Source organism: Nocardia citri (genome assembly GCF_054065835.1).
Map to the genome: position 1 here is coordinate 1 of NZ_JBSUQM010000022.1, position 57,444 is coordinate 57,444.

Here is a 57,444-nt window from a genome sequence, read left to right on the forward strand (position 1 = left end):
CCCCGGTCGAGGCGCTGATTCTGCCGGTCGGCGACGTGTTTGGTGGCGCGAACTGGGCACTGGCCGACACCGGCTGGACGGTCGTGTCGCTGATGGTCCGTGCTCGCCCCTCCGTGACCTATGGTGCACTGGGCCTGTCCTGGCTTGTCTCGGCGGCCACGCTGCTGCTACACAGCTCCACGAGCGAAAACCTGATCAGGCTCGCCTATCTCCTGGCGAGCATTGCGGTGATGCAAACATTGGCGATCACGTTCCTCACCTCGATCCGACGGGCGACAACGACCGCCGAGGCCCTCGCGGAAGAACACGCCGAACTCGCACGCCGACGAGCCGTTCACTTGGCATTGACACGTCGATTTCAGCGTCGAAACGAACAGATCATGGCGCGCGTAACGCCGCTCCTGCAGGCCTTCGCCGCCCGGAGAGTTTCACCGAAAGACCCTGCAGTGCAAGCTACTTGCCTTACGGAAGCATCGCGGCTGCGTCGGCTATTCGTCCTGGCCGATGTCCTTGACCATCCCGTCCTGCGCCAACTTCATCCCGATATCGAATCCGCAGAGCACCGGGGCGTCGCCGTCGATATCGACGTCGCGCCCGAACTCCCCGACGTCGCCGACCCGCACCATCTGGTGGTCGGGCCCCGAATCGTCTTGTCCACCAGCACGTCCAATGCCCGGCTGGTGGTATCGGCGAACGAATCCGATGTCACAGTCAGCATCGTCGGCGACGAACCCACCCGGGCACGCCAGCAGCTGGACCGTCTCGACGAGATCAGCCACCTCACGGTGCTCGACACCGACGACCAGATCTGGGTTCAGGTCCGCGCGCCACGACTGTGAGCTGCTGATCACAGTGCAGTGGTGTCGAACAGAGGATGTCGGGTCAACACCCGACAGACATTTCCGCCGAGTGGGGCGACCATAAGCGCATGTGCACAATCGAGGCGGCTGAATCCTTCGCCCTGTTCCAAGGCCCTGCGATACGGTGCCGGGAAACGATATGACCAGCAAATCCAAGCGGGAAGCAGAAAAGGAACTCACCCAGGCCGTCCGGCAATTTCTCGTTGAGGAACGAGCCGGATCGCTCTTCGACGACGAGGTACGGGCGAGCGTGCTTCAACACTTCGCCGGTGCGGTCATCGCGACAGGAGGAGACCCGATCGATATTATTCACCGCTGTCGGCGAATCGCTCGCAATCTATTCGTCGAGGATAGTATCGGTCAAATTATCACGATTGTGGCACTGGAATATCCGGATGTTCACAACGATCATATCGCGGCGACTGCGAAGCGCGGCCGCACATCGATCGGTGCGACTTTGCGGGACTCGATAAATCTCATCACGCGAGGATGGTGAATGATGCTTACCGTATTTTTCTGCGCGGTCATATATCTTCTGATAGGGACCTTCGTAGCCAATAACAACTACCAGAAACGACACGGCCTTCGGGTTCGCATGTTCATAAATGCGAATCCTTTTAATATCGCCATGTCGATCATGCCTCGTGCGTTCATTTGGCCACTGCTGCTGACGGTGCCTGGAATGGCGAACCCAGAGCCGTGCACTCATCAAAGGCACATAGAGGCCCGGCGTCAAGGAGTGCGTTTCATCGAAGACATATGAGGTATCGATTGGAAATGCTGCTCATTGCTCGACACTACCGTACGCGCACGCCTCGACCGACGCATAGAAACGCGTCGGAATTGGACACAAAAGGAGAGAATTAAATGGCCCAGTCCGAGCAGGATGTCCGTAACGCAATCGCTCGTGTCAAAAACTCACCGGCGAATGCGAGCAAGGAAGACTGGAAGGTGGTAAACGATTTTGCGTGCATAGCTGGCACGCTCGGAAATCTCGCACGTGAGGCAATCAAAGGTCGCTGAGTCCGCAGGGCTCCGGCAAAGTCGTGATGTGAGGGTTCGACCTGCGGGTTCGATCGTTGTCGTGGGCGGGCTCGGCAACGTCGTAGATGATCTTGGTTCCTACACCGGATCATCTGATGGCGTCGACGCTGCGACGGCTGAAGAATGAGGGGATGCCTTCGCACCGCCGGCCAAGAAAGTTCAGAATATCTGAGTTGATCTGATATTCTGAAATCATGAACCTTGTGTCCGCGTCGGAAGCTTCCCGTAACTTCGCCGACCTCCTCAGTCGTGCCGAGCGAGGCGAAACTGTGGTGATTACTCGGGGTGGCCGACGACTGGCGGTAATAGGCCCGGCGCCGGTGGCGAACGGGGCGCAGATCCATGAGGCGCTGAGCGGCTGGCGTGAGCGGTACCCGGACGATGATGCCTCGTTCGAGACCGATGTTTTGGGTGTCCGTGATCTGCTGCGGGCGGACGATCCGTGGCACGAGTAATTCTCGACACCTGCCTCTTGATCGCGGTCGAACGTGGGCAAGCCGCGCTCGACGAGCTGATCCGGCCCGATGACGACGCGGTGATCGCGGCAGTCACCGCGGCTGAGTTGTTGACCGGGGTCGAGCGGGCCGGCACCGAGCCGATACGACAGCGCCGGCAGGACTTCGTCGACGCGATACTCGCGACCGTCCCGGTCGAGGATTACACGCTGGAGGCGGCTAGAGCGCATGCGCGCCTGCTGGCCTACGTCCAGCGTGAGGGTAGGCCACGGGGCGCGCACGATCTACTCATAGCGGCCACCTCGGTGGTCACGGCGCGCATGCTCCGATCCACCGACGGAAAGGCCAAGTTCGGCGATCTCCCCGGCGTCCACGTCGCATAGGTTCCAGTGTCGACATCGAAGGCAGGCGGGTGAGGTGTCGAGGGCCCGCGCGCACAGTATTTCGACCGGCAGAGCGGGCTGCGGCCCGGCGCAGCCTGGTTGCCTCGAAGCGTTCGGCCGCCCCCCGGACACGTCGAACTCGACTATGTCGGCTCGCTGGAGAACGCCGCCAAAGTCATTGCGACACTGCATCGTGGCGAGAAGCGCCTGGTGTTCTGTGCCTCACGCCGACAGGTCGAGGAGCTGGGTGCGGCCCTTCGAACACGACAGGCCAGGGTCCTCCTCTCCCACGCGTCACTGTCGATCGACGAACGGACAAGAGCCGAACTCGAACCGAGAAGGCAGCCTGTGCGAACAATTGCATCGACTCCACAACCGAGCGAAACCTCGCCGAAACCGGCTCCAGCACCGACAACAGCTTGCTCAATTTCTCATCGATATGAATTGCCTGGTGATCAGCAACGACCAAGGACCACGAATCTTCATTGAACTCTAGAGCAGGGTCCCACCACGGGGTTGCTCCGACCCTCGTAGTGCAAGTTGGCCGCAATTCAACCGACCGCGTGAACTCCTCGGGCTCGAACAAGCCGGTGACTACCAGGGTACTTCGGATTGTTGTCGACATAGGACCTCATTATCTTCCTCGTCATAAGCGCTATTGAGCACTGGCGGCCACTGCACGCACGCGAGCGGCCGATCAGTCGGCCGTCCAAGTCGCCAGTTCGCCATGCGGCATACATACGACCCGATAGCCCTTCGGACCCACGAGTGTCCATGCTTCGTATTCATCATCTGGCGGGACCACGAGCCGGTTCCCGGAGTCCAGGTCAATTATCAGAGTCCCTGAAGAATTCACGACGGCGGAAGTAATCGTGCCTCGAAGCTCGGATTCGAGATCGAACTGCGAACCACCCCCGCCCGCGAGATGAACAGTCCTTCGGTCGCCTCGGCTGGATTCGATCGCCATGTCTCCCTCGATCTGAAGTTCGAATCCGCCGACAGTTGTTATCCCGACCATGTACTCGCTCGCTGCAACGGAGAGGCGCTGCCCAGTAATCGGTAAATCCATTGCGGCCTTATCGAGCGCGGCCAAGGCGCTGTCGAATTTCCTGCTGCCTATCGATGGCCCAGCTGTCCCGGGTACTGCGCGGGCTGCGGATATGGCACCGGCTGCGCCGCTGCCGGGAACTGCCCGTTCATCGGGGCGCCCGGTATGTGGTGTACGGCAGGGTGAATAGGCTGCCAGGTGGCTGGCATCGGCTGCGCCGGGTACGGCTGGCCTAGGTACTGGACGGCGTTCTGTGCCGGGTCGGCGGCGATCCAGCGCTGAGTCGACGGCACCAATGCCACAATTATTGTGGCAATGGGGAACACGAAGCCGATGGAACCAGCGAGTGTCCCGGTAATACCCGACGCGCCTCCGATCAGGGTGACGCCGAACATGACTACCGCCCAGGCGATTCCGAACACAATCGCCGAAGCGCAGCCCGCGACGATCAGTAACCGCCCGGCCGCCCTGCGACGGAACAATGACACTGCTCCGGTCCCAAGCAGCGTCCCGGCAAGCACTGCGACCACCCCGGTGCCCAGCACATAAGTCGGATACCACGTGAAGGCCAACTGGCGGAGTTCGTGTGACTGCAAGAGGCCCAGCACGATATTCATCAAGCCGACCAGCAGCTGCACTACGGCGCCGATCGCCGCGAGCACCCCGGTGGCAATCGCCGTCCCACCCTTAGGTTTCGGTGTCGGCACCTGCGAATACAGGTACTGACCACCATGGTACTGCGGATAACTCATAGCCCCGCCCTCTCGTCTATACCCGCCGAACGGCCATCGTCGGCAAGGATACGCGACGATGTGTACGCCACTCAGCCTGTACTGCAGCTGATTACGTCGGTCTGCGATGCCGCATCGCAGCCTCAGCGTTGGCCGGCCCTAGCAACACATTCCTCACCGCGCTTAGCGGCTTCACCTTCACCACGGCCGTCCTGACGACGGGCGGACTACCAACCATTGCCGGACTGCCGATACTGGTCACTGCAACGGATCCCAAGAAGGACGTCACGTTCACTGATCCGCGCCGACCGAACCTTGGCAGCGACGGAAAATACCACGTGAAGGACGGGGATCGAGAGGTACAGATTGACGATCCGAACGATACTTCCAGAACTATTACGGATATCGACGAAGTCAAGGATGGCGCCCTCTGGGAGGAGAAGTCCGCCACGAATGCCGCCGATGTCGATAAATGGACTGCAAAGCAGGTGGAAAAGAAGCTAGGCTCCTACCTCGAGGCTCGCCAGTATATCGATGGCTATGAGCAGGCCCCCATCGGACTCCAGTTCACCACCCCTGGCGCCGATCCAGAGTTCCGGTCAGCGGTAGAGGCAGCAGTTGAGAGCATGCGTACCAAAAATCCCGGCGTCCAGATTCTAGTAGAGTGGGCATGATGAGCTACGTATTCGATGTCGATGACCAGACGGTATGGAGTCCGGCATTACGAGTGGGCGAACTGTTCGTACGTATACATACCGACGTTTGCTCGGTTTTGAACATGGCGACCGGCATAACGGCGATCGCCAACGATATGTACGAGATAGATCTCGAAATCTTCGAGAAGACCACGCTGGCAATTTTTAACGAATACATCTCGTCCCAAAACGCCGCTTTCAAGGCAATGCTGGGCGCAACACTGGGGCCTGCTGTGAATATCCTCAACTACTGTAAGCGTCCGCTGACGCCAAGATCGAATGAAGAAGGTGCTTTCATCTCATGGGCAACCAGCCTTGGCATGCCGAGATAGTGCTGGACTTATCCCTCCACAACGTTTTCGTGGCAGGGGTATTGACTCGGAACTAAATGGTTGAAGCGTAAACGGTGTGTGGGGCATGGAAGTAGCCGCGGACATGGCCGGGCAGCTTCTGGATACGCCGGAAGAACGACAGCACCGCCAGGTGCATCTGGTCCCGGTCGATGATGATCTGGTCGGCCAGGGTGCGTTTGAGGTCGGCGTTGACCAGTTCGTCGGGGTTGAGGTGCGGGGCGTATCCCGGGAGGTAGTGCAACTCGATCCGGTCGCGGTGGGTGTCCATCCACGCTGTGGTCGCTTTCGCGCGGTGGACCGGGTGCCGGTCTGGTGTCGAAGCCGCCGGCGAAGACGGTGAACCGCACGTCACCGCGCGTGGAGATCGCCGACATCGCGTTGAGCGAGAACCGCTTTCCCGTCCGCGCCACGGTCGGGGTGTGTCCGACCCGGCCCCTGTGCGCCCGAGTGGCGCTTTTCCAAGGCATGTCTCGATTGACGATTACCCGGCCGCCATTGATCTTCGCAGGATACGGGTAGCTGCTATGTGAAGATTGCCGCCATTGCGAGGCCGATGAGAAAACCGATGATGCACAACAGAAATCCGGCGAATGCGGCCAGTAGTCCGGCGCCTGCTCGGCGGGTGCTGTCACTGAGTGGAAGGCCGGCGGCGCTGATGGCGATAAGTAGGCCACCGGCGATGGGTGGTCCGGTTATGAACCAGATCGCGTCGCGGGAGACTAGTCCGGTGTAGGGCAACGAGATAGAGACCATGCCGATGACCACGGCGATGAACGACTCGGGGCCGAACCAGTCCTGCCGTGCATATTTCGACGGCAGGCCGTTCATATGTTCACCATCCAGACAAGCACGAGGAGCAGACCAGGTATCACAGTGCCGATGGCCGCACCGAGGGTCCGCGGTGTTCCCCGCCGGACAAGTAATCCCACCGCCGCGAGCATTACGGACGTCACGATGGCGAACACCAGATGCTTGGGCACCTCGAACGTTGGATGCGCCGCGTCCGCCAAGCCGATCACCAAACCGAACAGCATCACGGTCGTCGCCGACGCGACCGGCACTGCCACCGTTGCCGCTTGCCAGAAGACAGAGTTCGATATCCGGCCATGCGCGAAGGCGCCATCACGTTGTTTCACTAGCGCACGACCACGACTGACGGCGGATTGCTCCAACTACCCAGCATCGTCGGCTTACTCCGCTCACCACAATTCATTACCCTATTTCATTGATCATAGCGCCGAAATCATATCTCACAATAATCTGCCGCCATTGCTCGACAGGAATGGGCTCGAACTATGGCTCGGAGCCTAGACATATTTGTTGTCGACACATACCATAGTGGTGCCGTAAAAATATCGGCCGCTGACCGAGCCTCGGGTCAATCGTTGATATCGTCTGAGTCGTAGTTTATTTCGAGGTCGGCTGGCCGAGATGGCCACGGGGGTGCCTGAATTCTGGCTCCTGACCATTTGTCTATGGTCACAACCGGATAATCTGACTGATTTGCGATACCTGATCGGTTCCAAATGAGAATATCGCCCCAGAAAACTTCAGCTGGTATCTCGGGGTACCGATCGGACACAAACATGTTCCACCCATTTCGGAAGCCGATTCGCAAGCTGCCGGACTTGAAGAATACTGGCGATACAATTGGCGCCGTAAGAGTCCGTTCGATTTCGGATTTCGACCAGTACGTGATCGCATGACGGCCGGGATCGTCTTCGGCAAGTGATCGTGGTGAGAGTTCGGTACCGTATCCGGCAGCTATCCGGAATCCGGAATCGAGCTGGAATTCGAATCCATCGGCCCGCCATTCCATATTGACAACGCAGCTTCCACGTAAAGGTTGGATTATCCACCTGTCGTCGTACTCTTCAATCTCCGAGTTCACATCTACCCTCCGTCATTTTTCCAGCGCGTCGCGGATATTTCCAATACTATCGTCTGACGCGGTGCCGTCCGGCTTCTTCACGTATACGTCACCGGATTCCAGATCGACTACAACATCTGGATTCTTATTCGCACCATCCCCGCGCCACGCCCCGTAAGCCTTGATTCTGTGGATGGCTTCTTTGACATCTTTTGCTGGCACGCCGTAGTAACTGGCGATCTTGTTGATCTTCGTTGTCTGCGAGGCCGAGGTAAACGCGCCGCTAGGGCTGTTTGGATTGATGTCATCCGAATCGGCCTCATTGATGAGTACCTTCATCGTGATAATGGCGCCGAGTTTGATGGCGATATCGGCGAGGCTGGGTACTTTGTCGAACGCGGTGACTGTGAAGGCTGTGGTTCCGGCGACTGCGGCCGCGGTGCCGACTATTTTGATGATTTTGCTGGCATCGTAGGTGCTTTTGAGCACTCTGGCGGTGTTGCCGGCGATCGTGACGACGCCGACGCCAGCCGCGACGTCGCTGAGGGCAGCGGTGATCCAGGAGGCCGCGATGCCGATGACGACAGTGGTTCCGGCTGCTATCAGGGCGTTGGTGACCGCGTCCCGGAATTTGTCACGGATTTCGGAGGTAGCAGCGCTGTATTCCCCGACCGGTTTGGCGAGGCTCAGGGATGCCGACGCGAGTTGGGTGGCGCCGCTGTTGAGAGTGGTGAGGTGGCCGAGGAGGGGTTCGAGGCCCTTCTTGTCCTGGATGTCGCTGAAGAGGTTGGTGATCTCGGTGATCCGGGATGCTGCATCGGTGATGGTTTTGTGTTCGGCGAACGTTTTCCATGTCGATGCGGCCTTGGCGAGCTCGTCTTTGTTGCCGTTGGGCAGCTTGCTTCCGAACTCTTCCTGGATCTTCCCAACCAGGGCGTCGTAGAAGCCGGGGACACTGCCCCTTCCCTCGGTGACACCGTCGCCGTTGTTGCCTACCGAAGTCGGAATGGTGACCTTGTACTCCGACATGGCCGTCACGGTGGGCGGGTCCGGCATCGGGTTGGAGTTATTGGAAAGTGCCCAGTTGTGTCCGGCGGCGTAGAGCATGGTGCCGAAGTTGGTGAGGGCGTCGGCCAGGTTCGTGCAGGTCTGCATCGTTTCCTGGGCGACGCGGTCGTAGGTCTTGCCCCATTGTTCGCAGCCTGCGGTGTTACCGGCCATGCCCGCGCATTCACCTTTGACCGCGTCGTGAACCGGTTTGTCGGCGGTGCGGAGGTCGGTGGCCAGGGCGTGGCATTTCTTGCCGGCCTCGTAGTAGGTCTGCCAGTCGATAACCAGTACACCCATGTGTCTTATCCCTGGGAGAACATTTTGTAGTTGGTGTCGTGGGCGGTGGTGTAGCGAGCGTGGGCCACCTTGGCCGCGTCGCTCACATCCTTGACACCCTCGACGAATTCCCTTGCCCCAGTGACCCATTGAGCATGCGCATCGGCATATGCCTGCGCGGCAACGCCTTCCCACCCACTGCCGACCAGGGTGGAGACCCGGTGGTCGATCTCATCGAGATGCTCGCCGATGAACCCGGCCAAACCCGACAGACGGACCACGATCTCATCGAGATGGTCCAGGTCGACCGAAAACTGAGAGTTCATGGCAGATCCAAACTCGAAGTATTCAATGGGGCGGCGTTGCTCTCATCTCCCGCCCGGTAGGTGTCGGCGGTGACGCCCAGCTTCTCCGCCATACCGGTCAGAGCGGTCATGATCTGGACACCGCCGTCACGCACTTCAGTCCAGCCCTCAGAGAATTCCGCGGCCGCATCCCCGGTCCAGCTGCCATCGGTCAGCGACGCGACGTCCTTCGCCGCGGAGTCCAACGCCGCGCGCAGTGCCTCGGCCAACTCGTAGACGTATGTGCCGACCTCGCGCACCTTCTCAGGCACCACCGCGAGGTTGTGGCCAGAGGCTGGTGTCCCCCCATCACTCATGACGCGAATCCTAACCGATGCCCGTTGGGGTAGCGATAGAGCGAAGTGGTAGACCTTGGACGCCGGGCGTATAGGTCAGCATTTCGCCTTCGACAGCTGGCTTGTTTGGGTCGCCCGCATCGAATTCCACAGTGTGGCTGTGGATCTCGACATTCGGTGGGCCAAATGCCATCATGCACGGATTTGTCTCTCCTGTGCGGGCTGCGAACTCCTGTGCCGCTCGTACATCGTCGGCTGCTGCGGTGGTAGGTCACCGTCCGGGCGTCACTGATCGCGCTGGCCGGCGCGACCCCGGATGATTCGAATCATTTATTTCGAAGCGCCGACGGCTGGAGGCGAAATGACGCCCAGTTGGTTCGGGGTACCGATCTGGCTGGGTTCCTTATTCGCCATCAACTCGTTGTAGCGAGCGGCGAATTTTTGATCCTGCTCGACGTATTTCTGAGCGATTGTGCGGTGGAGGGTTTGGATGTCATCGACGATCTGGTAATGCTGCTGGAGGATGTCGTAAACGTTGTTGTCCGAGTCCGTGGCCGGGTTGACGATCTTGGCCTTGCCACGGAAGCGAGCGACCAGCGTGGCGGCCGAAGTCATGCTGTCCGTTGTCTCCCCGAGACCCCAGTTCTTTCGGTCCGAGATAGATTGCGCGATCCGTTGAAGGTTTTTTTATCTCTTCCTTGAAGGCTTCGCAGTCGCGTTCGATGTAGACGAACTCGTCTGCGTTGACCCGCACTTCGTCGCTGAAGCTGACGGTCAACTTGCCGTCCTGAGCTTCTTTGATTGCGCTGGCCAGCGGCCCCGCTGATGATGGTGTCGTCGTATCGCTACTCATCGTCGGTATCCCTCCCCAGGGGTTTCCGGCCGGGATCGACCGGAAGTCGGTACGAGTTTAGAGGGTGGCGGGTATCGCTGGAACGATCTGCTCCGCCAGACGCTCAGCGATGTCGCACGAGTGCTGGGAGGCAGTAAGTTTGGCCGAACGCGGATTGATGATACTGACCTCGAGGCTTCCGCCCTTCATCTCGACGCTCAAAATGCAATGCTCCTTCAAATCGTTCTGCTCGCTCGGACCATAGGTAAGTGCAGCCCGCCCGGCGACCGTGAACTCCTTGTCGACCGTGAAGTCTTTGTTGGCTCGCACCATCGCCAAAGTGATATTGGTGGTGTCGATCGAGCCTGCGTATCCGTCTCCGCCAGCCTGAACCCAGCCGCAGCCGCGCCACTTGATGCCGCCGGGCCTATCTGTGTTGTCAGCCCCCTTGTTTTTCAGCTTCTCCGACTGAATGAGAGTCTGCGGGAGGTCTTTACACGCATCGAAACCTGCCGGCACATCCGCCGCGATGGTCGGTGTCGCCGACGCATTGTTCGTATCGCCTTTCGACTCTCCACCGGAATTGCACGCCGCAATCAGCATGATCAGCGTCGCACCGAGAACCACACTCCGGACCACCCCACTCCAGCCTGCCATCTCATCCTCCCGCACCGGTACCGTCCCAGACCTGGGGCCGGACCGGCTTCCCCGCCCCACGAAGCTCGTCTTGACCGTACCGGCCGGTTCACCACCACGCAAAGGCGTTGGTGGTCCCGCAGAGCGGGTTCTACAGAGCCGCGCACGCAGACAATGATGATGCTGGATGTGACGCCGAGGTTCCTTTCGGATGTCGCCATCGTCAGCCGCACCGAGGCACGTCCACCCACCGTCGCCGACGCGCGAGCGTCGACCTCCAAGAAAGAGACCCCAGGCAACGAAAACGCCTGGGGTTCATTCGGTTTCGTGTTTCAACCGCCGATCAAGCGCGATCGAACTCGCCTTCCTTGACCCCCGCCGCAAAGGCATCCCACTCCGCGGGACCGAAAACCAGCGCCGGACCGCCGCGATCCTTGGAGTCGCGCACGCCAACCATGCCCCCGTTGAGGTGTGCAACTTCCACGCAGGCCTGGGCGTCCTGGCTACGGCTGGACTTGAACCACTTCGCCCCGGATAGGTCGATGCTCACCCTTCGTACTCCCTTGCTATCTGGGCCACCAGTTCCCTGGATTTCTCCTCATCCAACGCGACACGGCGGATCCCCGCAAGCCCGGAACGATACTGGCGAATCTCCGGCTCACGTTCCAGGTAGAGGGCGCCCGTGTACCCATCCACGTACACCACCGGGGGCTCCGACAAGTAGGCGGTCGGATGTTCGGGGAACTCCAGCAAGACGAAGCTCCCCACCTGCAGGCCGATATGCATTCCGGCGCTGAGCGGCACGACGCGAACCGATACGTTAGGCATTTGCGTCGCCTCCTCGAGGTGGCGGAGCTGGCGGCCCATGACCGCCGGACCGCCGATGGGGTACCGCAACGCCGACTCGCACAACAGCGCATGCACAGTAAAGTTCTGGCTATCTTTCCGAAGCCGCTCTTGCCGCCGGATCGTCAGCTCTATGTTGCGCTCCACCTCGGTCGGACTGGCCTGCGGCCGCAGCGCCCAGACACCGGCGCGTCGGTAATCGGCAGTCTGGAGGAGACCCGGCATCAGTGTGAGCTGAAAGGTCGTAAGCTCGCGGGCATACTCTTCCAGGCCGATGAACAGGGCGAAGAATTCTGGAATGACATCCTCGTACGGGTGCCACCAGTTCTTCTGCTCGGCCAGCTCCACCAGACCGACAAGGACCTTCATCTCGTCCGATGCCGCTCCGTACAGCTGGCAGAGCGCTTGCACATAGATCTCTTTCAGCTTCGGTCCCTGTTGTCCGGTTTCGATCCGCCACAACGTCTGCGCCGATACCCGAATGGCCTGCGCCGCAACCTTCGGCGGTGTGCCCGATCCTTCCCGCAACCGCTTCAGCGCTCGGCCGAGCATACGACGCGGCAGAGTGGAACCCGTTGAACCAATGGACATTCCTTAGCCTCGCTATCGGGTGATGTCGATTTGGAATCAGTTTGCCCCTCGCCGTGGAATTTTGGAGCAAACCCGGTCAATTCACGTTCTGAAATCTTCCACAACGCTGCTGAGAAGCGTACTACTGGAATCACCCCGGTAGCCGGGATGTACCACTTCCTCAGTGAATCACTATGTCGCACAGGCCGTTTCGGCCTCGGCTACCGGGTATTCCAGACACCCACACCCACGTTCGGAGTCTTCGTATGCATGGCCTGCCCGTAACGAACCACAACGAATTGCCCGTGATGACAATCGAATACGCCCACGCGGTGATGCAGGCCCATCTGGACTGCGCGGCGTCGATGTGCCCGGTCAAGGCGCAGGCGAAGAAGCGGCTGATCGATGCCGGGCGGATGGTCCCGGCTGATGTTCCGCACCAAGGGTTCTGAGATGGCCGTCGATCGCATCGAGCACCGGTATCCGAGCCAGGCGATGGCACCGGCGCAGATGCATCGGGAGATCGCCCGCGAGCTACACGCGGCTGCTGGACCCGCCTGATCGAGACGAGACATCCGCACGCCACCGATTCGCCCGCCGACTGCCCGGCCTGCACCAGCCCCGCTGTCTGACAACAGATCTTCGAAACCGGACAACCAAAGCCGAGCAGCCCGGTCGGTGGCGACCGCTCCTCGGCGGCGGTGCTTGCCAATACGCGATCAGGAGGAACAGCACGAAATGAGCCCGGACATGGATATCTGCCAGCAGTACACGCCATGGCGATCGACATCCGCCGATGCCGACGAGAGAAAGCCGAAAGCCGCCCGCCTCGAACGGACCAATGGGCCGGCGCGCGTGATCGAGACTCGTTGTCACGCCGGGCGGCTGGACTGTCGCTATTTCGTTGATCCCAAGCCACCGGCAACGCCCGGCCCCCGAGATGCAGACCTTGCTGGATGTCTTGGATGGGCTGACCGACCCCGGCGCGGATGCCGCGGCACTCGCTGCACGGCTTACACCGACACCCGCACCCCGTGATGCAAGGCAGCGATGAGGTCGCGTCCGACCGCGCTGGGCTGGATAGACCCGGTGGTCGCCGGAAATCCGGAATGGGGTGCCGCGCAGGTGCGGCGGCTGGCACGGCGACTCGGCTACGCCCTGGTGTGGCCGCCGCAGATCACGCTGGTGCCGCTGCTCGACCAGGTTCGGAGTGCGGATGTGGATGCGGTGATCATGCCGTCGCCGCTACATCTGGATGTACTGATGTTGAATGCGGTGATGTGTGTCGCCGACGTCGAAACTGTCACTCCACGAATGTCTTTCGCTCGGTGGACCGCGTTCTCGTCGGGGAGACGGGGATGAGTTGGAGCACGGCTGGGCTGGTGCTGGCGGCTGGAGTGCCGTTGGCGGTGTTGGTGTGAGCGCTGTGCGTCTGAAACGTCATCGCTACGCCTCCGGGTCTAGATGTGCCTCGGAGGCCACAGATCTCATCGCCAACCGCGTCTCTTGCGGAACAACGTCAGGTTTTGTCCCACAGGTCACCCAGCAGATCCTCCATGACCGATTCCTCGTGGACGGCCTGGCCGACGCGTTCCATTTCTTGTTGCAGACCGGGTTCCCACGGCGTTGTCACGGGACGACCGCTGAGCGGGATACGGGGGATGCCTGCGGATACTGCGCACAGATAGTCCTCGGCGCCCATCCGCCAGGGTTCGGCACCGGCAGCGATGAGGCGGCCGGTGATCGCCACGCCGGGCCAGTCGAAGTCTCCGTGGTATCGGAGGCTGACTCGTTCGGCCAGAAGCTGTCCGGCTGACGATGGGTTTCCGCTGAAACATACTGCGGGCCGATCGATTCCGGATTCAGCGATACGCTGCAGCACCTGAGGGTTTTCACATCCGCTGACGATCGTGGTGGCGGCAACCAGCTCGTGCGGTGCGATTGTCAGCTCAGCCAAGGTCAGGTGGCTGATCAGACCCAGATCCGCACGAGCTTGCATCATCCGGGACCAAGGGTCGTTGCCTGGCGGTCGGAACCCCCAGGTGAGGACCGTCCCCGAGATCCTGTCCACCGACACACCGACCTGTTCCCACAGTTCGATCCGATCGCGGGGTGTCTCGGGATCCGCGGTATCGAGTGCGAAACCCAAGCCCCGCACAGCAATCCGTCCGGCGAGCTGATCCGGGTCGAGCGCGTGCGCGGTGCCGCCGACAGTATTCGCCAGCTCACCGAGCATTCGCCGGGTCCGCGGATCGGCCAACACGATCGCGAGTGCCTTTGCCGCAATGTCGAATTCGGCTACGGCACGACTGCCACCGCGAACCAGCAGCGTGGACTGATGCAACCATTCGACCCATGACCGCGCCCACTCGGACGCGCCGAAACCGTTGCCGGACAATGACCTTTCGACATCATCCCACAGTTGCTGCAACGTACCGCCACGCGCCAGCCGCTCCGACGGCCGATCTCGCAGCGGACCGCCGGTGAGTTGAGCGACGATCGGGACCAACCCACTGCGGGCAGCGCTGTTCCGTAGCGCCTCGTCGAGTTCGTGCAGTCTCAGGCGTCGGCGGCCGACTTCTATGCGCTGTCCGAGAAGACCTGAGAGCCGTTGTGCGGCACCATCATCCAGGTCGACGGTGACCGTCCCCGCGATCTTGTGCCCGGTGATCTCCAACCGTTTGCGTACCCGGATCCACAGGTCCGCCAAGGCTGGGTCAGCCAGGTATTGCCGAGTCTTCTCCGGCATGGTCATACGGGTCGCACCACCTGCATGAAGGTCTTCTTCCGCCCATTCCATTGGATCCAGGTGGGGATCACCGCGCTGCCACCGATCCTGCGGATCTCGTAGATGTCGAGTGCAGGCACCTCCGGTACCGTCCCCCACAGCGCGTGCCCGGTCATCACGAAATCGATGTCGAGGCGCACCAACAACCCCATCAGCTCACCGATTGCCCGCTCGTCGACCTTGGCGAAGGCGTCATCGAGCAGAACCAAACGCAGTGCTTGATCACTGGCCGGCAGACCCGACAAGAATCCGTCAGCGGCGGCAAACAACGTCACATAAGACACGAATCGCGTTTCACCTTGGGATATCTTGGCGCGCTTGGAGATTCGACGACGTTGATTGGGCTCAGGCCCGACAATGGTGACCTCGACAGAGTGCCACGCGCGATAGTCGAGGGCCGCCCGCAGATGCGCCGTGTAGCCGACCGACGAGTCGGCAGCGTGCAGCTGTTCGACACGGCGGCGGATCAGACCGACGAGCTCGTCATCGGCATCCGCGGAACGAACGGCGTCGTTGGTCTTGATGAGTCCGATCAGACGCTGCAACTCGGGGTCGGCGGTGTCGAGGGACCAGGCGATCGACACACCGATGCCATGACTGGTCCGGCTACCGGAGAGGCTGGTATCCATCGCTTTCATCAGCGCATCGGATTGCTCGACCCGGCGACGCAGCTCATCGGCGACACCACCGAGAACGAACTCGGTGAACACTTGCCGCTCCCGCTCGGACAACGCGGCCCGGCCCTGCTCGTCACGACGGATCAGGTAATCCAGCACCGCTGTGCAATCGTGATGCTCCTGCGCCCCCTCGATGTGCACGAGGTAGACATCCGATTCGACATGGTGGGTGACATCGAGCTGCCCGCTTACGCCGATCTCGAAACGCCGCAGGGCAGCGATCAGCTGATTGAGTCCGACCGGCTTCGACACCTTCCACGTAGTTCGGGCCGTGTGAATCACCCGGCGGACGCGCTCCCGATCCGTGGTATCCGCGATCCGCTCCACCATGGCCTCCGAAGCTGCAGCGGCCAAGCCTGGCAACCGGAGGCAGGTATCGAAAGCAACTCCAGCAGTGCGCAACTCATCGATACAGGACCGCACCTTCGCATCGGCGAGGTCGCGATCATGTTCGGCCAAAGCGAAGTTCGAGATGAGACCGGTTTGCTCACGACCGAGCTCACCGAGCTTGTTCTTGGTGTTTGTATAGGCTCTTTTGCTGCGTCCGAGCTCTTCGTGAAGCTGCTGCACCGAAAGATCCAGCGCCGCATGGCGAGCGGCGACGTCGTTGGCTTCCTGCACCCAATCTCGGCGCCGAGCCTCCGCGGCAAGCTCCGCGCCCTCCCGTCGAGTGCGTACCTCGGCGAATTGGTCAGGCACGCGGACAAGCCGGTCGGCCGCATCGGTCACCTCCCCGAACGCCTTTCGCAGCTCCCGGCAGGACTGCTCAGCACTTGTGCAAAGTTTCTCGATCGCCGCTAATTGATCGGCCGTAACGGGCAGACCCGCACTATCGCACTGCCTGCTGTGGGTCTGGAATTCTGTGCTCCACGCTTCCCGAGCGGTGGTTGCTGCGCGTTGTTGCGCGTGTGCCGTGGCTTCGGCATCAGCCGCGTCGCGTTCGGCGAGCCGAGCGGCCTGCCTCTGCAGATCGAGCTCGCGCGTACGTGGGGCAGTTGCCAGGTGTGTATCGAGTTCGGCACGGTGCCGGTTGATCTCGGCTTGTGCAGTTTCGCGATGCTTCGCCGCGGTAGCGAGATCATCGAGTCGGCTTTCGATCTGCGCGAGTTCCGCCGCACGGTTCGCGGCGCGCGCCGCAGCACCGATATGGAGCGCTGCTGGTTGCGTGTGGCGACCGGCTAGGACGCCGTTTCGCCAGCTGCCATCGAAGTCGACCGTGGTCCGACTGTCGAGATCGTGTAGGCCGACCCTGGCCAGAATCGAAGCGATCACGTCAGCCGGCACATCGGCTGCCGGATCGGGACGCAGTGCGCCCGATAACGGAGAGTGGGCGGGAATGTCGGCCGTGGTCAGCAGAATCTGCCCATCTTCGGCCTGAACCGTAGCGTCGAGGGCGACTGTCGCCGTGAGTAGGCCGGAAGCAAGAAGAGCGGCTTCGATTCCAGCGCGCTGCTCGGAGGTGAGATGTGGTTGGAAGTCGACTGCCGCCCACAGCGGGACTCCCGAGTGAACGTGATGCCATGAACTGGTCGGAGGTTCGGGGTCGTGCTCGGCCAGCAGGTCATTGCGACGCGCTACGAGCTCGGCGCGGTGGAGATCATCGGCTCGCTGTTCGTCCACCAGAGTACGGCTCCGGATAGCCAGATCCTCCCTGACCGGTATGGCAGCACGCTCAGGTGCGGCGTCGAGTTCGACCAGGACTTCGTCGGACTCGGAATCACCGCAGAGCGCTTCGAGGTCGACAGCCAGCACCTCCGATAGTGCCGCCGGCCACACTGCGCCCGGAATGATCCGTGTGGTCTCGGGCGACGAAACCCATTCCCGCCAGCGCCGATTCAGCGCGATAGCCAGTTCGTCACGCACCTGCGCGCTGATCGTCGCAGCAGCCCTGCGGGTTTCAGCGGTCTGTGCCGCCTGCTCGGCGCGACTCTCCTGATCCAGCACCCGATCCAACACGGTGTCGAGCCGGCGCGCCTCGGCTGTTCGACGCTCGACGAGGCGACCACGTTGGAGCGCCGCCTCCGCACAACGGCGCGCGGATTCAGTCGCATGCGACAGATCAGACGGCTCCAGCGTCCACGTAGGCAGGATCGGCCGAGTGATCGACACCGGCGGCCCGTCCAACGAATCCGTCACCACGGCCGTCACCGCACCGACCGTCGTCCGATCGAAACCGAGGGCGTCCGGCAGTTCACCAGCGGTCAGGCCGACGTCGGACAGCAGGTCCTTCGCGATACTCAACTGTGCCGACGTGGCACCGACCGTCGCCTCGACCGCGGCCACGCGCCGCTCGACGGACTCGACGAGCTGCTCCTCAGCCTTGCGCGCCTGATCTGCTCCGCCCAACGCCGTGTCGGCGAATGTGCGCAGCACCGCGACGTGCTCGTCCCGCAGTTTCAGGTCGTCGGCAGCGGCGAATTCGGGACGATCGCTGAGGATTTCGATAGCGCCCCGCAAGGTGTCCAGCTCCTCGGTGAGCTCGTCGATCGTCTTATCGACGGTGACCTTCTTCTCGGCAAGCTCGGCTGCCTCAGTGATCCGTGATTCATGAGCCCCAACAGCCGTGTCGACCGCGTCGAGCGCCGCTTCCAGGGAAGCAGCCCCGGCGGTAAGTGTCGTTGCGGCATACCGCCGGTACACGTCGTGGAATTCCCGCGTATGGTCCAGCGTTTCCGACAGTCGCTGTTGCGCCAGCCTGGTCTCGGACAGATCGTCGAGTCGGTCGCCGGCGGCTTCCAGCATCTGCTCACTCAGCGGAGGCAGCGCATCGGACAAAATCTGCGGCAGCTTGCCCTCATCGATGCGGTTACCGACATCCGGGGACCGCAAGGTATGCAGCAACTGCATGAGGCCGGTGAACCGGTCGCGACCCGATTCTCCATGCAGACCGAACACCTTCGTGCGGACGGCCTCCCGATGCTGCTCGGCATCGCCGAGCCGATGCGCCCCGATCAGCTCGGCGAGTTGATCACGGGCCAGTGGTTCCCGGTTGTCCGCGACAAGTTTCAGGTCGTGTCCGACGCGCCGCTCGGTGGTGAAGTAGTGGACTTCACTGCGCCTGGCGGAAGCGCTGTATCGAATGTGCGCACCGAGAGTGAGATGCTCGCCGGGGCAAGTCAGTTCGAGCCAGAGGTAGCCCATCCGATTCGTCTGGTTCCCGATACCGGTGTGCATGAGTTCGTCGAGGCTCACCTTTTGTGAGCCGGTCGCATCCATGCGGCGGCGGTCGGCGTCGAGTAGGAACGGCAAAAGCATCTCGAGCGCCCTCGACTTGCCGGAGCCGTTCGAGCCGCGCAGGATCAGACGGCCACCGGACAGCGTGAACTCGGTGTCGATGTAGTGCCAGACATTCACCATGCCCGCACGAGACAGCCGCCAGCGATTCTCGAAGTGCTTCGAACCCACGGTGGTCATCGAAATCTCCTCATTCGACAGTCAGCTGGGTGCCGCCGGATTTGGGCTGTGGCCGGTAGCGAGCGGCGGCGGCATTCAGCACGAGCGCCTCAGGTGTCGGCTCGGCCAACCGCAATGTCGTCAGCAGCGCCACGGTGTCGTCGCGCAATGCCCCTGGCGCATCGGCATATTCGGATCGCCAGGCGCGCCCGTATGCGCGAACCAGTTCGGCGAGTATAGAGTCGACCACCGGCCATGCGAATTCCATACTGCCGGTGTTGCCGTTGTCTGTCAGGTCGAGCAACGCGCCGATCAGGAGCAACGCGGCCTGTTTGACACTTCCCGTCCCCGGAAACTCGATATCCGACAACGAACCGGCCGGGTCGTATCCAAGAGCTCCCTCTGCTCGGACCTCGAGCACCAAACCGAATGCCTCACCCAGCATTCGAGTCAATTCGGATCGCTCACGAGACAGCACATCGAGCTCATCGGGATCGAGATCCGACCGCAGGACGACAGGCTCCTCGACCAATCGGCGACGCAGCCTGCGCCGAGGCGCGTCAGGTTGTGGGGTCAGCAGATCGCGGCGGTCAGCCCCTGAGCCGATCGACCGCGTCAGCAGGTGCGGTAATAGTGGGCGGCAGATCGTCAGCAGCGCCTCATCGGCCGACTCACCCCACTGTGCGACCGTGCCATCCACCTCGGTCAATACTCCCCATTCGAGAAGCACCGCCAGCGCGGCGACCAGCAGTCGACGATCAGCGATGCTGTCGGACAACGGGATCTCTTGCTGGGCTGCATCGGTGCGGATCTGGGTGACAAGCGCCGACAACAGGATCTGCTCGCCGACCCCCGGAGCCAACAGTGCGCCGCAGGCCAGTACGAGGAGCGTGTAGCCCCTGGCGCCGAATGGTGTCCCGTTGCGGCGATACACAACTCGCTCCGTGGCACTGTGTTCCGGCGGCAACTTGGCCAGCCGCGCGAAACTTGACTCCACCACAAGGTGGTATCCGACGTTGGTAGCGAACAGCTTTCGGAGGGCTACCGCATGCTTGCGGATAATCGCCATCGACTCAGGAGCTCGCGCGGTAGTGACGATCGGCGTTCGCAGCAGGATCCGCGCGGCCTCACGGACCTCGGCGCCATCCTGTCTGCTGGTGGCGAGAGTTCTATCCGAATTGGTCATTGGGCCTGCTCCCACAGAATTTCGTCGACCGGACTGCACCTGAGCTGATACCCGTGGACGACCAGGGATCCGTCGGTCGAGGTGACTGTCGTCGAACCTCCCGGTACTGCATGCAGAATCACGCCGAGATCCTGATTCGTGATGGACGCGGACACTGCCGGATCCGGTGCCGTCGCAAGCAGGCGGGCGAGTTCGTCGAGCAGCACGGTCCGGGCGTGTGGTGACAGGTGGGCGCCGTCGAGCTGCCCTGCGGCGGAGAGTTCAGCCGCCACCTGAGCATTGCGCTCCGCCTCAGCATGGACGGCGGCCTCGACTATCGCCCGGTCGGCGCTGATATCCGGGACCCGGGCCGAGCGCCCCTTCGCGGCCCGGGTACCTCTCTGCCGCAGCGAAACCGGCACATCGATGGGGTCCGCAGCCACCCAGGAAGTCATCGGTCCGACCCTGGGGTCGGGCTCTTCCGGCCCGAGTGACAGGTGCCGAGTCGACCAGGCCCCGAAAGCCGCGGTGAATATCCGATGGGCTTCGCGGTCACCGGACTGGTTGAGCCAACCCGCCAGTCGCAGCAGATCGGCACGCCGGGAAAAACCCGTCGAAGACGAGTGGAGCATCCGCTTGGCATTGACCAGCAGCTGGCCCAGCGCCTGACCGGCCGCAGCACGCAGCTGTGCCGGGCCCGAGTCCTGACCGGAACCGGTGTACCACTGCCGCAGTTGCTCCCAATCCGAACGGCTGCGACCGCCCGAACGTTCTACTGCCGCCAGGTCGCCCAGCTCGAGCCTTGGCACCGAATCCAGCACGGTCAGAATCGCATCCAGATTCTGCGACACCGATGTCAGCCTGTCAGCGATCAAGGGAGCATGCCGATTCACATCCGCGGTGATCAAGTCGACATAATCCAGCAGCAGCCCCTTGAACTGTGCGTACTCCGCGCCGTGCAGGTCGAAGCGACTCAACACACCGGCCAGGTACGCATAGAAGTCCGTGACGCTGGCGGTGAAGAGCCGCTGATTGTTGAAGATCGTCGTCACGATGCCAGCCAACCGGTCGGCCCGATCCGAAGACATCGGGAGCTGCATCGTGTTCATGACCTCTGACAGCGACTCAGCGATCTCGCCGAGGAGTTCCCTCGCAACCTCACGTGCTCCGTCAGCGGCTTCCATAATTTCCACCGCGCCGCGATGCACCCGGCCACCAAGACTCGACACTTGATACCTCGAACGCGCCCGCAGGTAGTCCTGCACAGTGGTCACCCGGGCATCGCGCAGCGAGGGCACCAAATTTCCCCACCGCACCAACTGTCGACACCGAGACTCGACGACATCCGCATCGAGCAGCAAGCCGTCGCGAGCAAGCTGCTCGGTCACAGTGGCCGCAGACATATCGGCCAGTAGCGACGCCGTGAATCTTGTCATGATGGCGATGTATTCGATTCGCTCATCCGCGGCGAGGTAGCGGAAGAGATCGAGATGCGCAGGTGTGGAGCTCGGCATGGCAACCTAGTTCAAGTGAGGCGCTGTCGGCGTCACAGTAGATCAGACCACCGACAGGCAACGGAAATTCAATTGTCGTTCAGCTCCGCCCGACACTGCTGGGCAGGCTGGCCCTTGGACACGGCGGCCGACCAGCCAGTGATGGCCAAGCGGCCCCAAGCAGCAGGTAACCATCCGGCGTACGGCGATATGGCCACCGACGTGTCTGGACAGGCAGCCGCACCGACCTCTGCGAGAGCTGCGCATCGCCTGCACCGAGGTCGCCGCTGCTCGGGGCCTCGATGGCTTACATTTCATCGCCAAAACCCAGTGAGAATATAAGTAAACCTACCGTAGGCTTACATAGTGCGCTCGGAAATGTTTGCAAACAGCCCTACAGGTGCTCTTGTACCGATCAGCGGAACGGATCCGCGATGGGGCGACTGGTCGCACGTAGCTTTTGTGCCCAATCCTCTCCCCAAGCTCACTCCCGGACTGAATGTGCCGACCTTCAATACCGTCGCCGAGGCACGGGCGGCGCTCGCCGCACTTGACGCTTCCGCCCGTCAACTACCCAGCCCGGCGCTGCTCCGACAGCCAGCGCTCCGTCAAGAGGCGCAGAGTACCTCCGCGTTGGAAGGAACCTTCGCGCCGCTGGAAGAAGTCCTGGGTGTGGATACCGATGAGCAGCCTGCCGACGCAGCAATGCGTGAGGTGGTCAACTACGTCATCGCCGCCGATCAGGCCTTTCAATGGGTAGGTGACGGTCGGCCGCTTACCGTGGGGATGCTCGAATCCCTGCAGGGGATCCTGGTCAGGGGCACCGCGGCCGACAACGGTCAAGCCGGACGAATCCGAACTTCCCAAGTGGTCATCGGAAGCCACCGTGGCGCCCGCGTACGCGATGCCCGCTTCATCCCGTCGCCACCCGGAATCGACTTCGAAGGGCGGGTTCGCGACTTCATCGAATGGGTCATGCAACCCAACGACGCCATCGACCCACTGGTCATGGCGGGGATGGCGCACTATCAGTTCGAGACGTTGCATCCCTTCAATGACGGGAACGGCCGCATCGGCCGTTTGCTCATTGTTCTGCAGCTGCACCGGTCCGGAATCCTTTCTGAACCCACGCTGACCGTGTCGCCATGGTTCGAGGCCAGGCGTGCCGAGTACTACGACAGGCTTCTCGCTGTCAGCGCGAGGGGCGACTGGGACGGATGGATCAGGTTCTTCGCCGACGGGGTCGCGGCCTCGGCGGACGCCACCGCTACACAGCTCACGGATCTGATCCGCGTACAGAATGACCTGAAGGCTCGGGTGCGTGCGGCCGGGCTCCGGGCAGAGAACGCGATGCGATTGGTCGATTACGCGCTCGCACAGCCGATCTTCACTGTCCGCAATGTCCAACGACACCTCAACGTCACCTACACCCGGGCCAATGCACTCGTCGGGCAACTCGTCGAGGCCGGCACCCTTCGCCAACACGGAGACAGCTCCTACGGTCGGCGCTTTACCGCGCCTGACGTGCTCGCCATCCTGCTTCGCTGACAACTCGTCTCACCTCGAGTCACCGACCTATGAGCACGCACTCACCGCTGCGCCCGAGTCTCCACGCCGACGCCGGTTGTCACCACAGTCACGGTTGCGTCCGAGCTGCACACGATCGGACACGGCCCAGAACAGTGTCCGCAATGTCATGGCGAATTCATCGACGCCGGACCGAATCTCGAGGTGCCAAGGAAAGTCGACAACGCAGGTTGGCGAGCGCTCGCAACGGTCCTCGAATCCGGACTGAACTTCTACGGCGGCTGTTGCGGCACTGGTCCCGGCTACCGGCCCCGTACCTCCCGTGAGGTTCGTGAGCGACGGATGCTTGCCGAACGCACAGGTATATCGATCGCCGAGGCATTGGCCACGCCTAATCCCTGATCGGTTGTCCGACAGCCCTTTTCGTCCTGCGATTCCACCTACGCCCACAGCCGCACGCCGTCATGGCATTCCGCGCCCCGATAGCAGTAAGGTGTCGCTTGCAAGGCGCACGGGAGGGGAGGTTCTTGATTATGCAGTACAGCAATGCGATTCGGGGCTGGCGTGGCTGAGTTCAGCGTTGATCTGTCCAGTGTCGCCGGATTCGCATTGGATCTCCAGGACCTGGTGACGAACTTTTAGTCGAATTACTGCGCACGGTGTTCTAGGAAGTAATCTGCGCTCGAGTAGCTACCGCAGCGCACGATCGAGGTAGTTCGATGGCTCGAGCTGCTGCCCGCCGCTGTGGGCACATTCGTGTTGTCAACCAACGGCGACGACATCGGCGGGCGCCGACTCCAGCAGACCGGCCGCGCGAACACGGATGCGCTGCAGGCATTCCAGGTCCGCGGCGACCGTGGCGAGTTGGTCGCGGCGGTCGGCCTCGTGACGGTCGACGGTGTGCGCGGCGGCGGCGATGGCGTCGTCTGCCTGCTGGCTGTGCGCATCCGCGACGTCGGTGAAGTGGTCGCGCAACGTGCGCTGCACCTCACGCAGCCGCTGCTTGGATTCCTTGCCGACCTGGAGGGAGACCTCGTCCATCAGCTTGCCGACGGCGATCCTTGCTTCCAGCTGCCGGCGCTGCTTCACCGATTTGAAGTCCTCCCACACCGTATGCGCGCCCAGCAGCAGACCGGCCGCGATCGACCACGGGTTCACCAGCGCCAAGCCGACCAGCGTGGTAACCACGCCGATCATGAGCACGCCGCTGTAGGAGCCGCGCAGCGCGTTGACCGCCCGCTGCGCCACTGAGCCCTTGGCGCTGTCGAGTTCCTCCAGCTGCCCGTAGCCTCCGAGCACCGACCGAGTGTCGGCGATGCGGATGCGCGGCACCGCGTGCCGTTCCTCGTCTCCGAACTTCACCGCGACGGTGCCCGCCAACTCTATTGAAAGACGTTGCGCCAGTTGGAAGTTCTCACCGACCTCGCTGGCGATGCGGTCGTTCAGCCAGGCACCGAACCGCGCCCAGCGCTTGGCCGGATCCGATTTCGCGATGTCCTGCTCGGCCTCGCGGATCAGGGCGCGCAGCCGGTTGCGCAGATCGTGCTCGACGGCCACGTTGAGTTCGGTGACGCCGTCGCCGAGCGCGTACTGCCAGTTGGAGGTCCGCTTGCGCAGTGCCACGGCGGCCTGGCGGGCCTGCTCCAGATGCGCGCGGGCGGCCATGCCCAGCTGAGGGTCCTGCAGCCGGGACAGTTCCGCATTCAGCGCCAGTGTCACTTGATCCGACACCACCCGGACGTCGTGGATCACCGATTCGCGAGCGACCACGTCGGAGCGAGCCAGTAGATAGTCCCGGATGTAGTCGATCAGCTGCGGGATGCCGGATTCGACGATCCGATCCGGGTTGCCGCCGCGGTGCCCGGACCGGTGCAGTTCGGTGGACACCGGCAGCAGCGGCAGGTCGAGGCCCGCCTCGGTGAGCAGCTTGCGGTTGGCCCGCTGGACGTCGCCCCATCGCGGGTTGGTGTCGATCTTGTTGATCACGCCGGCCACCACCGGGCACACCTGCTGGATCTGCTGCAGATGTCGGATCTCCGCGAGGGTGTACTCGCGCTCGGCGTCGGACACGAACAGCACCGCGTCGGCGGTCGCGAGCAAGTCGGAGCGGGACTCGATCGCGGTGCGGCCGGGCGCGTCGACGAGGACCACACCGTCGGCGAGCAGTTGCGCCGGCGCGGTCACCGTCACCTGGTCGCCGCGCCGGGCGGTCGTGCGGAATGCCTCGCCGTACTCGATCACGGTCGGCGTCTGCGTGCGTTGCCCGACGGGGCAGACGTCGGCGGCCACCAGGGCGTTGACGATCGAGCTGAGCCCCTTGCGGGATTCGCCGGTCACGACGATGCGCAGGTGATTGTCGCTGATGCGGCGGCGGGCCGTGGTGAGCCGTCGGGCGAGGTCGGCGCGGCCGACGGTCTCGGTCACCGACTGCAGTTCGGTGAGAATTTCGGTCATCGAGGCGGTCACCTCGGACACTTCGGCGACCAGTACAGGCGTGCTCACGGTGAAAGAAGTACCTCTCTGATGTCTCGGACCCCGCCGGATCGCGACGGGGTCCGAGACGGGTGAATCAGTGCTGGAGAAGGGTGGTGTCGTGGCTCGGGTCGGTGGTCGGATGGACCGTCGACTCGGTGCCGGACGTCAGGCCGCTGGACAGGCCGCTCGCGTGCGAATCGGTCAGTCCGCTGTGGTCTGCGGTGCTGCTGGTGCCTGCGGTGACATCGGTGTGGGTCGCCGTGGTCGCGGCCGAGTGGCCGGTGTCCGTCGAGCTGGTCACGTCAGTGTGCGTGGCGGTCGATCCGGACGTGCTCGCACCGGTCGACGGTGACGTGGCGGCCGACGGCGCGGCCGCCGTGGTGGTCGGCGCGGTCGCACTCGCGCCGGTGTGCGACGTGTCGCTTGCGGTGCCGCTCGAGCTCGATGTGCCCGCCGAGGTCGACGCGGTGCTGCCGGACTGCATCTGGGTGATGTTGTCGCTGGTGTGCGAGCTCACGTTGCCACCGGCGCTGCTGCTACCGCCGAGATCCGCCTTGGGGGCCGAACCGGAGCTGCTCGATGTGCCGGTGTTGTCGCTCGTGGTCGGAGCGGCGGCGTGCGTGGTTGTCGTGGGCCCGGCGGCTGCCGTCGAGCCCGGGGTCGCGGTCGCGCCGGTGGTGGCCGCATGCGAGCCATTTATCGTGATCGTCGTGGTCGACGGGGTGGCACCGGTGGGGCCCGTCGCTCCAGCGGTGCCGGTGGAACCGGGTGTCCCAGCGGTGCCGGTGGATCCGGTTGTCGACGTGTGCGAAGCGCCGGTGGTCGAGGCGCCGATCGTCGCGGCCGCGCGGACATCCGTGCTGGTCGCCTGCGACACCGTGGATGCCAGCGAGGTGCTGGCGGCGTTCGACGCCGACGCCGCGACCGGGGTCGCCACCACCGGTTGCATGGCCGCCGACGCGTCGGTGGCGGCCGCCACCGTGGTGACGGTGGCTGCGGTATGCGCCGCGACCGCGCTGGTCGACTGGCCGATGGATGACTGGGTCAGCGAGGTGCTGCCCGCCACGCCCGGATTCGCCGACGAGCTGGTGACCAGGTTCGGCGAGAAGCCGCCGTTGTGCGCCGTACCGGCCGCGGTGCTCTGCGAGAAGGTCGGGCGGATGTCGGCCGACGGGGCGTTGCCGGTACCCGCGGACGGCGCGCTGCCGCCAGCGGTCTGCGCCGGCCGGGAATCGCCCAGCTGACTGCCGGCCTGCGACGAACCCGCACGAGTGCTCTGGTTACCGCCGCGATTGTCGTCACGGTGCGAGCCGGACCGGTTCTCATCACCGTGTGAGCTAGACCGATTGTCGTCGTACTGTCCGCTCGAGCGGCCGACGCCTTGCCAGCCGTCGTGATCGGCGCCCGAATGGCCGTTGTCGTGGTCGGTGACGCGCTGACCGTTGTCCCGATCGCCGTGATGGTCTTCGCGATCGCGGTCGCCGGTACCGGACCGGCCGCCGTCGAAATCACCTGCGATATTGCCGCCGACACCGGCATCGGCATGCCCGCCGATGCCGACCCTCGAATCACCACCGAAGTGGCCGCCGAGGCCCGAGCGGGCACCCGCATGCCCGAAATCGGCGGCCGGCGCCTGGCCGTGCCCCTGGAAATCGAGCTGCCCGCCGGCATGTCCACCGAAACCAGCGTCGGCATGGTCACCCGCACCGAAACCAGCACGGCCGAAACCAGCCCCGTCGTGGTCACCCACACCGAAACCAGCACCGCCGAAACCAGCGCCGTCGTGATCGCCGACGAAACCGAAGCCGCCGTGGCCCGAGTCGTCGAACCGTGCGCCGTCGAAGCCGACGCTGCTGTGGCCCGAGCCGCCGAAGCCGACGTCGTCACGGGATTCGTCGAACGCACCGAAGCCGCTGTGCGAACCCGGACCATCGACGCCGGTCCCGCCGCCGACGTTCACGCCGAACTCGAAACCGACGTCCCCGACAGTGACGCCGACCTCGACGCCCGCCGAGTCGCCGACCGGAACGCCTGGCCCGCCGTCGGCGGACACACTGTCCTGGACCACGCTGGTCTCCACCGTCGCCGAGAACGCGGGTGCTCCCGGGCCGAGCGACGCGCTGACCGAATGCACGTCGTCCTGCTCTACCCGGGTCTGCGTGAGGGACCCGTCTCCACCGCCGAGCGGGGTGGAGACGCCACCGGCAATCCGGACGCTGTCCTCGGTGACCCGGTGCTCGTCCACGGTCTGGAAGCTGGGCCCGAACCCGGTCAGCGAGGTGTCGGTCTCGTGCACGGCGTCGGACTCGGAGTGCGATTCGTCCACCGACTCGTCGGCCGAGCCGAACGGGGTGCTCACCGCGCGGGTGACCAGTTGGTCGTCGGTCTCGCTGTGTACGGAGTCGATGGTCTGCGAGCCGCCGAACAGGCCGGTCTCGCTGTGCACATGCAGGCTGTCATCCTCGGTGTGGGTGCGATCCACGGTCTCCGAGGCCGAGCCGAACGGGGTGCTCACCGCATTCACGGCGTGGTAGCCGTCGGCCTCATGGTGGCCGGCATCGACAGTCTCGGAGCCGCCGAACAGGCCGCCCTGCTGCGAGATGTGCACGCTGTCCGACTCGGCGTGCGACTGGTCGACGGCCTCGAAGCCGGAAGCCAACGGCGTATCGACCACGTGGGTGACCTGCTGATCGTCGAACTCGCCGTGGGAGGCGTCGACGTTCTGGTAGCCGGTACCGAACCAGCCGGTGCCACGATCGACGTGCAGGCTGTCGTCCTCGGTGTGGGTGCGATCCACGGTCTCCGAGGCCGAGCCGAACGGGGTGCTCACCGCATTCACGGCGTGGTAGCCGTCGGCCTCGTGGTAGTCGGCATCGACAGTCTCGGAGCCGCCGAACAGGCCGCGCTCCTCGGCGACGTGGATGCTGTCGGAGTCGGTGTGGAAGACATCGAACGACTGGTGCGCCGAGCCGAACAGTCCGGTGACCGAGTGGCTGCTTTCCCGGGCATCGGTCTCCCGGTGCGAATCGTCGATGGTCTCCGAGCCGCCGAACCAGCCGTTTGCGGTCGCGACATGGCGGCTGTCGTCCTCGGTGCGCGTGGTCTCGGAGTCGAAGAACTCGGAGCCGAATGGGGTCACCGAGCCGGCCAGATGAACGCTGTCGTCGGCGACGTGGGTCTGCTCGTCGGATTCGAAGGCGCTGCCGAACGGGGTGACGACGCCGGATTCCGTGGCGCTGTGGTCGGCGATATGGCCGCTGCGGTCTGCCGCGAATTCGGTCCCGAACGGGGTGACGGCGTCGGCGACGGCCACGCTGTGGTCCTCGACATGGCTGTGCTCGTCGGATTCGAAGGCGCTGCCGAAGGGGGTCGAGACCGCATCGACGTGGGCATCCTCGTCGTAGGTGTGGGTCTGCTCGGATGCGTCGAACTCGCTGCCGAACGGAAGCGGGTTGTCGACGACGTGGAGGCTGTCGCCGTACACGTGGGTGTGCTCAGCCGCGGCGTACACCGTGCCGACCGGGGAAGGCCCGTCGACGACGTAGCCGCCATGATCGGCGACGTGGCTGCGCTCGTCGGCCTCGAACGCCGGACCGAACGGCGTCGATGTGGCGGCCGCGTCGGTGCCCTGCTCGGCCACATGCATCTCCTGGGTGCCGATTGAACCGCCGCCGATCGGCGCGAACGCGGCACCGACGCCGAAGCCGGCCTGGTCGTGAAGCTCCACGGACGCCTCGGCGCCGGTCCGGGCGGGCGTGTCCACATGCGGGCTGTCGGGGGTCGGGCGATCATTCGCTGGTCCGTTGCCGATGCCGAAGACGGTCTCTTCGCCGAGGTTGGTGCCGAACGCCATGATATTGCCTTTTCTGATCTTTATTTCCGCTGTTGCCTGAGCCCGATCTGATCGCCGGTTCAGCCAGCGAATTTACAGAATTCGAACTGGTGGCCGGATCCGAGCACGCTGTGAATCCGCCGTGAATTCACTCCCGACACACAGGAGACGCTCAGATTTGCCTCGGCGGATACCCAGCGGAAGAATCGGCGCTGCGTGCCGCCGACCGCCCGTGGCGCGGCTGCACTTTTCGAGTGTGGGGCTGACCGAGGCCGCCGAACGCACCCGCAGCGGATACCACCGGCGCGACCGCGCGCGTCGGGGTGCCGCCACCGGCGGCGCCCATCGTTGTGCCAGCATCCGTGCCGGTCGCAGCGCTGATTGTCGCGCCAGGGATCGTGCGGGCCGCCCGCCCGGGCGATTGTAGCCGCTCCAGTCGGGCCGACTGGATCCCCGCTGATGTGCGGAAACAAATGCATGGTAATTGAAAGAGCAAACGGAACCGACGATCCTCAGCACATTCCAGCTATACGCTTTTCGGACATCAAGTCGGGATATACCTGTGGATTTACCGAAAACAGACTTGGTCGTAATGCACCCGCGGATAAGCCGCCGACAAAGGACCATCCGCCGGGCAGGCCGGCCGTGTCGACCGCTAGGCGAACGGGCGAGAATCGAGGAGTTCGAGCACTTTTCACGTAGTCGAGGCGACGCACCGAGCCGCCAGAGACAACGCGAAGGCGACATTCAGATGATCGAGAATTACTTCCAGCCGCAGCATGTACCGGTCCGAGTCGAGCAGGAGGACTGGGACGTACGGTGCGCCGAGTACGGCCTCATCCGGCCCGAGCCTTCGGCTACGGATTCGCGCCCGGGCTATTTCGTGTGCTGGACCCGCGCGCTCGCGTAAAGGCAGATCGCGGCCGCGGCGGCGAGGTTCAGACTCTCGGCCCGGCCATGGATCGGTATGCGCACCCGGTGATCGGCCCGGGTGGCGACCGACGGATCCAGACCATGCGCCTCATTGCCGAACAGCCAGGCCACCGGACCCGCCAGCAGTTCGTCGGCGTCGTCCAGATCAACCTCGCCCTTGGCGGTCGTGGCGAGCACCGTAATACCCGCTGCGACAACGGCATCGAGCACCTCGCCGATATCGCGGTGCCGCGCGATCGGCACATGGAACAGGCTGCCCGCACTGGCACGTACGCATTTGCCATTGTGCGGATCGACCGTATCCCCCGCCAGCACAACACCATTCGCGCCGACCGCGTCGACCACTCGGATGAGTGTGCCCGCATTGCCGGGTTCGGCGATCTCCACCGGGACGGCGAGTAAGGTGGGCTGCTCGGCCAGCACCTGCGCCAGCGGCACGTCGATCTGGTCACACACCGCGACAAGCCCTGGCGCGGTGACGGTTTCACCCAGATGCTGGGCGGCGCGTTCGCTCACCAGCGTAGTGCGCACGCCCGCAGCGGCGGCACCAGCAATCAGCTGGTTCTCCCGCGTGGCGGCGTGCATCGAATAGAACAGCTCGCGCACCCGACCGGTCTCCAGTGCCGCCGCAACCGAATTCGCGCCCTCGGCCAAGAATTGTCTGGTCTTGCGGCGCTGCGCGGCGCGCTGGAGCTTGACAGCGGAAACGACCCGCGGATTGTGCTCGGAGAGCGCTTCCACGGGTCGTTCCGAATGGTGTGTCGTCACGCAGGCGCGGATCAGGCGGCCGGGGCGTTGACGTCCTGCGGGAGGGCGGCCTTGGCAACGGCGACCAGACCGGCGAACGCCTCGGCGTCGGAAACGGCGAGCTCGGCGAGGATCTTGCGGTCCACCTCGACACCGGCGGCCTTGAGGCCCTGGATGAAGCGGTTGTAGGTGATGTCATTCAGGCGCGCCGCGGCGTTGATGCGGGCGATCCAGAGCTTGCGGAAGTCACCCTTGCGCGCCCGGCGGTCCCGGTAGGCGTAGGTGAGCGAGTGCAGCTGCTGTTCCTTGGCCTTGCGGTACAGCCGCGAGCGCTGGCCGCGGTAGCCCTTGGAGGCCTCGAGAACGGAACGACGCTTCTTCTGCGCGTTGACGGCCCTTTTGACGCGTGCCATGGGTCAGTCCTTTGTAGATCTAGGGGGCGCGTGCGTGACGCCCTGGAGGTTGGTCGGTGGTCGGCGTCCGGAATCCCGGTCGCGCGGGTGCTGGCCTTTTCGAGCGACCTACAAGCAGTCGCTACGGAGTAGCTGAGTCTCAGAGACCCAGGAGGCGCTTGACGCGAGGGACGTCAACGGACGCGACGGCCTCCGTGCCGTCCAGACGACGAGTCCGGCGCGTGGACTTGTGCTCGAGCAGGTGGCGACGGTTCGCCTGCTGACGCAGCAGCTTGCCACGGCCCGAAAGCTTGAATCGCTTCGAGGCGCCGCTGTGGCTCTTCATCTTCGGCATGGATTCCTCTATCTGTCTCGTACCGGTGGTCCGCACGGACCACCGGTTTTCTGATCGGTGTTACTGCGGGTCGGCCGGCACGGCCTGTTCGGTGACCGGCGCGCCCGCGGCCGGTGCGGGAGCGGCAGGCGCTTCGGTGGCGGCGGGACGCGGTGCCCGCGAATCCTCCTGCGCCTTCACCCGCGTCTTCGCACCCTTATGCGGCGCGAGGACCATGGTCATATTGCGACCGTCCTGCTTGGCGGAGGTCTCGACGAAACCCAATTCGGCGACGTCGGAGGCCAGACGCTGCAGCAGTCGGAAGCCCAATTCGGGGCGCGACTGCTCACGACCGCGGAACATGATCGTCACCTTGACCTTCGAGCCGGCCTCGAGGAAGCGAACAACGTTGCGCTTCTTGGTCTCGTAGTCGTGATCGTCGATCTTGGGACGGAGCTTCTGCTCCTTGATCACGGTCTGCACCTGGTTCTTACGAGACTCGCGCGCCTTCTGCGCCGTCTCGTACTTGAACTTGCCGTAGTCCATGATCTTGCAGACAGGTGGACGGGCATCCGGCGCGACCTCGACCAGGTCGAGGTCCGCCTCGAGGGCGACGCGTAGTGCATCTTCAACACGCACGATCCCAACCTGTTCACCACCCGGTCCGATGAGTCGGACCTCGGGAACGCGGATGCGATCGTTGATGCGGGTCTCAGTGCTGATGGGGCCTCCTAGGTCAAGCGGTGTCGTCAGACGACCGCACGCAATAACGGCAACCCCTTTTCAACGCAAAGGCCCCGGTGCGGTATTCCGCCACGGGGCCCGAGTCGACCGGCCTTCGACATGAGCATGCTCATGTCGACCTTGTCCGTGATGATCCTCGCGAGGACCCTCCGCACAAGAAACCCGCCCCGAAAGGGCGGGGGACCGGACCGTTTGACCAGTACGATCGCTCGTCGGCAACGGTGGGAGTCGGGCTCCACTTATCAGCCCCGGGCACACCCGGGGCGGTCGTCAGCGAAAAGTCTAACATTCCCACTCGCTATCGCCGAATCGCCCCGCCCCGGCGACCGCACCCGCCGTACCCGATGCCATCCTCGTGACTATGAGTGACGAGGCAGTATCCGACCCGACCGATGTCCGCGAGTTGGCCGATATCCCAGCGGTCGAGATCATCAGCCGCGCCGCGATGATGCTGATGAGCGCGGCAGCGGAGAAGCTCGGGCTCGCCGACGAGGATCCGGACAACAGTCCGCGCCGCGATCTGGACGAGGCGCGGCGCCTGATCACCGCGCTCGCGGGGCTGGTCACCTCGTCCATCGAATACTTCGGGCCGCATGCCGGTCCGTATCGCGACGGCCTGAAGTCGTTGCAGCTCGCCTTCCGCGAGTCCTCGGCACATCCGGACGAGCCGGGCAAGGGTCCGGGCGAGAAGTACACCGGTCCGGTCTACTGATCGAAAAATTGCCCGGCAGGAAATATTGCCCGGCAGACACTAGGCCGACCGGGTCCGATACCGTCATCGCGAAAAGTCCCGACGCGCTACTCATCCGGCCGGACGGATATGTGGCCTGGGCAGGCGAGGCCGGTGGCAATGCGGACCGACTGCGGGATGCGCTGTCGCGCTGGTTCGGCGCGGCTCGGAACTCCTGACAGCCGTCCGAGAAGCGAGCGGTCGCCATCGCCGAACAATTTCGCCGGGCGGATTCCAGTTCATTCTATGAACAATGAAACACTTTGTGCGCGTATACATCTCGGTGATCGAGCAAACTGCTGCAGATTTGGATTCGACGGGCCCCGGCATGCGATGCTCATCGAATGGCACGAATACTTCTGATTCCCGGATTCTGGCTCGGCGCGTGGGCGTGGGACGACGTCGCGGCCGATCTGCGCGCCCGGGGTGACGATGTGTCGGCCCTGACCCTGCCCGGACTGGATCCGGTCGATGACGACCGGCTGGACGCGACCCTGGAAACGCAGGCGCAGGCCATCCTCGACGAGATCGCCTCCGACGAAGCAGTGGTCGTCGCGCACTCCGGTGGCGCGGCGGCCGCCTATCTCGCCACCGATATCGCGCCGGAACGCTTCAGCCGCGGCATTTATGTCGACGCCGCCCCGCTACCCAATGGCTTCATCCTCAATTCCGCATTGGACGCGACCGTTCGCGAACTCGCACTGCCGGATTGGGATCAGTTGGAGGCCGACGGCAATAGTCTCACCGGACTGGACGAAGTATCCCTCGCCCGATTCCGCGAACGCGCCGTCTCCGAACCCGCCGGAGTCGCCGCCGCTCCCCTGCGGCTGAGCGATTCCCGCGCACGCCGCGTCATCCCGACGACGGTGATCTGCTGCAGCATTACCGCGTGCCTGGTCAAACAACTCCGCGACGCCGGTCAGGAACCGATGTTCGCCGAATTGGCCGAAATCGACGCCGAATACATCGATCTGCCCACCGGCCATTGGCCGATGTGGTCCCGATACAAGGAACTCGCCGAACTGATCCACACCATCGCGAACCGCTGAGGCATACCACTTGTGCCACGCCTCGAAGCGGGCGTCTACCGCGGGCTACCGCGCCGCACCACCGACAGCAACGATCTGGGCCGCAAACTTCTGACCCTTACCGAGAACGGCCGCGCAATTCTCGCCGAACGCCGCTCAGCCGGCCACGAACACTTTGCCGAACTCATCGGCGACCGGCTCAGCGCGCCGAGCGAAAGCAGGTAGCGGCGTCGCTGACTCTGCTGCGGCGGCTACTCGACTGATTCCGAGACGGCTGTTACAGCCGGTAGCCGGTGTGCGGCAGAGACAACAGGTCCCGACGAGATCAGCGCAGCGCGGCGGCCTTTCGCGCTGCGCGTTTCGCGGCGGCGGCATTCGGCGCCGGAATCTTGGTAGCCGTCGCCTCGGTGGCCGCGGAATTGTCCGTGGCCTTGGTGGCGGCCTTCTTGACCGGGGCCTTCTTCGCCGCCGTCTTCTTGGCCGGGGCCTTGGGCGCGGTCGCGGCGGGCAGCGACAGGACCTCTTTCAAGAACTGGCCCGTGTAGCTCGGCGCTACTTCGGCAACGTCTTCCGGAGTGCCCTCGGCAACCACTGTGCCGCCGCCGGAGCCACCCTCGGGACCCATATCGATCACCCAATCGGAGGTCTTGATGACATCGAGGTTGTGCTCGATGACGATGACGGTATTGCCCTTGTCCACCAGGCCATTGATGACCAGCAGCAGCTTGCGGATGTCCTCGAAGTGCAGGCCGGTGGTCGGCTCGTCCAGGATGTAGACGGTGCGTCCGGTGGAGCGCTTCTGCAGTTCGGCCGCCAGTTTGACGCGCTGTGCCTCACCACCGGAGAGGGTCGGCGCGCTCTGGCCGAGTCGCACATAGCCCAGGCCGACGTCGACCAGGGTCTTGAGGTAGCGGTGGATCGAGGTGATCGGCTCGAAGAACCCCTCGGCCTCCTCGATCGACATATCGAGCACCTCGGCAATGGTCTTGCCCTTGTAGTGCACCTCGAGGGTCTCCCGGTTGTACCGGGCACCGTGGCAGACCTCGCACGGGACATACACATCCGGTAGGAAGTTCATCTCGATCTTCAATGTGCCATCGCCCGAGCATGCTTCGCAGCGACCACCCTTGATATTGAACGAGAACCGGCCGGGCTGATAGCCGCGCACCTTCGCCTCGGTGGTCGCCGCGAACAGGGTCCGGATCTTGTCGAATACGCCGGTATAGGTAGCCGGATTCGAGCGCGGCGTCCGACCGATGGGCGACTGGTCCACCTGCACGAGCTTGTCCAGATGATCGAGGCCGTTGATCCGGGCATGCCGACCAGGCACTTGCCGCGCACCGTTCAGCTTGTTCGCGAGCACGGTGGCCAGAATGTCGTTGACCAGCGTGGACTTACCGGAACCGGAAACACCGGTGACCGCGGTGAGCACGCCGAGCGGAAAGCTGACGTCGATATTGCGCAGGTTGTGTTCGTTCGCACCGACCACGGTGAGCTGACGCTTCTTGCTGACCGGCCGCCGCACCATCGGCACCTCGATGCGCTCGCGGCCCGAAAGATACGCACCGGTCAGCGATTTCGGGTCGGTGAGCAGTTCGCGATACGGGCCGCTGTGCACGACCTCACCGCCGTGCTCACCGGCCAGCGGACCGATATCGACCACCCAGTCCGAGGCCCGAATGGTGTCCTCGTCGTGTTCGACCACGATCAGCGTATTGCCCAGATTCCGCAGCCGCGTGAGGGTTTCGATGAGACGCCGGTTGTCCCGCTGATGCAGACCGATCGACGGTTCGTCGAGTACGTACAGCACCCCGACCAGCCCGGATCCGATCTGGGTCGCCAACCGGATCCGCTGTGCCTCACCACCGGACAGCGTCGCCGCGGCCCGCGACAGGCTCAGATACTCCAGTCCGACATCCAACAGGAAGCCGAGCCGCGCCTGCACTTCCCTGAGCACCTGCCCGGCGATGGCGGTCTCGCGCTTCCCCAGCGTCAATGCGTTCAGGAATGCCGAGCAATCACCGATCGACAACTCGCTCACCTCGGCGATGGACTTCTGCTCACCGCCCGAGGCGATGGTGACAGCCAGAATTTCCGGACGCAGCCGAGCACCGTTGCACACCGGGCACGGCACATCGCGCATGTACCCGTCGTAATGCTCCTTCATCTGCTCGGATTCGGTGCTCTCCATGCGCCGCTGCAGGAACGGCATCACGCCCTCGAAATCGGCGTAGTACGAACGCTTGCGGCCGTACCGGTTGGTGTAGGAGACGTGCACCTGATCCGAACTGCCCTCCAGCACCGCCTTGCGTGCCTTCAGCGGCAGGTCCTGCCACGGCGTATCCATGGAGAATCCGTTGGATTCGGCCAGACCCGACAGCAGCCGGGTGAAGTATTCGGCAGTCTGTCCGCGCGACCACGGTGCGATCGCGCCCTCGGCCAGGCTCAATTCGGGATCGGGCACCACCAGATCCGGATCGACCTCTTTGCGGACGCCGAGTCCGGTGCAGTCCGGGCACGCGCCGTAGGGCGAGTTGAACGAGAACGAGCGCGGTTCGAGATCCTCGATATCGAGCGGGTGGCCATTGGGACAGGCCAGGCGTTCGGAGAACCGGCGCTCCCGATCGTGGGCGTGCTCGTCGCGGTCGACGAAGTCCAGTACTACTATGCCGTCGGCCAACCGCAGCGCGGTCTCGATCGAATCGGTAAGGCGCTGTTTGGAACTCGGCTTCACCTGGAGCCGGTCCACCACGACCTCGACGTCGTGCTTCTCCTGCTTCTTCAGCTTCGGCGGATCGGTGAGCGGATACACCACGCCGTCGACCCGGACACGCGAATAGCCCTGGGTGTTCAACTGGTCGAACAGGTCGACGAATTCGCCCTTGCGGGTGCGCACCACCGGCGCGAGCACCTGGAATTTGATGCCCTCCTCCATGGCGAGCACCTGGTCCACGATCTGCTGTGGAGTCTGTTTGGCGATCAGCTCACCGCAGACCGGGCAGTGCGGAGTGCCGGCGCGCGCATAGAGCAGACGCAGGTAGTCGTAGACCTCGGTGATGGTGCCGACCGTCGATCGGGGGTTGCGATTGGTCGACTTCTGGTCGATCGATACCGCGGGCGAAAGTCCCTCGATGAAGTCGACGTCCGGCTTATCCATCTGCCCGAGGAATTGGCGCGCGTACGCGGACAGCGATTCGACATAGCGGCGCTGCCCCTCGGCGAAGATCGTGTCGAAGGCGAGGCTGGATTTGCCCGAACCGGATAGACCGGTGAACACAATGAGACTGTCACGGGGCAAATCGAGGTCGACGCTCTTGAGATTGTGCTCCCGAGCTCCGCGCACAGTGAGGCGTTCCGCCACCAGGTGGTCCCTTCTCGATCGTGTCGGTCCAACAGACGTGATACCCCCAGCGCCATGCTAGGCCGACCCACCGACAAGTTTCGTCGCGCGCCGAGCACCCTGGGGCATCGGTCCAGGTCAGGAGTCGGATCGACGCAGCTTTCCAGCCAATCCGCTGAGCTGCCAGCCCGCATTGTCCACGGTGACGGTGAGCACATCCGACCCCACCCGGACCCCGCTCACCCGCAGCGGCAGGTACCGATCCGGCACCACGGGCGCGACCGACGCCGACCCGCTGCCCGGCTCCAATCGCAACATACTCCGCATGAAAAGCAGCGGCGCCGCCGAGGCCCACGCCTGCGGCGAGCACGAGGTCGGATACGGCACCGGCGCGTCGAACTCCGCGCGGTCGAAACCGCTGAACAGCTCGGGCAGTCGATAACCGAAGCGAGTCGACGCGTCGAGCACCCCATCGATCACGCGGTTGGCATGCCCGGTGTAGCCGTAGCGCATCAGTCCGGCAGCGCAGATCGCGTTGTCATGCGGCCACACCGATCCGTTGTGGTAGCTGACCGGGTTGTAGGCACCCATATTGGTCGCCAACGTGCGGATCCCCCATCCGCTGAACATCTCGGGCGACAGCAGGTGATCCGCGACCGACCCCGCCTTGTCCGCGTCGATGATCCCGGTCCACAGACAATGCCCGATATTCGAGGTCAGCGCGTCGATCGGGTGTTTGTCACCATCCAGACCGATGGCGTACCAACCGTGCTCGGGCAACCAGAACGCCTTGTTGAACGCTTCCTTCAACGCGGCCGCCTTGGCACGGAACCGGTCCGCGGTCGGGTGATCGCCCATATCGGCCGCGAGCGCCGCCCGCGCCACATACGCCGCGTACACATACCCCTGCACCTCGGCCAGCGCGATCGGCGCCTCCGGCAGTCGGCCGTCGGCGAAGTTCACCCCGTCCCAGGAGTCCTTCCAGCCCTGATTCGCCAAGCCGTGGTCGGCGGCGCGCTGATATTCGACGAATCCGTCGCCGTCGGCATCCCCGTAGTGCTCGATCCACTCCAGCGCCCGATCCGCGTGTGGCAGCAGTTCGTCCCTGGTCTCGGCATCCAGTCCCCACCGATGCAACTCACCGAGCAGCATCACGAACAGCGGCGTGGCGTCGGCGGTTCCGTAATACACGGTGTCGCCACCGAGCAGCAGTGTCGCGGCCCGCCCGAACCGCACCTCATGCGGGATCCGCCCCGGCTGCTCCTCGGTCACGGCGCGAACCTCGGTGCCCTGCAGGCCCGCCAGACTCTGCAGCGTGCCGACGGCCAGTCGCCGGTCCAGCGGCAGCACCATCCACGAGGTGAGCAGTGAGTCCCGCCCGAACAGCGCCATGAACCACGGTGCACCCGCGGCGACCACCGCGCGCTCCGGATGACCGGGGTCGAAGATGCGCAGCGCGCCGAGATCGACGACCGCGCGCCGCAATACCGCGGCGAGCGTCTGATCCTCGGTGTGCACCGACGGCGAATTCTCGTACCATTCACGCATCCGCAGTGCGGGCGCACTGTGCGATATGGGATTTCCACACACATGCCGCGGCGTCACCACCGATCCGAGCGTGGGCTGGTACTGGATACATACCGACCATTCCCCGCGTCCGCGCAGATCGACCTGCCACCGCAATTCGCGGTCGACGGCGGTCGCCCCCGCGGCGCTGACCGTCACCGCCAGCGGCAGATCGGTCCGGCTGATCTCGACCGCGCCCGCTGTCGACTTGCTCTTGGTGACCACCACGCTGCCGCCGATCCGCCCCTCCTTCACTTCGAACAGATCGGCGAAATCGGCATCGAGCTCCAGCACGACCACACAGCTGATCGCCGCACCGGAGAGATTGCGCACGGTCACGTCCTCGCGCATGCCGTCGCCGACATACCGCGCGATGGTCACCAGTGCCGTGCTGTCGGCACGTCCGGGCCGCGGCGGGGTCCTGGCCAGCAGCGTCGCGCTGAAGGGCTCGGTGTGCTGGACCGCGAGTGGCTGCGGCGCCAACCCGTCGATGGTCAGCCGCCACCGTGACAGCACCCTGGTGTCGCGCACGAACAAGCCCTCGGCCCGATTCGGGCTGATGCCACCGCCGTCCTCACTGATGCAGAAGGTCGAGCCCTCGACCAGAGTGACCCCGGCGACCGCACGTGGCGCCCCGAGATCGGCGCCGTCCCCCCAGGGGCTCGTCAAGCGACCGGGGTGGGCCACAGGGCCCGGCTCGTCCGCGCACCGGTCAGGATGCGTCGATACGGCCGTTCGTGGTCGCCGGCCAACGGCAGCCGGTCGAACCGGCACTGCGCGGCCCGGCGGCGGACCAGTCGGTCGATCGTGGCGATCCGGTCCAGCGCATCGGCGTACCGCACCAGCTCTGCCCGAGGCGCCAATGGCTCCTCGTGCGCTTCGGGGTCGTCGGCTCCCATCAGTGGACGCACCCGCTCAGTGTAGAGGCGCCACTCCCGCGGCTGATGGATCTTGGTGATCGTCACCGGTTTTCGGCGCGCCGACCGGGCCGCCTGGTGCGCCCTGCTCCGCATTCACCCCACCGACGAAGACCAGGTAGCGGTAGCCACCGCCGACCAGTCCGAACCGGTGTGTGGTGCGATCGGCCCGATCTTCACGGACATGTCCCTACTGCTTCGGGTCCCGGCTCCGATTCGATAACGGGCATCTCCCGAATGGCGCGGCCCTGCGCGAACCGCCATTGCACGCCGCATTCGCAGCACCGGAACAGGGTATCCCGGTGGTCGACGAAGGTGCCGATACCCCGCGAACCGCAATCGGGACAGCTCTGCGGCGGACCGAAAATATTGCCGAAATCGAGCGTCGCTGAATATGTCATTGTTCGAGACACCTTTGCATTGGGCCCTCCAAGGCCACGCTGCCGAATCCCTCTATGAATGACTTCGGCATCAGCATACCTGGAACCCCGATTCACACAATGCCATTCGATCGGTCGGTTTTTCCCGGCGTTTCGATATTGCGCGCCGGTACATTCGATCAGCCATTACTCGAAATTGTCGCATCCGATATACCGATACGGCCCGCCACAGGCTACCTTGTCGGGTAGGGCCAGACGCCGGGGATGCACGAGATCCCCTGCACCGCAAAGGAGGTCGCGTGATCACAGTGTTCCTCGTCGACGACCACGAGATCGTCCGACGCGGCCTCGTCGACCTGCTGGAAAGCGATCCGGAACTCACCGTGATCGGCCAAGCCGGCGATGTCGCCGACGCCATGGCGAGCATTCCCGCACTGCGACCCGATGTCGCCGTACTGGACGTCCGACTACCCGATGGGAACGGCATCGAGCTGTGCCGCGACCTGCTCGCGGAAATCAACGATTTGCGTTGCCTCATTCTGACGTCCTACACCGATGAACACACCATGCTGGACGCGATATCGGCGGGCGCGAGCGGCTATGTCGTCAAGAACATCAAGGGCATGGAATTGGCCGCGGCGATCAAAGATGTCGGCGCGGGCCGTTCGCTGTTGGATAACCGCGCGGCAGCCGCACTGAAGGCCCGGCTGCGTCCCAGCGCCGAAAACGACGGACCGCTGGCCGGCCTCACCGAACAAGAACGCAGACTGCTCGCACTGCTCGGCGAGGGATTGACCAATCGACAAATCGCGGCGCGCATGTTCCTTGCCGAAAAGACTGTCAAGAATTACGTTTCCCGGCTGCTGGCCAAACTCGGCATGGAACGGCGCACCCAGGCCGCGGTGCTGGCCTCCAAACTGCTTGAGAGCTAGCGAATTTCGGATGGAATGACGATGGTGAGATCGCCGTCGTAACGGCGATACAGCAGTCGGCCGCGACCGCTGTCGGCATCGGTGAAGAACAGGAACGGCAGCCCGTTACGGCACAACCAGGTCACCGCCGCCTCCTCGAGCAGAGTCGGTGCCGGATACGAATCCATCAGCAGAGGTAGGGAATTCACCGTGAGCGGCCGATCCGGTCGATCCTGCGGCGCCTGGGTCGTGCGCTGCCTGGTCAGCCGGACGCCGAGCGGATCCGCCCAGCTCACCAGGGCATCCTCACCGGTTTCGGTATCGCTGAACAGGTAGGAGTCGTAGTCCATCGCATCCATTACCGCTGTCGCCTCGGCAGGCGTACCGGTCAGCAACGCGCAGTGCTTGCGCCGCACGACCGGGCGCGGCTCGGTGACCCTGGCCAGGGGCGGACGCGCCGGATCGGGCCACTCGCGGGACTGTTTGGTCGCCAACCGGGCGATCTGTCGGTCCAGCCGCTCCACGGCGAAGGTCACCGCGAAGCCGCGCGGACCGGTGACCTGCACCCGGGTCGGTGTATCGTGCATGCGAATGTTGGCCTGCACCAACGTGGGTTCGTCAGAATCCACCGGCACGGTCACCCGCACCCGTGCCGACGCGTCGAGGTGGTGCCGGCGCAGTACGCGACCGATCCCCCGCATCGCCCTGGTCACATCGGCGGGCGGCACCGCTCCCCGGGTGGTCACGGCCAGTTCGGGATCGGCGGCGGTGGCCCACAGCTCCGAAGAACCCAACGGCGAATTCATAGGACTTCCCTACTTTCTATTCCCGGTGTGCGACCATGCCATCACCGCTACGCTCCCGCGAACAGAGCCGAAAGTCCTCGATCCACCAATTAGACTGGCGTAGGCGCGGTTACGCGCCTGCCAGGACAGGATGCCGTCATGACCGAAGAGCTGGGCAGCGGCCGCTATCCGGTACGCGGCACGATATCGCAACTCCGGCTCCGGGAGCTGCTGTCGGAGGTCAAGGAACGCGTCGAGCTGATCATCGATTCACGCGACCGGATGGACGGCTTGGTCGAGGCGATGCTGACCGTCACCTCCGGCCTCGACCTCGAGGAAACGCTGCGCGCCATCGTGCATACCGCCACCAGCCTGGTGGACGCCCGCTACGGCGCGCTGGCAGTGCGCGGGCACGACCAGCAGGTCATCCAATTCCTCGACGAGGGTATGGACGATGCCATCCGGGAGCGCATCGGCCGCCCGCCCGCCGGACACGGCGTACTCGGTGAGGTGTTCACTCAACCCAGACCGCTGCGCCTCGACGAACTCTCGAAACACCCAGCGTCCGTGGGCTTTCCGGAACACCACCCGCCGATGCACACCTTCCTTGGCGTCCCGGTGCGCATCCGCGACGAGATCTTCGGCAGTCTCTATCTGACCGAGAAGGCCAACGGTCAGCCGTTCACCGAGGACGACGATGTGCTCGTACAGGCGCTGGCGGCCGCGGCCGGGATCGCGGTCGACAACGCCAGACTCTACGAATCGGCGCGCACCAGACAGGCCTGGATCGAGGCGACCCGCGATATCGCCACGGAATTCCTCGCGGGCACCGAACCCGATCGGGTGCTCGCCCACGTCGTCGACCACGCGCGCACCCTGACCGGCTCCCATCAATCGTTTCTGGCCAGCACCCCGGTACCGCAACTCGAACTCGCCGCGGTCGCCGAACTCGTCATCACGCAATGGTCCGGGCCGGGCCGCGGATTCGACGGACTGACCGTGGCCGCCGAGGGCACCGCACTCGGCGAAGCCTTCACCCGCCGCACGCCGCTGCGCTTCGACGACGCCGCCCTGATCGATCTCGGCGTACCACTGCATGACGTCGGGCCCGCGCTGATCCTGCCGCTGTGCACACCTGAGGCCACCCTCGGCACGCTGGTCACCGTGCGTCCCATCGGCTCACCGCCCTACACCGACGAACTCGTCGAGTTGACCAACGGCTTCACCGACCAGGCCGCACTGGCCATGCAGCTGGCCGAAACCCAGCGCAGGATGCGCGAACTCGATATCCTCGCCGACCGCGACCGCATCGCCCGTGACCTGCACGATCATGTGATCCAGCGCTTGTTCGCCGTCGGACTCACCCTGCAGAGCGCGCTACCACGCGCCGAGGCACCCGAAGTGCGCCAACACCTTTCGACTGTCATCAATGAGCTGCAGGAGGTGGTCCAGGATATCCGGACCGCCATCTTCGACCTGCACGCCGGCAGAATCGAATTGCAGCAGCGGATCGAGGATGCGGTGCGCCAGCAGACCACCGATTCGCCGCTGCGGGCCACCGTGCAGGTGACCGGGTCGCTGTCGGTGCTGGAGGCCGAGTTGGCCGATCATGCGGAGGCGGTGGTGCGTGAGGCGGTGAGCAATGCGGTACGGCATTCCGGTGCGTCGACCGTCTCGGTGCAGATCAGCGTGGCCGATGATCTGACCATCGTCGTCACCGATGACGGTTGGGGCATTCCGCATCACGTGATCCGCGGCGGATTGCGGAATCTGGAACAGCGGGCCGAGAAATCGGACGGGCAGTTCACCATCGGTCCCGCGGTGACGGATATCCACGAAACAGAGGCCATGCCGGGCACGAAGTTGTCCTGGTCGGTGCCGCTACCGTAAGTGGAGGGCAGTAGTCGCGGGTAGTCCCGGTGCCCGTCATCGACCAGATAGAAGTCGCGCCAGTCGCCGACGTCGCCGAGCACGATCGCGTGCAACGCACCGACGGCGCGGCCCGGTCGCCAACCACGCGCGGACGCGTCGGCGACCGCCTCGCGAGCCGACTCCCGGAGCCGAAGCGACGTTCGGCTCGAGCATATTCACAGCCCCGGGTGCAATGATCACCACATAGCGGCCGACGAGCGCCGGGACTGTGAGCGAAACAATAACGTCGACGATGTGATCTTGCACACGTCGATGCCAGAATAATCCCATGTTCCAATGGCCATGATTGGGTCGACGATCGGGGGTTCGAGTGGATGAGGACAAGGCAGCCGACGCCGAGCAACTGGCTCAGCGCTACCGGTCCCTGGTCGAACACACCCCGGACGGGATCGTCGTGCACGAGCGCGGCATCGTCGTCTACGCCAACCCTGCCACCGCGCGCATGCTCGGCGCCGAGAGCACCGATCAGCTGATCGGCGAGCCGCTGACCCGATTCGTCCATCCCGCTTCCGTGCCCGGCATGGTGGACCGCATCGAGCAGCTGACCACCACCGGCGCCGCCTCCGATCCGACCGAAATGCAGCTCATCCGGGTCGATGGCGAGATCGTCCCGGTCGAGACGGTTTCGGTACTCACCCCATGGCATGACCGTCTCGCCTATCAGGTGGTCATCCACGATCTCACCGCCCAGCGCGCCGCGGAGGCCGCACAGCGCCGGGCCGAACAGCACTTCACCACCGTGGTCTCGCAGTTGGAGGAGGGCGTGGTGGTGATCGATCGCGACGGCCGCATCGAAACCGCCAATCCAGCGGCTGTGCGGATCTTCGGCACCGACGAACGCACCGGCGAACTCGTGGGCGCCACCATCGACGAACTGCCGCTGATTCTGCTCGACGCCAATGCCCAGCCGCTACCGGCGAGCCGGCATCCGGTCGCGCGCACCCTGGCGACCGGCGAGACGATCACCGGTTACGTATTCGGCGTCGACCGCCACGACGGTCAGCGCCGCTGGCTCTCGGGCAGTTCGCGACTGCTCAATCCGGGCGATCCGGATTCCCCCGCGGTGTCGTCCTTCGCCGATATCACCGAATTCCGGGCCAGTCGAAGGCAATTGGAGTTTCAGGCCACGCACGATTCGCTGACCGGCCTGGCCAACCGCTCGCTGATCCTGTCCCAGCTCGCCAATGCGCTCGCCGCCAGCGAGGATCTGCCGGTCTCGACGGTGCTGTTCATCGATTTGGACGGCTTCAAGGCGATCAACGACACCCTGGGCCACGCGATCGGCGATACCGTGCTGCAGATCGTGGCGCAGCGGTTGCAGCGCGCGCTGCGCGGCACCGATCTGGTCGGCCGGCTCGGTGGCGACGAATTCCTGGTGCTGCTGTCCGGCCGGACCCGCCGCATCGATCTCGACTCCCTGATCCTGCGACTGCGCTCGACCACGTCCGAGCCGATCATCGCGCGCGGGCACCGGATCGAGGTGAACGCCTCCATCGGCGTGACCGAACTCGCAGAGGGCGATCGCCGCACGCCCGAGGTGGTGCTGCACGACGCCGATCTGGCGATGTATCGTGCCAAGCCGACAGCGCACCGGGAAGCCACCAGCCTGGGCCGCAGACCGAATAACACACACGCTTCCTGAAGGTTTTTCGCATGATCATCGAACACGCGCTGTTGCCCGTCCGTCCCGCCGAAGCGGCAGCCTTCGAGGCGGCTTTTGCCCAGGCCAGGCCGATCATCGAGAATATGCCTGGCTTCGGTTCGCTATCGCTGTCGCGGTGCGTCGAGGCGCCCCATACCTATTTGCTGTTGGTGGGATGGGAACAGTTGAGCGACCATGTGGATGGCTTCCGCGGATCCGCCGGGTATCAGCGCTGGAAGCAACTGCTACACCACTTCTACGAACCATTCCCCGTCGTCCAACATTTCACACCGGTCCTGGCCACGAACCCGCTACCTGCGGTTACGGCGAGCCCGCCGGACCACCAGTAAACTCGAAAACTCTGTTTTCAATGGCGTTCGCGTGCACCGTGACCAGCGTGTGCACCGGCTCATCGCGGTGACAAGGAGTTCAGTTTGCCCGACCGCCTCACTCAGGATCGTGCCGCGCACGACGGCGCGCCCGAGCGGAACCGCGAGATCGACCAGGAGCAGGCCTACCTGTCCGTGCTCTATGAACGACTCGACGATATGCGCCGCTACGCCACGAATCGGCTGCGCACCGTCCTGCTGGAAACCGGTGGCACCCCGCAGGCTCGCACCGAACGCGAATCCTTCAGCCAACTCTATTCCGAGGATCTGGCCAAGTACGACGCCGCCGAACACGGCCTGTGCTTCGGCCGCATCGACCTCGACGGTGACCAGGAAGGCGAATACCGCTATATCGGCCGGCTCGGCATCCTCGACGAGAAGGACGACTACGAGACGCTGCTGCTGGATTGGCGCGCGCCGCTGGCCCGGCCGTTCTATCTCGCGACGACCGCCGCACCGGACGGGGTGATCCGGCGTCGACATATCCGATCCCGCAATCGGCGGGTCACGGCCGTCAATGACGAGTACCTGGACCTCGATGCCGCCCGGACCGCGGGTGTGACCGATGGCGAGGGCGGGGTCGGCAGCGAAAACGCATTGCTCTCGGCGCTCAATGCTGCCCGCACCGGCCATATGAACGACATCGTCGAGACCATCCAGAGCGAGCAGGACGCGATTATTCGCTCCGAGCACAAAAGCGTGCTGGTGGTGCAGGGCGGTCCGGGCACCGGCAAGACCGCCGTCGCATTGCACCGGGCGGCCTACCTGCTCTACACCTACCGCCAGCAGCTGGCCAAGAGCGGTGTGCTGATCATCGGTCCGAATGCCACCTTCCTCGACTACATCAGCCAAGTGCTGCCCTCGCTCGGTGAGACCGGCGTGCTGCTGTCCACCATCGGCGATCTGTACCCGGGAGTGAAGGCAACCCGCGAGGATTCGCTGCGCGCGGGCGAGGTCAAGGGCTCACTGGCCATGCTGGAGGTGCTCAAGCAGGCGGTGCGCGACCGCCAGGAGGTGCCGTCCGAGCCGGTCCGGCTCACCTTCGACGGCTACCCGGTCACCCTCGATCGCAAGATCGCCACCAAGGCGCGCGGCCGGGCCCGCTCATCGCGGCGCCCGCACAATCTCGCCCGGCCGATCTTCGCCTCCTCGGTCATCGACGCACTCACCGAGCAACTGGCCCAGACCATGGGCGCGGATCTGTCCGGCGGCCACCCGGGGATAGCAGGAGGCGGAGCCGACGGGGCGGGTAAGGAAAGTCTGCTCAGCCGCACCGACCTCGCCGAGATTCGGGACGAAATGCGCGCCGATCCGCAGATCCAGGCGGCCATCGGCAAGCTCTGGCCGATCCTGTCGCCGCAGGAGGTGCTCGCGGATCTGCTGGCCGATCCGAAGCGACTCGACCGGGCCGCGAGCAGTTTGGATCCAGCCGACCGAGCCGAACTCGCGCGTTCGGACAACGGCGAATTCAGCGCGCCGGACGCACCGCTACTCGACGAACTCGCCGAACTGCTCGGCATCGACGACACCGAGGAACGCGAACGCGCCCGTCGCCGCTGGCGGGCGCAATTGGCCGAGGCCCAGGACGCACTCGACATCCTGACCGGTTCGGCACCACAGGATCTCGAGGACGACCTCGATCCGGAGATCCTGATGGCCTACGACCTGATAGACGCCAGCCAGCTGGCCGCACGTCAGGATGTGCGCAATCGGCAAACCACCGCGGAGCGCGCGGCGGGTGATCGCAATTGGACCTACGGCCATGTGATCGTCGATGAGGCGCAAGAACTTTCGGAAATGGCCTGGCGTATGGTGATGCGCCGCATCCCGAACCGGTGGGTCACGGTGGTCGGCGATGTCGCGCAGACCGGCGATCCGGCGGGCGCCTCGTCCTGGCAGCGAATGCTGGAACCCTATGTGGCACAACGGTGGAAGCTCACCGAGTTGACCGTGAACTACCGCACCCCCGCCGAGATCATGGCGGTCGCGGCCGATGTGCTCACCGAAATAGATCCGGATGCGGCGGCGCCGCGGTCGGTGCGCGAGACGGGAGTGCGCCCGCACGCCCATGCCGTCGATGCGAGCGAATTGCATAGTGCGGTAGCGCAATTGGTAGCCGCGCAGACCGGCCCCGGTACCACTGCGGTCATCACACCGCACAAGCTGGTCACGGACTTCGCCGATTTGGTGGGCGAATCCGTCCGGGTGCTGACGGTGCACGAGGTCAAGGGCCTGGAATTCGACGCGGTCTATCTGGTAGAGCCACAGGGCATCCTCGACGAATCACCGCGCGGGTTGAACGATCTGTACGTGGCACTGACCCGAGCAACCCAGCGGCTCGGGGTGGTGTACACCGGCGAGCTGCCATCGGTGCTGCGGGCGGGATTGGCGGGCGCGCCGGACTGACGAGAAAGACGACAGCCGTGCATTCGGCGAGGAATGCGCGGCTGCCGTTTCGGCTTTGCCGCTTATCTGACGGTGTGCACGATCAGCACATCCGAACGGGACTTACGCGCCACATCCGAGGGCACCGAACCCAGCAACCGGCCGGCCAAGGTGTTGAGGCCACGGTTGCCGACGACCAACAGATCGGCTTGGACCTCCTTGACGAGCGCGAGCAGCGACTCGACGGGCTCACCTACGATCGCGCGCTCGACGATCTCCGTGGTGCCCGCGGCAATCGCCCGGTCGCGGGCGGTGCGCAGGATTTCGTTGGTGGGCGCGGAGCCGCGCACCTGGTATGCCTCGTCCTTGAGCACATCGGCCGCGGCGGCCACATCGCGATCGTCGCTCGGATAGTACGCGCAGGCCACGACCAGGGTCGCACCCGCGGCCGCGGCCAGCGAAGCGGCCTTGTCGACAGCTACGTACGACGAGTCCGAGCCATCGGTGCCGACGACTATGGTCCGGTAGACGGTCATGCCTCCACCTCGCTGATGCACGGCTCCGGCATCACCGCCGCAGGCGCCGCGCCGATGGTTCGCTCGCTTCGCTCCCTCACGTCGTCCTCCTCCAACTATGTGCTGTCGGGTGCCTGCGCCGATGCGACGTGAAGTCGTAGCATCGGCGCGGCGACTGGGGTCGACCATAGCGGCAAATCGGCCGGAAATAGCAGAAATCGCAACACATCACGCTGCGGATGTTCCGGCTTTTATGACACGGGTTCATCCGGCGAATGCGACAGAGCCTTTGCGACCTGGACGGATCCGACTTCCGGGTCCGCGACTCGTGAGCCATCACAAATGGCTCGAACATTATTGTCTCCCCGGGGTATTCATCACATATCCCGATCACGTCGGCCCGACCGCGACCGGTAATAACGTACCCGGCCGGTCGGCCGCCATCCACCCGGTTCCGCGGTTGCCGCGATGGAGTTCAGGCGATCCGAAAATGCCGAGTGCGCCTCTACGGCGCACAATATCGAGGCGATCGGCATAGGTCCGGTCGCATCTACAGACCGGTGAAAAGCGGTCCAGTGATGATAAATCCGAGTTCATCGACATGCGCGAAGAAAGCGAACAACATCAACGAGGCACCGGCGAGCGCGAGATCCTTGTTGAAATGGATCATGTCGCCCTCCTTGGCCTCCCGATCGGTCACCTTCCAGAACCGGTGCATCAGGAATGCAGTCGGCACCAGCATGATCACCAGCAACAGTGCCCCGAATTCGGCCCAGACTCCGAGCAGCACGCTGACGCCGCCGACGGCGAGGACCGCCGGCCAACACCACGACTCTCGGCTGCGACCCTGCGGATAAGCGGTCATCTCATCGGCCTGCGTCAGATTGCCTGGACGCGGAACCGAGGAACAACACCACGAATAGAACGCGCCCGATCAACACCAAGACATCCGCGTCCAAATCCTCATTCGCCGATGCGCAGGGCCGATTCCCGATTCGTGTTCGACTGATCGAACGCTATCGGGTCCTGCAAACTACTTTCTGATCGTCACGACCTTCGAAGTCACCTCGTTACGAGATCTCAGCGAATTCTTGGCATATTCCAATGGAGTCATTCCGACTGCGGCGGTGAAATCACGCGAGAAATGCGCCTGATCGAAATAACCCAAATCGGTGGCCAACGCGGCCAGATCTTCGATACGCCCGCGTGCGAGTAGATCGGCCCCGTCCTGGAGCCGGTATCGGCGTAGCACCCATTTCGGTCCCGCGCCGACATACCGCCGGAACATCCGCTGCAATGTGCGGATCGGGATATCGAACCGATCAGTGACCTGATCGACCCGGGTCAGTTCCTGGTCCTTTTCCATGGCGGCGACAATGCGCAGCACCAGTCGGTAGTTGGGATCCGCCGCGGCCTTCCGGCGGATCAGGAAATCCTCGATTACGGTGCGGCGCTTGATATCCGAGGATTCGGCCAATACACGATCGGCCAGCCCCGCGGCCTCCGGCAGCACGGCCGTGAGCGGCACGGCGGTGTCCCGGAAAGCACCGACATCCAGTCCGGTGAACGCGCCGAATCCACCGGCGCGAAAGCGTGCGCCGAAGGTCTCCCCCGCACCGCTGAGCTCCCGGACGAACTTCGTCGTACAGACGCCGTTGACGAAACCGCCGGTGCGGGTTTCGCAGCGTTCGAAGGTGACGTTCACGCACGGGAACGGCAGCACCTCGGCGTAGTACGGCGGCCGACCGGTCAAATCCCAACGCACCGACCAATACCATTCGACGAACCGCCCGACCCGCGGCCCAGCCGGCAGCCGCGCCAGCGACCGATGTCTGGCCTGCTCGTCAGGATGCAGAATGCCCTTCACATTGTCGAGCGTGGGCACCGCAACCGGACCGTCCGCTACGCCGCTCATTAGGGCACCATCCCTTCTGCAGCCCGAACAGGTAGGGTTGTGACCTCTCGGTCCCGGTGGGTGCATGGCCCGGTTCGCGAGCCACTCGATGGCCATCGTGAGTATTGCCAGCCTCGCCGGGCCGAGGGCCGCAGACCGGCATCAAGGACACGCCCGTTCGAGGGCCGATTAATGAGCTTCCGGCGGCGGCCCTCGTGACCGATGAGGTGCTCGTTCGACCTCGAAGGAGCCCTTCTGTGGCGTTCACCGGCTGGGACTGGGGCATGACCGCCCACGACGTCACCGTCATCGACGACGCCGGCACCAAACTCGACCGGTTCCCCGTCCCCCACACCGAGGACGGCCTCGCCGCAGCACTGGCACGGCTGGCCCGCCACGGCGACCCGAGCCAGTTGCCGGTGTCGATCGAAACCACCCGCGGCCTGGTCGTGGACCGGCTGCTCGCCGCCGGACACCCGGTGATCCCGGTGCACCCCAACGCTTTCCACGCCGCCCGGCCCCGCTGGGGTGCGGCGCGGGCGAAGAACGATCCCGGTGACGGGTTCAAGCTGGCCGATTACGCCCGTACCGACGGCCACCGGCTGCCGACATTGGTCCCGACCCTGCCCGAGACTCTCGAGCTGCAGGCATTGACCCGCCAGCGTGGTGACCACCTCGAGCTGCGTATCGCGGCGGCCAACCAGCTCGCCGCGCTGCTCGATACACACTGGCCGGGCGGGAAAACCATTTTCGCGCAACCATATTCGGCGATCGGGCTGGATTTCCTGGACCGCTACCCGACCCCGCAGGCCGCCGCCAGGCTCACCCCCGCACGCATCGAGCAGTTCTGCAAACGACGCGGCTACAGCGGCCGACGCAGCGGCACCGAGCTGCTGACCCGGCTGCGTGAGGCACCGACTGCCGCCAGCCGACTCAGCGAAACCGTTGTCGCGCAACTGATCCGCACCCAAGCCGGCATCGTGCGGTCGATCCAGGCCGGCATCGACGCCCTCGACACCGTGATCGCCGAAGCGGTCGCCAAGCACCCCTACGCCCGGCTGCTGGCCGATCTGCCCCGCATCGGCACGTTGAACCTGGCCCAGATCCTCGGCGAGGTCGGACCGATCCTCGAACGCGCCACCAGCTTCGAACAAGTCGCCGCCGAGACCGGCATCGCCCCGGTCACCCGCGCCTCCGGCAAAAGCCACACCGTCTCGTTCCGGTACGCCACCAACCGACGAGCCCGCCAAGCCCTGCACACCTGGATCGACAACAGCCGCCGCGCCGACACCTGGGCCGCCGAACGCTACACCAGCGCCCGCGCCCGTGGACAACGCCACCCACACGCCATCCGCACCCTCGGCCGCGCCTGGCTGCGCATCATCTGGGCCTGCTGGCGCACAAAAACCGCCTACAACCCAGCCCGACACGAGCCGGTGACACAACCGACCGCCGCGTAGGGGTTGACTCAAGGAACTCACGACTGCACCTCGCTGACGCTCGGCTCCGTCGTGCGCGATCGCGCGCTGTGTCGATGGTTCACTCGCTGACGCTCGCTCACAACTGTCGCTTTCTTACAAGACCGGCTCGCCGCGCTCGGCCAGGCTTATCGGCATGAGCGAAACAGCGAGCACCGTCGATCCCATCGCCGACGGCTACCACTCCATCACCTGCTTCCTGGCCGTTCCCGACGGCAACAAGGCAATCGAGTTCTATACCACCGTTTTCGAGGCCGAGGTGATCAGCCGCAACGATCTGCCCGACGGTCAGCCCGCGCACGCCGAACTGAAGATCGGCGACTCGACGCTGCAATTGGGCATGCCCATTCCGGACAACAATGTCCTGGCCCCCAATGGCGAATGGGTACACACCTCGATCGTGCACTACTGCCCCGATGTCGACGCGGTCGTCAAGCGGGCCATCGAGAACGGCGCCCGCAGTGCCGAGCAGCCGCAGACCTTCGTCACCGGCGACCGCTTCGGCGTGGTTATCGACCCCTTCGGCCACCGCTGGGCGGTGCTGACCAAGGTCGAGAATGTCTCGCGTGAAGAGGCCGAGCGCCGCGTCAACGAATGGATGGCCACCCAGAGCTGAGCTATACCGAGCCCGGCGGCGCCGCAAGACGTCGCCGCTCAACTCAGCCCCGCGGCATCCATCCCGCGCAGTTCCTTCTTCAGATCCGCGATCTCGTCGCGCAGCCGACCGGCCAATTCGAACTGCAAGTCGCGGGCCGCGTTCATCATCTGCGCGGTGAGTTCCTTGACCAGATCGGCGAGTTCGGCCCGCGGCATCGACTTGACGTCGCGACCCTCGTACACTCCCGCGCTGACCGCCCGCCCCGGCTCGCCCTGCGCGCGACGGCCGCGACTGGCATTGCGGCCGGAGCCGCCGACGGCCACCTCACTGTCGTCGGCCTCCAGATACACCTGATCCAGAATGTCGGCGATCTTCTTGCGCAGCGGCTGCGGATCGATGCCCATCGATTCGTTGTAGGCGATCTGCTTGGCCCGGCGGCGTTCGGTCTCCCCGATCGCGTGCTGCATCGAGTCGGTGATCTTGTCCGCGTACATATGCACTTCACCGGAGACATTGCGCGCCGCGCGGCCGATGGTCTGGATGAGGCTGGTGCTGCTGCGCAGGAAGCCCTCCTTATCCGCGTCCAGGATCGCGACCAACGACACCTCGGGCAGGTCGAGGCCTTCGCGGAGCAGGTTGATGCCGACCAGCACATCGAACTCACCCAGTCGCAGCTGGCGCAGCAACTCGACCCGGCGCAACGTGTCGATCTCCGAATGCAGATACCGCACCCGGACGCCGAGTCCGAGCAGATAGTCGGTGAGGTCCTCGGCCATCTTCTTCGTCAGCGTCGTGACGAGCACCCGTTCGTCGCGCTCGGTGCGCAGCCGGATCTCGTGCACCAGATCATCGATCTGGCCCTTGGTCGGCTTGACGACAACCTGCGGATCCACCAGACCCGTCGGGCGGATCACCTGCTCGACCACCTCACCACCGGCCTGGCCGAGTTCGTACGGCCCCGGGGTGGCCGATAGATAGACCGCCTGCCCGATCCGCTCGGCGAACTCCTCCCAGGTGAGCGGTCGGTTGTCGATCGCCGACGGCAGCCGGAAACCGTACTCGACCAGGTTGCGCTTGCGCGACATATCACCCTCGTACATGCCGCCGATCTGCGGAACGGTCACATGCGACTCGTCGATGACGAGCAGGAAGTCCTCCGGGAAGTAATCCAGCAGCGTCGCGGGTGCGGATCCGGCCGGGCGCCCGTCGATATGGCGCGAGTAGTTCTCGATGCCCGAGCAGAAGCCGACCTGGCGGATCATCTCGAGGTCGTACTGGGTACGCATGCGCAGCCGCTGCGCCTCCAGCAGTTTGCCCTGGCGGTCCAGTTCGGCCAGGCGCGCCTCGAGTTCGGCCTCGATATCGCGGACCGCGCGCTCCATCCGCTCCGGCCCCGCGACGTAGTGCGTGGCCGGGAAGATCCGGACGGTATCGACCTGGCGCACCACATCACCGGTGAGCGGATGCAAATAGTACAGCGCATCGATCTCGTCGCCGAAGAATTCGATGCGCACCGCGAGCTCCTCGTAGGACGGGATGATCTCGACGGTGTCACCGCGCACCCGGAACGAACCACGGGTGAAGGACATGTCGTTGCGGGTGTACTGCACGTCGACCAGCAGCCGCAGGAAGGCGTCGCGATCGATTTCGGTACCGACATCCAGTTGCACCGACCGATCCAGATACGACTGCGGTGTACCGAGACCGTAGATGCACGAGACCGACGCGACCACCACGACATCGCGACGCGAGAGCAGACTCGAGGTGGCCGAATGCCGCAGCCGCTCGACGTCGTCGTTGATCGAGCTGTCCTTCTCGATATAGGTATCGGTCTGCGCGATATAGGCCTCGGGCTGGTAGTAGTCGTAGTACGAGACGAAGTACTCGACGGCATTGTTGGGCAACATTTCTCGCAGCTCATTGGCCAGCTGCGCCGCGAGCGTCTTATTGGGCGCCATCACCAGCGTCGGCCGCTGCAGCCGCTCGATCAGCCACGCGGTGGTGGCCGATTTACCGGTGCCGGTCGCACCGAGCAGCACCACGTCACGCTCGCCCGCCTTGATGCGCCGCTCCAGCTCGGTGATGGCCGCGGGCTGATCACCGGCTGGCTGGTATTCGCTGACGACCTGGAAGTGCCCATCGGCCCGCTCGATCTCCCCGACCGGCCGGAATTCCGAATGTGCCAGCGGGGTGCCCCGGTCCTCGTAGCCTTCCGCCGGGATTTCGGTTGCGAATGCCATGGTGACCAGCCTAGGCGCAGGCACCGACATATTCTGCGGCCCCGCGGATCCGCGACTGCCCGGCCCGCGCCGGATCACAATCGACATACGCTTACGCGATCCGACGCACCGCCGCTGACGCACAATCTGCTACTTGTCCTATACGGCAGGTAAACGGACATTAATGTCTATTGCCGCAACGAAATTCACCTCTTTCTCAGGGGCAGCGAACCCACCGCAGCAGGTGTAGCCTGGGTTGGTTGTCGGACTGAGGACGAGGCCATGAGCGAGCGTAGCGAACGGTCGATAAACACAGCCGCAGGAGCGGTCATGCCGGAGCCGAGCGTCAGCGAGGTGGAGGCGTGAGCGCTCTGATTCCATTGCTTGCCGCCGCGCCTGCCGTAACCGGTATCGCCGGTTACGTTGCGCGTGACTTCCGGGGAGTCGCGCCCCCGATCCAAACACCTACCACCGCCGCCGCACCGGGATCGCCGATGACCACGACCCAACTAAAACCGAAGATCGAACATTTCAATATCGCCGAGCTGACCATGACCGATCCCAAGGGGTTCGTGCGCCCGATCGACCGCGTGCACGTCGAGCCGTGGGGTCTGTACGTGGCACGCACCGTCGGCGGTCCACGGATCCAATACATGGAAACCTGGCTGCTACCGGAACTCTGGTTGCGCGTGACGATCGCGCACTACCAGCCCGGACATCACCGCGACCTGGACTATTGCCTGCATATCGGCGAGTACACCCGGATCGAGCCCAAGCGCTGGAAGTCCATGGACCAGTATCTCGAGATCGCGGTGCGCCACTCCCGCTCGGCCCAGCTACGCGGGGTGGACGATCTGCTGGCCGCCCATTCGGCCGGTCTGATCGATACCGCACACGCACATCGCGCCCTGGACCGGGCGACAAAGGCGCTGGAGGGCGTGGCCGCGCACGGACACGAGGTCGAGCCGTGGCTTGCCACCAAGGAGATCTTCCTGACCTGGATGTAGTCCGATCCAGCGGAGATCTGTCCACCCGCTGCCGTACCACTCGACGCGACGGCGACGGCGGTAGATTCTGTTTGCATGACACAGGCACCATCAGTGGACGTGCACAGGCCCAAGGTCGAGTACTTCAACCTCGCGGACCTGACGAACACGGACCCGAAGGGCTTCGTCCGGCCGGTCGAGCGGTACCGCACCGAGCCGTGGGGCCTGTACATGGCACGCACCTCGGATCATCCGCAGTTCCACTACATCGAGTCGTGGCTACTTCCCACACTCGCCATCCGGGTGACGATCTTCCACTATCACCCCGCACATCGACGCGATCAGGACTACTACCTCGACCTCGGCCAATTCACCCAGGTAGAGGCGAAGAAGTGGAAGTCGGTGGATCACTACCTCGATATCGTGGTGCGCTCGGGACGCGAGACCGAACTGCTCGACGTGGACGAGTTGCTCGCCGCGCATAGTGCCGGCCTGATCACCCTCGCCGACGCCCGAGCGGCCATCGAGCACGCCTCCATCGCGATCGATGGCATCGCCGCCAACGGCTACTCGCTGGACCGCTGGCTCGCGAAGCTGAACATCACCCTGACCTGGCTGTAATACCGCCGCTCAGTCTTCGACGCCGTCGCGCCAGGCCGCGGCCCGCGCGTAGGCGGCGTCGAACCACGGTTCCTTCACATCCATATAAGCCAGTGTCGCCGCCTCTTTGGTCAGCCCGGCCGCTTTGGCCACACCCTCGCGCTTGACCTCCAGATACTCCGCGCGCACCGCCGCGTCGGCGCGCAGCCAGTCCCGGAACAGCAACGCGAATTCCTGTCCGGGCGAACCCGCCACCCGGATATGCACATTCGCCAACCGGCCCGGATCGGCATTCTGGTGAAACCGCTTGGCCCACAACGCCGTATCGCTGCCCGTCGGATCCGCCGCCGTCGGCTTCGG

The 57,444-nt window shown here is 64.3% G+C and carries 54 protein-coding genes (1 of these 54 only partly in view); 22 read left to right on the forward strand and 32 right to left on the reverse strand.

The window, feature by feature from the left end:
• The 4 genes from ACW2Q0_RS23980 to ACW2Q0_RS23995 all read left to right on the forward strand — a co-directional run.
• Positions 1 to 839 (forward strand): hypothetical protein (locus ACW2Q0_RS23980; RefSeq protein ID WP_457193155.1); only part of this gene is annotated, 839 nt, incomplete at its 5' end.
• A gap of 160 nt (positions 840 to 999) precedes the next feature.
• Entirely contained in the window at positions 1,000 to 1,356 is a 357-nt protein-coding gene (locus ACW2Q0_RS23985; protein WP_457193156.1) for a hypothetical protein, read from the forward strand.
• A gap of 742 nt (positions 1,357 to 2,098) precedes the next feature.
• Entirely contained in the window at positions 2,099 to 2,359 is a 261-nt protein-coding gene (locus ACW2Q0_RS23990) for a type II toxin-antitoxin system Phd/YefM family antitoxin (RefSeq protein ID WP_457193157.1), read from the forward strand.
• Positions 2,347 to 2,742 (forward strand): PIN domain-containing protein, encoded by a 396-nt coding sequence (locus ACW2Q0_RS23995; RefSeq protein WP_457193158.1) that lies wholly within the window; start codon positions 2,347 to 2,349, stop codon positions 2,740 to 2,742. The genes ACW2Q0_RS23990 and ACW2Q0_RS23995 overlap by 13 nt, the downstream gene beginning before the upstream one ends.
• A gap of 175 nt (positions 2,743 to 2,917) precedes the next feature.
• On the opposite strand, the gene ACW2Q0_RS24000 is transcribed toward ACW2Q0_RS23995, so the two are convergent.
• From ACW2Q0_RS24000 to ACW2Q0_RS24010, 3 genes are all read right to left on the reverse strand, one after another.
• Positions 2,918 to 3,367: a DUF4279 domain-containing protein gene (locus ACW2Q0_RS24000; protein WP_457193159.1), complete on the reverse strand. Its 450-nt coding sequence runs from the start codon at positions 3,365 to 3,367 to the stop codon at positions 2,918 to 2,920.
• A gap of 72 nt (positions 3,368 to 3,439) precedes the next feature.
• Complete coding sequence (locus ACW2Q0_RS24005) at positions 3,440 to 3,811, reverse strand: DUF6188 family protein (RefSeq protein ID WP_457193242.1); 372 nt, start codon at positions 3,809 to 3,811, stop codon at positions 3,440 to 3,442.
• Positions 3,812 to 3,858: 47 nt separating this feature from the next.
• On the reverse strand, positions 3,859 to 4,542 hold the full coding sequence (locus ACW2Q0_RS24010) for a hypothetical protein (RefSeq protein ID WP_457193160.1): 684 nt from the start codon (positions 4,540 to 4,542) through the stop codon (positions 3,859 to 3,861).
• A gap of 128 nt (positions 4,543 to 4,670) precedes the next feature.
• Here ACW2Q0_RS24010 and ACW2Q0_RS24015 point away from each other — a divergent pair, with 128 nt between their 5' ends.
• Together ACW2Q0_RS24015 and ACW2Q0_RS24020 are read left to right on the forward strand one after the other, a co-directional pair.
• Entirely contained in the window at positions 4,671 to 5,195 is a 525-nt protein-coding gene (locus ACW2Q0_RS24015; protein ID WP_457193161.1) for a hypothetical protein, read from the forward strand.
• Positions 5,192 to 5,548, forward strand: coding sequence for a DUF6086 family protein (locus ACW2Q0_RS24020; RefSeq protein WP_457193162.1), 357 nt, complete (start codon positions 5,192 to 5,194; stop codon positions 5,546 to 5,548). The genes ACW2Q0_RS24015 and ACW2Q0_RS24020 overlap by 4 nt, the downstream gene beginning before the upstream one ends.
• A gap of 52 nt (positions 5,549 to 5,600) precedes the next feature.
• Here the strand turns inward: ACW2Q0_RS24020 and ACW2Q0_RS24025 are convergent, their stop codons facing one another.
• From ACW2Q0_RS24025 to ACW2Q0_RS24070, 10 genes are all read right to left on the reverse strand, one after another.
• A complete protein-coding gene (locus ACW2Q0_RS24025) occupies positions 5,601 to 5,921 on the reverse strand; it encodes a transposase (protein WP_457193163.1) in 321 nt (106 codons plus the stop codon).
• 170 nt (positions 5,922 to 6,091) lie between these two features.
• Positions 6,092 to 6,397: a hypothetical protein gene (locus ACW2Q0_RS24030; RefSeq protein WP_457193164.1), complete on the reverse strand. Its 306-nt coding sequence runs from the start codon at positions 6,395 to 6,397 to the stop codon at positions 6,092 to 6,094.
• Entirely contained in the window at positions 6,394 to 6,741 is a 348-nt protein-coding gene (locus ACW2Q0_RS24035; RefSeq protein ID WP_457193165.1) for a hypothetical protein, read from the reverse strand. The genes ACW2Q0_RS24030 and ACW2Q0_RS24035 overlap by 4 nt, the downstream gene beginning before the upstream one ends.
• A gap of 731 nt (positions 6,742 to 7,472) precedes the next feature.
• Positions 7,473 to 8,786, reverse strand: a complete 1,314-nt coding sequence (locus ACW2Q0_RS24040) for a hypothetical protein (protein ID WP_457193166.1) — start codon at positions 8,784 to 8,786, stop codon at positions 7,473 to 7,475.
• A 5-nt stretch (positions 8,787 to 8,791) separates the two neighbouring features.
• On the reverse strand, positions 8,792 to 9,091 hold the full coding sequence (locus ACW2Q0_RS24045; RefSeq protein ID WP_457193167.1) for a WXG100 family type VII secretion target: 300 nt from the start codon (positions 9,089 to 9,091) through the stop codon (positions 8,792 to 8,794).
• The gene (locus ACW2Q0_RS24050; protein WP_457193168.1) at positions 9,088 to 9,426 is read right to left on the reverse strand and encodes a WXG100 family type VII secretion target; all 339 of its coding nucleotides are present in this window, start codon (positions 9,424 to 9,426) and stop codon (positions 9,088 to 9,090) included. Before ACW2Q0_RS24050 ends, ACW2Q0_RS24045 begins: the two co-directional genes overlap by 4 nt.
• A gap of 309 nt (positions 9,427 to 9,735) precedes the next feature.
• Positions 9,736 to 10,020 (reverse strand): hypothetical protein, encoded by a 285-nt coding sequence (locus ACW2Q0_RS24055; RefSeq protein ID WP_457193169.1) that lies wholly within the window; start codon positions 10,018 to 10,020, stop codon positions 9,736 to 9,738.
• Between the two features lie 295 nt (positions 10,021 to 10,315).
• Positions 10,316 to 10,909 carry a DUF3558 domain-containing protein gene (locus ACW2Q0_RS24060; RefSeq protein WP_457193170.1) on the reverse strand — a complete coding sequence of 198 codons (594 nt, stop codon included), beginning with the start codon at positions 10,907 to 10,909 and terminating at the stop codon, positions 10,316 to 10,318.
• A gap of 307 nt (positions 10,910 to 11,216) precedes the next feature.
• Positions 11,217 to 11,423: a DUF397 domain-containing protein gene (locus ACW2Q0_RS24065; RefSeq protein WP_457193171.1), complete on the reverse strand. Its 207-nt coding sequence runs from the start codon at positions 11,421 to 11,423 to the stop codon at positions 11,217 to 11,219.
• A complete protein-coding gene (locus tag ACW2Q0_RS24070; protein ID WP_457193172.1) occupies positions 11,420 to 12,310 on the reverse strand; it encodes a helix-turn-helix domain-containing protein in 891 nt (296 codons plus the stop codon). Before ACW2Q0_RS24070 ends, ACW2Q0_RS24065 begins: the two co-directional genes overlap by 4 nt.
• 284 nt (positions 12,311 to 12,594) lie before the next feature.
• Between ACW2Q0_RS24070 and ACW2Q0_RS24075 the strand changes: the two genes are divergently transcribed.
• Together ACW2Q0_RS24075 and ACW2Q0_RS24080 are read left to right on the forward strand one after the other, a co-directional pair.
• On the forward strand, positions 12,595 to 12,741 hold the full coding sequence (locus ACW2Q0_RS24075; RefSeq protein WP_457193173.1) for a hypothetical protein: 147 nt from the start codon (positions 12,595 to 12,597) through the stop codon (positions 12,739 to 12,741).
• Positions 12,742 to 13,339: 598 nt separating this feature from the next.
• Positions 13,340 to 13,651, forward strand: a complete 312-nt coding sequence (locus ACW2Q0_RS24080) for a hypothetical protein (RefSeq protein WP_457193174.1) — start codon at positions 13,340 to 13,342, stop codon at positions 13,649 to 13,651.
• Positions 13,652 to 13,808: 157 nt separating this feature from the next.
• Here the strand turns inward: ACW2Q0_RS24080 and ACW2Q0_RS24085 are convergent, their stop codons facing one another.
• The 4 genes from ACW2Q0_RS24085 to ACW2Q0_RS24100 are packed head-to-tail and all read right to left on the reverse strand — an operon-like array spanning position 13,809 to position 21,826.
• A complete protein-coding gene (locus ACW2Q0_RS24085; protein WP_457193175.1) occupies positions 13,809 to 15,044 on the reverse strand; it encodes a TIGR02679 domain-containing protein in 1,236 nt (411 codons plus the stop codon).
• Complete coding sequence (locus ACW2Q0_RS24090; RefSeq protein WP_457193176.1) at positions 15,041 to 19,168, reverse strand: TIGR02680 family protein; 4,128 nt, start codon at positions 19,166 to 19,168, stop codon at positions 15,041 to 15,043. The genes ACW2Q0_RS24085 and ACW2Q0_RS24090 overlap by 4 nt, the downstream gene beginning before the upstream one ends.
• A gap of 10 nt (positions 19,169 to 19,178) precedes the next feature.
• Positions 19,179 to 20,333 (reverse strand): TIGR02678 family protein, encoded by a 1,155-nt coding sequence (locus ACW2Q0_RS24095; protein ID WP_457193177.1) that lies wholly within the window; start codon positions 20,331 to 20,333, stop codon positions 19,179 to 19,181.
• A complete protein-coding gene (locus ACW2Q0_RS24100) occupies positions 20,330 to 21,826 on the reverse strand; it encodes a DUF2397 domain-containing protein (RefSeq protein ID WP_457193178.1) in 1,497 nt (498 codons plus the stop codon). Before ACW2Q0_RS24100 ends, ACW2Q0_RS24095 begins: the two co-directional genes overlap by 4 nt.
• Positions 21,827 to 22,171: 345 nt before the next feature.
• Here ACW2Q0_RS24100 and ACW2Q0_RS24105 point away from each other — a divergent pair, with 345 nt between their 5' ends.
• Positions 22,172 to 23,353 carry a Fic family protein gene (locus ACW2Q0_RS24105; protein WP_457193179.1) on the forward strand — a complete coding sequence of 394 codons (1,182 nt, stop codon included), beginning with the start codon at positions 22,172 to 22,174 and terminating at the stop codon, positions 23,351 to 23,353.
• Between the two features lie 741 nt (positions 23,354 to 24,094).
• Here the strand turns inward: ACW2Q0_RS24105 and ACW2Q0_RS24110 are convergent.
• The 6 genes from ACW2Q0_RS24110 to infC form a co-directional block, all read right to left on the reverse strand.
• Complete coding sequence (locus tag ACW2Q0_RS24110; protein ID WP_457193180.1) at positions 24,095 to 25,834, reverse strand: Isoniazid-inducible protein iniA; 1,740 nt, start codon at positions 25,832 to 25,834, stop codon at positions 24,095 to 24,097.
• Positions 25,835 to 25,901: 67 nt separating this feature from the next.
• Positions 25,902 to 29,660, reverse strand: coding sequence for a hypothetical protein (locus ACW2Q0_RS24115; protein WP_457193181.1), 3,759 nt, complete (start codon positions 29,658 to 29,660; stop codon positions 25,902 to 25,904).
• A gap of 855 nt (positions 29,661 to 30,515) precedes the next feature.
• The gene (locus tag ACW2Q0_RS24120) at positions 30,516 to 31,313 is read right to left on the reverse strand and encodes a TrmH family RNA methyltransferase (protein ID WP_457193182.1); all 798 of its coding nucleotides are present in this window, start codon (positions 31,311 to 31,313) and stop codon (positions 30,516 to 30,518) included.
• A gap of 38 nt (positions 31,314 to 31,351) precedes the next feature.
• On the reverse strand, positions 31,352 to 31,732 hold the full coding sequence (rplT, locus tag ACW2Q0_RS24125; protein WP_040689024.1) for a 50S ribosomal protein L20: 381 nt from the start codon (positions 31,730 to 31,732) through the stop codon (positions 31,352 to 31,354).
• 139 nt (positions 31,733 to 31,871) lie between these two features.
• On the reverse strand, positions 31,872 to 32,066 hold the full coding sequence (gene rpmI / locus ACW2Q0_RS24130; RefSeq protein WP_062986811.1) for a 50S ribosomal protein L35: 195 nt from the start codon (positions 32,064 to 32,066) through the stop codon (positions 31,872 to 31,874).
• A gap of 60 nt (positions 32,067 to 32,126) precedes the next feature.
• Entirely contained in the window at positions 32,127 to 32,813 is a 687-nt protein-coding gene (gene infC / locus ACW2Q0_RS24135) for a translation initiation factor IF-3 (protein ID WP_457193243.1), read from the reverse strand.
• A 337-nt stretch (positions 32,814 to 33,150) separates the two neighbouring features.
• Here infC and ACW2Q0_RS24140 point away from each other — a divergent pair, with 337 nt between their 5' ends.
• From ACW2Q0_RS24140 to ACW2Q0_RS24155, 4 genes are all read left to right on the forward strand, one after another.
• Positions 33,151 to 33,501, forward strand: a complete 351-nt coding sequence (locus tag ACW2Q0_RS24140; RefSeq protein ID WP_457193183.1) for a DUF1844 domain-containing protein — start codon at positions 33,151 to 33,153, stop codon at positions 33,499 to 33,501.
• Between the two features lie 8 nt (positions 33,502 to 33,509).
• Positions 33,510 to 33,698 carry an aromatic-ring hydroxylase C-terminal domain-containing protein gene (locus ACW2Q0_RS24145; RefSeq protein WP_457193184.1) on the forward strand — a complete coding sequence of 63 codons (189 nt, stop codon included), beginning with the start codon at positions 33,510 to 33,512 and terminating at the stop codon, positions 33,696 to 33,698.
• Positions 33,699 to 33,863: 165 nt separating this feature from the next.
• The gene (locus ACW2Q0_RS24150) at positions 33,864 to 34,568 is read left to right on the forward strand and encodes an alpha/beta fold hydrolase (RefSeq protein ID WP_457193185.1); all 705 of its coding nucleotides are present in this window, start codon (positions 33,864 to 33,866) and stop codon (positions 34,566 to 34,568) included.
• Positions 34,569 to 34,580: 12 nt separating this feature from the next.
• Positions 34,581 to 34,772, forward strand: a complete 192-nt coding sequence (locus ACW2Q0_RS24155; RefSeq protein ID WP_457193186.1) for a hypothetical protein — start codon at positions 34,581 to 34,583, stop codon at positions 34,770 to 34,772.
• A gap of 100 nt (positions 34,773 to 34,872) precedes the next feature.
• On the opposite strand, the gene uvrA is transcribed toward ACW2Q0_RS24155, so the two are convergent.
• The 3 genes from uvrA to ACW2Q0_RS24170 all read right to left on the reverse strand — a co-directional run bounded on the left by uvrA (position 34,873) and on the right by ACW2Q0_RS24170 (position 40,466).
• On the reverse strand, positions 34,873 to 37,908 hold the full coding sequence (gene uvrA, locus ACW2Q0_RS24160) for an excinuclease ABC subunit UvrA (protein ID WP_457193187.1): 3,036 nt from the start codon (positions 37,906 to 37,908) through the stop codon (positions 34,873 to 34,875).
• A 117-nt stretch (positions 37,909 to 38,025) separates the two neighbouring features.
• Positions 38,026 to 40,122 carry an amylo-alpha-1,6-glucosidase gene (locus ACW2Q0_RS24165; RefSeq protein WP_457193188.1) on the reverse strand — a complete coding sequence of 699 codons (2,097 nt, stop codon included), beginning with the start codon at positions 40,120 to 40,122 and terminating at the stop codon, positions 38,026 to 38,028.
• Entirely contained in the window at positions 40,119 to 40,466 is a 348-nt protein-coding gene (locus ACW2Q0_RS24170; protein ID WP_457193189.1) for a hypothetical protein, read from the reverse strand. Before ACW2Q0_RS24170 ends, ACW2Q0_RS24165 begins: the two co-directional genes overlap by 4 nt.
• A 583-nt stretch (positions 40,467 to 41,049) precedes the next feature.
• Here ACW2Q0_RS24170 and ACW2Q0_RS24175 point away from each other — a divergent pair.
• Positions 41,050 to 41,682 carry a response regulator gene (locus ACW2Q0_RS24175; protein WP_457193190.1) on the forward strand — a complete coding sequence of 211 codons (633 nt, stop codon included), beginning with the start codon at positions 41,050 to 41,052 and terminating at the stop codon, positions 41,680 to 41,682.
• Here ACW2Q0_RS24175 and ACW2Q0_RS24180 read toward each other — a convergent pair.
• The gene (locus ACW2Q0_RS24180) at positions 41,679 to 42,467 is read right to left on the reverse strand and encodes a sigma 54 modulation/S30EA ribosomal C-terminal domain-containing protein (RefSeq protein ID WP_457193191.1); all 789 of its coding nucleotides are present in this window, start codon (positions 42,465 to 42,467) and stop codon (positions 41,679 to 41,681) included. The two genes, ACW2Q0_RS24175 and ACW2Q0_RS24180, sit on opposite strands and share 4 nt — an antisense overlap.
• A gap of 138 nt (positions 42,468 to 42,605) precedes the next feature.
• On the opposite strand from ACW2Q0_RS24180, the gene ACW2Q0_RS24185 reads away from it, so the two are divergent.
• The 4 genes from ACW2Q0_RS24185 to ACW2Q0_RS24200 all read left to right on the forward strand — a co-directional run bounded on the left by ACW2Q0_RS24185 (position 42,606) and on the right by ACW2Q0_RS24200 (position 48,815).
• Entirely contained in the window at positions 42,606 to 44,336 is a 1,731-nt protein-coding gene (locus ACW2Q0_RS24185) for a sensor histidine kinase (protein WP_457193192.1), read from the forward strand.
• A gap of 352 nt (positions 44,337 to 44,688) precedes the next feature.
• Complete coding sequence (locus ACW2Q0_RS24190; protein WP_457193193.1) at positions 44,689 to 46,020, forward strand: diguanylate cyclase domain-containing protein; 1,332 nt, start codon at positions 44,689 to 44,691, stop codon at positions 46,018 to 46,020.
• Positions 46,021 to 46,031: 11 nt separating this feature from the next.
• Positions 46,032 to 46,370: an antibiotic biosynthesis monooxygenase family protein gene (locus ACW2Q0_RS24195; RefSeq protein WP_457193194.1), complete on the forward strand. Its 339-nt coding sequence runs from the start codon at positions 46,032 to 46,034 to the stop codon at positions 46,368 to 46,370.
• Between the two features lie 84 nt (positions 46,371 to 46,454).
• A complete protein-coding gene (locus ACW2Q0_RS24200) occupies positions 46,455 to 48,815 on the forward strand; it encodes a HelD family protein (RefSeq protein ID WP_457193195.1) in 2,361 nt (786 codons plus the stop codon).
• Between the two features lie 62 nt (positions 48,816 to 48,877).
• On the opposite strand, the gene ACW2Q0_RS24205 is transcribed toward ACW2Q0_RS24200, so the two are convergent.
• From ACW2Q0_RS24205 to ACW2Q0_RS24215, 3 genes are all read right to left on the reverse strand, one after another.
• On the reverse strand, positions 48,878 to 49,330 hold the full coding sequence (locus tag ACW2Q0_RS24205; protein WP_457193196.1) for a universal stress protein: 453 nt from the start codon (positions 49,328 to 49,330) through the stop codon (positions 48,878 to 48,880).
• A gap of 529 nt (positions 49,331 to 49,859) precedes the next feature.
• On the reverse strand, positions 49,860 to 50,174 hold the full coding sequence (locus ACW2Q0_RS24210) for a DoxX family protein (protein ID WP_457193197.1): 315 nt from the start codon (positions 50,172 to 50,174) through the stop codon (positions 49,860 to 49,862).
• Positions 50,175 to 50,342: 168 nt separating this feature from the next.
• Positions 50,343 to 51,224, reverse strand: coding sequence for an AraC family transcriptional regulator (locus ACW2Q0_RS24215; RefSeq protein WP_457193198.1), 882 nt, complete (start codon positions 51,222 to 51,224; stop codon positions 50,343 to 50,345).
• Positions 51,225 to 51,460: 236 nt separating this feature from the next.
• Here ACW2Q0_RS24215 and ACW2Q0_RS24220 point away from each other — a divergent pair, with 236 nt between their 5' ends.
• Positions 51,461 to 52,663, forward strand: a complete 1,203-nt coding sequence (locus ACW2Q0_RS24220) for an IS110 family RNA-guided transposase (protein ID WP_457193199.1) — start codon at positions 51,461 to 51,463, stop codon at positions 52,661 to 52,663.
• 154 nt (positions 52,664 to 52,817) lie between these two features.
• Positions 52,818 to 53,297: a VOC family protein gene (locus tag ACW2Q0_RS24225; protein ID WP_457193200.1), complete on the forward strand. Its 480-nt coding sequence runs from the start codon at positions 52,818 to 52,820 to the stop codon at positions 53,295 to 53,297.
• 38 nt (positions 53,298 to 53,335) lie between these two features.
• On the opposite strand, the gene uvrB is transcribed toward ACW2Q0_RS24225, so the two are convergent.
• Positions 53,336 to 55,519 carry an excinuclease ABC subunit UvrB gene (uvrB, locus tag ACW2Q0_RS24230; protein WP_457193201.1) on the reverse strand — a complete coding sequence of 728 codons (2,184 nt, stop codon included), beginning with the start codon at positions 55,517 to 55,519 and terminating at the stop codon, positions 53,336 to 53,338.
• A gap of 341 nt (positions 55,520 to 55,860) precedes the next feature.
• Between uvrB and ACW2Q0_RS24235 the strand changes: the two genes are divergently transcribed.
• Both ACW2Q0_RS24235 and ACW2Q0_RS24240 read left to right on the forward strand, forming a co-directional pair.
• The gene (locus ACW2Q0_RS24235) at positions 55,861 to 56,505 is read left to right on the forward strand and encodes a DUF402 domain-containing protein (RefSeq protein WP_457193202.1); all 645 of its coding nucleotides are present in this window, start codon (positions 55,861 to 55,863) and stop codon (positions 56,503 to 56,505) included.
• 75 nt (positions 56,506 to 56,580) lie between these two features.
• Positions 56,581 to 57,105 (forward strand): DUF402 domain-containing protein, encoded by a 525-nt coding sequence (locus ACW2Q0_RS24240; protein ID WP_457193203.1) that lies wholly within the window; start codon positions 56,581 to 56,583, stop codon positions 57,103 to 57,105.
• A 9-nt stretch (positions 57,106 to 57,114) separates the two neighbouring features.
• Here ACW2Q0_RS24240 and coaE read toward each other — a convergent pair whose 3' ends face one another.
• Positions 57,115 to 57,444, reverse strand: the end of a protein-coding gene (gene coaE, locus ACW2Q0_RS24245; RefSeq protein WP_457193204.1) for a dephospho-CoA kinase. It continues 882 nt past the right edge of the window; only the last 330 of its 1,212 coding nucleotides appear in the window; its start codon lies off the right edge, out of view; the stop codon is at positions 57,115 to 57,117.

What these genes read in the sequence shown, in the direction of transcription:
- ACW2Q0_RS23985 (WP_457193156.1), top strand. Translation starts at nt 1,000, where the DNA reads ATGACCAGCAAATCCAAGCGGGAAGCAGAAAAGGAACTCACCCAGGCC.
- ACW2Q0_RS23990 (WP_457193157.1), top strand. Translation starts at nt 2,099, where the DNA reads ATGAACCTTGTGTCCGCGTCGGAAGCTTCCCGTAACTTCGCCGACCTC.
- ACW2Q0_RS24000 (WP_457193159.1), bottom strand. Translation starts at nt 3,367, where the DNA reads ATGTCGACAACAATCCGAAGTACCCTGGTAGTCACCGGCTTGTTCGAG.
- ACW2Q0_RS24005 (WP_457193242.1), bottom strand. Translation starts at nt 3,811, where the DNA reads ATGGATTTACCGATTACTGGGCAGCGCCTCTCCGTTGCAGCGAGCGAG.
- ACW2Q0_RS24010 (WP_457193160.1), bottom strand. Translation starts at nt 4,542, where the DNA reads ATGAGTTATCCGCAGTACCATGGTGGTCAGTACCTGTATTCGCAGGTG.
- ACW2Q0_RS24020 (WP_457193162.1), top strand. Translation starts at nt 5,192, where the DNA reads ATGATGAGCTACGTATTCGATGTCGATGACCAGACGGTATGGAGTCCG.
- ACW2Q0_RS24030 (WP_457193164.1), bottom strand. Translation starts at nt 6,397, where the DNA reads ATGAACGGCCTGCCGTCGAAATATGCACGGCAGGACTGGTTCGGCCCC.
- ACW2Q0_RS24040 (WP_457193166.1), bottom strand. Translation starts at nt 8,786, where the DNA reads ATGGGTGTACTGGTTATCGACTGGCAGACCTACTACGAGGCCGGCAAG.
- ACW2Q0_RS24045 (WP_457193167.1), bottom strand. Translation starts at nt 9,091, where the DNA reads ATGAACTCTCAGTTTTCGGTCGACCTGGACCATCTCGATGAGATCGTG.
- ACW2Q0_RS24050 (WP_457193168.1), bottom strand. Translation starts at nt 9,426, where the DNA reads ATGAGTGATGGGGGGACACCAGCCTCTGGCCACAACCTCGCGGTGGTG.
- ACW2Q0_RS24055 (WP_457193169.1), bottom strand. Translation starts at nt 10,020, where the DNA reads ATGACTTCGGCCGCCACGCTGGTCGCTCGCTTCCGTGGCAAGGCCAAG.
- ACW2Q0_RS24070 (WP_457193172.1), bottom strand. Translation starts at nt 12,310, where the DNA reads ATGTCCATTGGTTCAACGGGTTCCACTCTGCCGCGTCGTATGCTCGGC.
- ACW2Q0_RS24080 (WP_457193174.1), top strand. Translation starts at nt 13,340, where the DNA reads ATGAGGTCGCGTCCGACCGCGCTGGGCTGGATAGACCCGGTGGTCGCC.
- ACW2Q0_RS24085 (WP_457193175.1), bottom strand. Translation starts at nt 15,044, where the DNA reads ATGACCATGCCGGAGAAGACTCGGCAATACCTGGCTGACCCAGCCTTG.
- ACW2Q0_RS24090 (WP_457193176.1), bottom strand. Translation starts at nt 19,168, where the DNA reads ATGACCACCGTGGGTTCGAAGCACTTCGAGAATCGCTGGCGGCTGTCT.
- ACW2Q0_RS24095 (WP_457193177.1), bottom strand. Translation starts at nt 20,333, where the DNA reads ATGACCAATTCGGATAGAACTCTCGCCACCAGCAGACAGGATGGCGCC.
- ACW2Q0_RS24100 (WP_457193178.1), bottom strand. Translation starts at nt 21,826, where the DNA reads ATGCCGAGCTCCACACCTGCGCATCTCGATCTCTTCCGCTACCTCGCC.
- ACW2Q0_RS24115 (WP_457193181.1), bottom strand. Translation starts at nt 29,660, where the DNA reads ATGGCGTTCGGCACCAACCTCGGCGAAGAGACCGTCTTCGGCATCGGC.
- rplT (WP_040689024.1), bottom strand. Translation starts at nt 31,732, where the DNA reads ATGGCACGCGTCAAAAGGGCCGTCAACGCGCAGAAGAAGCGTCGTTCC.
- rpmI (WP_062986811.1), bottom strand. Translation starts at nt 32,066, where the DNA reads ATGCCGAAGATGAAGAGCCACAGCGGCGCCTCGAAGCGATTCAAGCTT.
- ACW2Q0_RS24140 (WP_457193183.1), top strand. Translation starts at nt 33,151, where the DNA reads ATGAGTGACGAGGCAGTATCCGACCCGACCGATGTCCGCGAGTTGGCC.
- ACW2Q0_RS24150 (WP_457193185.1), top strand. Translation starts at nt 33,864, where the DNA reads ATGGCACGAATACTTCTGATTCCCGGATTCTGGCTCGGCGCGTGGGCG.
- ACW2Q0_RS24170 (WP_457193189.1), bottom strand. Translation starts at nt 40,466, where the DNA reads ATGCGGAGCAGGGCGCACCAGGCGGCCCGGTCGGCGCGCCGAAAACCG.
- ACW2Q0_RS24180 (WP_457193191.1), bottom strand. Translation starts at nt 42,467, where the DNA reads ATGAATTCGCCGTTGGGTTCTTCGGAGCTGTGGGCCACCGCCGCCGAT.
- ACW2Q0_RS24185 (WP_457193192.1), top strand. Translation starts at nt 42,606, where the DNA reads ATGACCGAAGAGCTGGGCAGCGGCCGCTATCCGGTACGCGGCACGATA.
- ACW2Q0_RS24195 (WP_457193194.1), top strand. Translation starts at nt 46,032, where the DNA reads ATGATCATCGAACACGCGCTGTTGCCCGTCCGTCCCGCCGAAGCGGCA.
- ACW2Q0_RS24205 (WP_457193196.1), bottom strand. Translation starts at nt 49,330, where the DNA reads ATGACCGTCTACCGGACCATAGTCGTCGGCACCGATGGCTCGGACTCG.
- ACW2Q0_RS24210 (WP_457193197.1), bottom strand. Translation starts at nt 50,174, where the DNA reads ATGACCGCTTATCCGCAGGGTCGCAGCCGAGAGTCGTGGTGTTGGCCG.
- ACW2Q0_RS24215 (WP_457193198.1), bottom strand. Translation starts at nt 51,224, where the DNA reads ATGAGCGGCGTAGCGGACGGTCCGGTTGCGGTGCCCACGCTCGACAAT.
- ACW2Q0_RS24225 (WP_457193200.1), top strand. Translation starts at nt 52,818, where the DNA reads ATGAGCGAAACAGCGAGCACCGTCGATCCCATCGCCGACGGCTACCAC.
- uvrB (WP_457193201.1), bottom strand. Translation starts at nt 55,519, where the DNA reads ATGGCATTCGCAACCGAAATCCCGGCGGAAGGCTACGAGGACCGGGGC.
- ACW2Q0_RS24240 (WP_457193203.1), top strand. Translation starts at nt 56,581, where the DNA reads ATGACACAGGCACCATCAGTGGACGTGCACAGGCCCAAGGTCGAGTAC.